The organism is Oerskovia merdavium, assembly GCF_014836755.1.
In the GTDB taxonomy this organism is placed as follows: Bacteria; Actinomycetota; Actinomycetes; order Actinomycetales; family Cellulomonadaceae; genus Oerskovia; species Oerskovia merdavium.
Map to the genome: position 1 here is coordinate 1 of NZ_JACSQF010000028.1, position 40,948 is coordinate 40,948.

Consider the following 40,948-nt stretch of genomic DNA (forward strand, 5'->3'; position numbering starts at 1 on the left):
GAGGCAAGAGCCGGCCTTCAGCCCCACGCCCCCCCCGGCACCGATTGGGCTTCGGCCAGAAGCACACAGGCGGGCAAGCCCAGGCGGGCGCCAACCCAGGGCGGGCGGGCTCACGAGCTGAGCGCCCGGTCAAGCTGATCGGGGTCCACCATCGCGGCGACCCGGCAGAACGTCGCGGCCGACGGCACCCGCCGCACGACCCCGACCGCGTCCAACAGGTCCACGTCCAGGTCAGCAGCGACCTCCGCGATCTCGACGAACGTGCGCGCCCCGCAACACGTCGCGAGCAACGCCCACGCCGACCACGCGGGTCCGCCACCGCGTCCAACGCCGCCATCAGACCATCGAGCTGCCCACGCAGCACGCGCTCACGCGCCGTGGGCTGGTCAAGAACAGCAAGGACAGGCGAAGATACATGCACGGGCGCGGCTCCCACAGGTTCTGGACATCAGGCGTAGACACCCAGATCATCCACCACCCCTGGGGCCGCGCCCGCCAACGCATCCCCGCAGGTCACACCCCCTGCACAATCCCCCAGATCAACTTTGCAATCGCCCTGGGACTCAACCCCGCCTGCGCGACGTCTTGTGGATGGCCTACCGCTCGGCCCGCACAAATGGGTCTGCTGCACGGGTGGGTGACAGTTCGTTTCAGGCGGCGAGTGCGACCTGAGTGGTCATGATGGTCTCGTATTCGATGGGGGTCAATCGGCCGAGGCGGGTTTGTCTGCGGCGGCGGTGGTAGGTGCGTTCGATCCAGGTGATGATCGCCAGTCGGAGCTCGGTTCGGGTGGTCCAGCGGCGCCGGTCCAGGACGTTCTTCTGCAGCAGGGAGAAGAAGCTCTCCATGGCGGCGTTGTCACCGGCTGAGGCGACCTGGCCCATGGACCCGATCAGGCCGTGGTGGGTGAGTTCACGCAGGAATTTTCGGGATCGAAATTGACTTCCTCGGTCGGAATGCACCACGCAGCCGGCCACGACGGCGCCGCGTCGTTGGACTGCTGAGCGCAGGGCATCGACCGCGAGGCGGGCTTGCATGCGGTCGCTGATGGAGTAGCCCACGATCCGGTTCGAGTACACGTCCTTGATCGCGCACAGGTAGACCTTGCCCTCGGCGGTGGGGTGCTCGGTGATGTCGGTCAGCCACAGCTCGTTGGGGGCGCTGGCGGTGAAGTCGCGCTCGACGAGGTCGTCGTGGGCGGGTGGTCCTGGCTTCTTACCGTTCTTGCCGCGCTTCTTCCCGAACACGCTCCACCAGCGTCCATCGCGGCAGATCCGCCAGATCGTGCGGTCTGCTGCGACATGGCCTGCGTCGCGGGCCTCGTCGCCCAGAAGCCGGTACCCGAACTCCGGGTCGTCGACGTGGGCGTCGAAGAGGGCGTTCGCCAGGTACGCCTGGCGTAGTTCCAGGGCGGTCACCGGCGCCGCCAGCCACCGGTAGTACGGCGCTCTGGCAAGCTTGAGAACCCGGCAGGTCACCGCGACAGGGATCCCGTCAGCGGCAAGGTCACGGACCAGCGGGTAGCTCATTTTCCCGGCAGATGGGCCTGCGCGAAGTAGGCCGCCGCGCGGCGTAGCACCTCGTTCTCCTGCTCGAGGAGCCGCACCCGCTTCTTGGCCTCACGCAGCTCAGCAGACTCAGCCGCGCTCACGCCGGGGCGCTTGCCGTCCTCGACGTCGGCGGCCTGGAGCCAGTTGCGCAGGCACGAGTCGGAGATACCAAAGTCCTTGGCGATCTGAGCGATCGGTGCCTCGCCGCGCCGAGCGACAGCCACGACATCGTCGCGGAACTCCTTGGGATGACGTTTGGGCATGGTCAACATCCTTCCAGCAGCGCCCGCAGGCACCACAAGTCAGGTGTCACCAACCCGTGCAGCAGACCCAATCCAGGGCGGCGACGGGTCGACTTCCGCGTGCTGCGGGTGCGCAACCAGGCCGGAGCGAGCACGGCCCTTCCTGTGACGCTGTCGCTCGAGCTAGACGCTGGTGACACTGGAGAGCCCGTCGCGACGGTGATGCTTCCTGAAGAGGATTAAAGCCTGTCGAACAACCTCCGTGAGGGTGCCGGCAGCGTCCTTCTCGGAGGTTGTTCGACAGGCTTTAGACGACAGCTCGACCCTGCACCGCGCCCCGACACCGAAGACCCGCAGTTGTCGCCTCGGCCCTCTCTGACCGCCCCCACGGCGCCCCTGCACCCCCCACCGGGTGCGGGGGCGCCGTCATGCTCACCGGCCCGCCACGTCGACCCCGAGTACGCGGTCCTGCCGGTCACGGCTCCGGCCTGAAGGGCTGTTCACTCTCCCGAGAACAGCTAGGACGCGATTCGCAACGGCACCTTCGCCAGGGGCATCCCCCCAGCCGTGTCCAAGTCTCCTACGGCGTGCGAAGGACTCGCACGGGATCTGCTCTCGCGGCTGCGAGGGCAGGCGGTATTGAAGCGATGGTTGCGGCGAGAAGAGACAGCGTAGCGGTCCCGATGAGAAACACCGCCGGAGGCGTCGTAGCCCAGGTCGCGCCGGCTAGTGCCCCGATCGCGGTCCCGAGTATCGCCCCGGTGCCCGCTGCGGCGGCAGTTTGCGTCATGATCAGAAGCGCAACTGCCTGCCTGGAGGCCCCCAACGCTCGTCGCCGCCCAAGATCGGACCGACGCACGAGGACGTCTGCCGACACAACCATCACCGTCAGGACAGCACCGCCCGACAAGACGATAAGCAGAAGGTTCCCCGCGAAGGTACCGAGGTCCTCACCGACGCTGTCCTGGAGGCCGGCGAGGATGTCAGGTGCCTGGACGGAGACGTCATTGAGCGCCGCGGGAGCGACGATGCTCAGTGCGATCTGCTGCACCCGGGCGACATCGCGTCCGGGTTCGGAGGTCACATAGAGCGTTCGCGCGACATCGGCGGTGGTCGCCGCAGCTACGACGCCGCTCTCGAGCTCAGGCACCGCGCCGCGCGTACGGAACGTTCCGACGACAGCCCACTGGCGAGAACCCGCGTCGACCGAGCCGGTCGAGGACGTGAACCCGAGCACATCGACCAACGCGGACGAGATGAGTGCCTCACCCGGCCGGGGCCATCGGCCTGACTCGAGCTCAACGAGGGAATCCGGATCGCCGACCACTGCCCAAAGAGGTATCTTCACACCGCCTTGGCCCTGGTTCGTTGCAGTCACGTCGCGCGGCGACGTCAGGGCTGCGGCTCCCGTGACTGAGTCCAGTGCTGCAACCGAGCCGACGACCGCAGCGCCGAAGAGGCCCTGATCACGAGTATCTGTGACGGTCAGCAGTCGAGCGCCCGCGGACTCGAGCCTTCCTTGGACCTGTGCTTGCGCAGCTGAGGTACGGCCGACAGTAAGGACCGTGGTCAAGCACATCGCTGCGACAAGCAAGACCACCAGGAGCGTCGGCACGGGCCGGCGAATACTGGCGACCAGGGCTTCACGAACCAGCGCCATCGGTTTCATCGCATCCTCACAGCGCTAGCACGTGATCGGCGTGGTCCACGACGAAGGGGTCGTGGGTAGCGATCACGGTCGTCACCCCCTTCGCAGCGGTGCGGAGCGCATCTAGCACTGTTGCAGCGTTCTCACGGTCCAGATTTCCCGTCGGCTCGTCCGCAAGCAGAACGCCCGGCTCGTTCACGAGCGCGCGGGCGACCGCTACGCGCTGAGCCTGTCCACCGGAGATCTCGCCCGGACGATGGTCGGCGCGTTCTCCCACGCCAAGCTGGTCAAGTAGATCTCGCGCACGCTCGAGCGCGCTCTTTCGCGCTCTGCCTGCGTAGAGGGCGGGTTCCAAGACCGAGTCGAGGATCGTCCTCGTTGGGTCCAGGCTCGCATCCTGGAAGACGAACCCAATGCTGTGGGCGCGCAACGCGGAGCGGGCCGCATCCGGGAGCCTGCCGACATCAGCCCCATCAAGGCGAACCGCACCGGATGTCGGGGCGAGCAAGAGACCGACGATGTAGAGGAGCGTCGACTTCCCGCGCCCCGATCCGCCAGTGATCGCGGTCATCTCACCAGGCGTGAAGTGATGAGTCAGCCCGTCGAAGAGCTCCCCCGAGCGACCGCGGTACATGAAGGACAAGTTCTCAACCGAGAGATTCACGTGGCACTGTCCGGGCTGAAACTCGCCGCTCCGACCTTCACTTCCTGCCCGATCTCCAGCCCTTCGACGACAGCAATGCCCTGCGCTGAGCTTAGGAGCTTCACCGGCGCCTGTGATCCATCGCGAAGTTCGACATAGGCAGAGCCATCCTGAGCGGTGATGACCGCCGCAGTGGGGACGCTGGGCCCGGTCACCTCGGGGACGATCACCGCTTCCCCGCGGAGCGTTGTGCGTTCAGCCGCTGGAAGGAGATCGCAGAGGTCGCCACACACGGAACCCCCGTCGGCCCCCTGTAGCGTGAGCACGGTCATGCCGCTCTCGTCCTGCCTCGATTCTGAGACACGGGCACCCCACCTTTGATCCTCAAAGAGAACACGGATGAGGGTCTCGGGCGCTACCAGCTTTGCCTGCTCCTCAGAGAGAACCACCTCGAAAACCAGGTCGCCGGTGGTAGCGAACACGGACTGCTCTCCACCAGCAAGGAGAGCACCCAGCGCGATGTCGTCACCGATGCGGATCGCTGCCGGAAGTGTCGGAACGGCGACAAGCGTGCCGCGCGGCACGATGCCGGTTCGTTCAACTCCGACTGATCGCTGCCACACACGCACGGCCTCGCGCGTCGTCGCCCGGAACACGCCGTCCGGTTCGTGGTCCAGCAAACCCAACCCCTGCAGCATCTGCTGAAGCTGCTCGACATCGGCGCCCTTGACGCCTACGTCGAGGTCTCGGTAGAAGGGCACGTCTCCCTCGGCCGCACGGACGCCGACTCCGTCAACGGCGTAGAGCAGGTCGCCAGGCCGGACGTCGGCCGCCCCGACTTCTGTAACGACACCAGGGAGAAGGTTCGTCGCAACCGCACGGGCAGGTTGCGAGAGCGTCACCCCGACTCCAATAGACCGCCCGACACTCGACTCGACGACTGTCGCCATCGTAGGGACATCCGCACCCTCCGATGTCGGCCGCACGTCCGGAGGCGTCGTGACACGTCCCGCCCACCACCCCAGCACGACGGCAAGAACGAGCAGCGCGGCCCAGAGGCCGACCTTGCCAATTCGCCTGATGTTCGGCTTCCGTGCATCCTTTAACGCTCTACTCCGTGCCACAGCTGTCTGGGCCACCTCAGTCGATCGCAGGGTAGAGGTCCGGCGCATCATGTGGGCACTTCTCATAGAGAAGATCGAGCGCTGTGGAATCGGCTCCTGACGTCGCGTCAATAACGAACGGATCCCAAGCGCCAGCGGCCGCATAGTACTGACCTAGCCAGGTCTGCAAAGACGGCGGCTCAGGTACCTCGAACCCTTCCGCACGTACGCACGGCATCACAGTCTCCACGAGATGGGTGTACTGCATCTCGGCACGGACACGCGGCAACTTGCCCTGCGTCCGCGGATCGGTCGGGTACTGCGCAGCGCACACATACGCGGCCTGGTTGACGATATCTCCCTGCTCGGGCGGCACGTCGTCGAAGTAGACCCCGCCCTGTCCGCCCAGCCTCGCCCCGATGCCTTCGTCGGCGAGGCAGTCGACCTGCGCCTGCGCCCACTGGTCCTGCGCGACGAATCGCACGAGCTCAGTCCCCGGCGGCGCCTCGACCCCATACTGCTCAGCCAGACCTGGGAGGCCCGCCTCATAGAGCGCGATCAATGACTTCCGGTCCTGGGCCCAGTCGTCGCCCTCGGGAGGAACCCCGGCGAGAGACTCCTCCCCACTGGTGGGGTCCACGTCTTCGGAGACGTCAGGTCCCGAGCAGGCACCCGCGATCGCAACGATCACTGTGATCAGGGCAATCGACCGGAGCGCCCGCGGACGCCAGCGGGGCTCAGACGCCACAGGCCACCCCGGACGGGCAGTAGCACGATGCGGCGTGCGAGACAAAGACACCAGAGGTGCCCATGGACGCGATGCGCGTCCCCGCCGAAATCGCCCCAGACCAGCTGTGCGCACCGCTCGTGCTCCACGAAACCTTCACAACGTTGTCGATGCGGTAGGTAACGTCTCCGGTCGTGTTCGAGCTCATCGAGCACCGATAGTTGGTGCCACACGAGAGGTTCTTGGACCACCCCTCTGCGGCCATCGCCGTCCCCGGAACAGCGAATAGCATGGATCCGGCAAGTGCAACTGCCACCAGCATGGCGCGGTACTTTCTCATCGCTCAGCCCTCTTCTCCTGCGGCGAAGAACCCAAGCGCCCCCCCGCCTGGGCCGAATGCTACTCAACTCGGCCAGGATCGTCCAATGAATGCGAGGGACTCAGATGCGGGCTTGTGCTTGTTTGAGGGCTCATCGCAGATGAGGGTGTAGTGCGGGTCTGAACCCGCCGGCTTCGAGGAGCGACCTCGCGATGTAGTGGGTGAGGTTGCGGAAGCCGAGGGCGGAGCCGCGGAGGTGTTCGAGGCGACCGTTGATCGCTTCTGTGGGGCCGTTGCTGGTGCCGGGGCGGTCGAAGAACGCCAGCACGTCAGCCGCTCGCTTCTTGAGGGTTCGTCCGAGGGTGACGAGCTCGCTCAGGGCCGCCGGGACCCCGCCGCTCAGGGAGTCGATGACTGCGGTCATGAGCGCGCGGCCTTGGGTGTGGTCCCGGTGGCGGTAGGCGGCGATCATGCGTTGGTAGATGCCCCAGGTCGCTTCGACCTCGACGTGTTCCTCGGTCGCGAACAGTGCCTTCAGGCGTGCGCGTTGGTTGTCGGTGAGCAGGTTGTCGCCGGTGTGCAGGGCGGGCGCGGTAGAGCGGGTCGTTCTTTCGGCCGCGGTGGCCCCCCCAAGAAGCCCTCGGGTGCCCTTGAGCCCCCAGCACCCCACACGCCCCACAAGAGCCCACAGAACGCGCGAGAAGGGCACGCGCGAGGGCGCAGGGGTCGACAACGGCCCTAGCCTGACGCCACGCGGCCCCCGTCACCCTCCCCCGGCACGACGACGGCGCCCCCACACCCCGAAGGGGGTGCAGGAGCGCCGTGGAGGGCCGTCAGAGCGTCAGAGGGAGGCCGTGCCCCAGATGAAACGCTTACTGGGACGTTCCTTCCAAAGTAACCTCACCGCTCTTGAGCCGGTCAACAATGCAATCGGCGAGATCCACCGCATCCTCATGACTGACCGACTCACCCAGCGTCACCGTAGCGTGCGACGACGGCAGATCAGCACTTTGGATCGATGATCCGATTTCGAGGTCGGACTCCTCGACGCACGTATACCAGTCACCATCGCCCTCAAGGACAGCAATGGTCCAGGGTGCTGCAAGACCATCACTCTTATCCGTTAGGGAAGCCGATGAATCGCTCTGAGCGCAGGCAGATAGGGCTGTGCTGGCACACACGGTCGTGAGCAACACTCGCAGCGCCAGGGCGCGACGTGAAAACTCCACAGATAGCCTCCAAGGAGGTCGCGGGGCGCGGCTTCGCGCGCCCCGCGACATTGTTAGGATGTGGGGACGTACCATCCGAGAACGGCCGCAATGGTGTTCACAGAGACAGTAACCACTGTCGGACTGCAAGCGCGCGTGCTACTACCTGCAACTCCCGTACAAACGGGTGGTGCATCTGCCGGAATCGCAGAGATGATACCTACAGCATAACGCTTGAGTCCGGTGCTGGTGTTGACGAGTTGGTACCCGGGGCCCCCGCTGTCACCGTTACCAGCGGCAGGAGTGCCTGCATTGTTGACCGTGACAAATCCTGTGACGGATGTTAGATCACCGCCAAGGTTGTAGTTGATGCTCGGTTCCACGACGATGTTCCCGCATACCAGGCCGCTGAACGAACCGCTGTAGCAGAGCTCCTGGCCGACATAGTGATTCGCCACTCCGTTGATCTGCGCATAGACACTTGCGTTCCACGCGTTCATCCAGATGTACGGGTTCGAGAAGCCAGATTCCATGATCGCACCATCATAGGGAGTGGTGCGCTGAGTGATGGGCCCCCAGGGGTAGGCATATGTTCCGTCGCTTGAGATCCACTGCGATCCTGTCGCGCCGCAGTGCGCGGCGAACATCATTCCGTGCTTACTCGGATCGTTGAGCTTGCGAACGGCAAACCCAGACGTGCAGTTGCCCGTAATGAACGGGTCCGAGAACCGGGATATTCTTGCACCACCAAAGTGGTATCCGGTGTCGGTCTGACGGCTGTTTGCACCGATGTATCCGCCATCGGAAACCCTAATGGGGATACCCTCAACGGAGGACTGAGAACTTCGAGCCTTGGCTTTCGGCGGCGTAGCGGAGGTGACGTTGACATACGAAGCATCCTTCGGAATGCTCACCGAGGTGACAGATGAATCCTCTTTGAGGATCCGTTGTGCCAGGTCTCGCACCGCTCCAGGCTCGAGGGGGGTCTGCGCGATTTCGACCGGAACAGCGGGCTCGCGGTCGAGAATCTGTTGCAACTCGTTGGTCACCGCACCGTGCCAGTGGACGATAATCTTGTCACGCTCGAGGGTGACTTCCGCGGATGCGAACTGCGAGTCATCAGCGAGTGCGCCTGTGAGTTCGGAGGCGAGTCGTGCCATGTTCTCGTCGACCGGAGGCGCGGTAAGAACCTTGGCATCAGCGTCGGTTACGTTCTCAGATGAGACGGTCTCGGCCTGTGTTGGACTGGGAGGTGAAGAGAGTGGAGTTTCAGTTGTACCCTGCGCTGTCGCGACGAGCGTTGCGCTCAACAGCACAGCGAGAGCTCCTGCTGCGCTGCTGCGCCTCAAGATCGGACTTCTTGACATACTTGTCCCCTATCATCTTGTCAGTGATGATCACACGCGACCGTCATTGGCCACGCACGCGCAGCCTGGCATATATAACTTCTGTCGGCCATTGCGACGCGCGGTCGCGCTGAGAACCTTTGGCCCTCGTGCAAAATGCCGCACCCATGGTGTCCCCTTATGCACCGCGAGATCGTCTCTGCGGTCGGTCGCCTTCGTTCGCCGAGCATCCGACCGAAATCCCATGGGTTGGCGGTTTCCACGCGCGACATGAACGACGGAGCCCCTGCACCCGATGGGGCGCTGGGGGCTCCGTGTCGGGACGTGGTGCGAGGTCGAGCTGTCGTCAGGCCGTCGGCTTGAACGGTTCGAGGGCGCGCGCCTGGACTACCCAGGTCTTGCCGACCTTGGTGCCGGGCAGCGACCCGGACTCGAGGCGCTGCAAGACCGCCTGCCGGCTCACGTCGAGTTCCTCGGCGGCCTCGGTCACGGACACGAGCTCGGGCATGGGGTCGAGCCCGTTGCGCTGGTCGAATTCGGCGGTCGGCAAGACCTCGAGCGCGAGCACGTCGGCGCCGTCGAGGGCTGCGCGCACGGCACCGGTCTCGGCGATCGCGAGTGCGGTCGTGGCGGCCTGGCGCAGCGACTCGGCGGGCAGGGTGATTTCGGCTGCGACGTGGCCGCGTGCGCCCCGCGAGACGGCGGGGTGGTAGTCGACCAGGGCGTCGACGAGCTCGTCGTCGTCGCCGCTGCGGGTCGCCCACTCGATGTGGGCGTTGTACTCGGTCATGGTGTGCCTCTCTTTCGTTGGGACGGTGCAAGATGGAAGGTCCCGGGTGGGAGGTGCTTACCTCACCTCCCACCCGGCCTACTCACCCCCGAGGGGGCCAGCGGAACCCGCGACGCTTGAGCGGGGCCAGCGCGTTCCGCAGGCTGCGGAAGTCGCTCGGCGTTCCCGAGAAGGTCGTGACCTTCTCCCCGTCCCGCGTGTAGATCTCGGGGTGACCCTTCCGGTTGATGACTACGACGTAGCCAGCCTTCGTGATCGCCTGCAAGACCTTCCTGAGGTCCTTATCCATCTTTCACCTCCCCTGTTCTATTGACAAGACAAACCATACCCGGCGCCTTGCTGATTAGCAAGTCGGGTGTGAGAGCGGGCCCGGTCAGAGTCGCGGACCTCTTGCGCTCTCTAGCTCGAGTCCGCTCGATCAAGGGGGGCGCTCACCCAGGCCCGACGTCGACCTCAGCCAGGCTGGAGCTCACGGAAGCCACCGGCACAGCCACAACCCCCACGGGGACCAGGGCTCCGTCCGGCCCTGGCGCGAGACGCACCACGAGCTCGAACCCTCCGAGCACGCTGGACGCGGCGGGAGCCGATACTGCCACCGGGCCGGGATCGGGAGCGGCCGGAGCCGACACCGCAGGAGCCGGGCCGGGCAACGCCTGGTCCAGCCGCGCCCCGCGACTCTCCCCCATTCCCACAAGCACAGCCACGACGAGCACACCGATACCTGCGAGGACCGTGCGCCACAGCTTCTTACCCAGGATCGCCACGCGTCCCGACTTCACTTCCGGCTCAGCGGCCTGATTCGTCACCATGACCGACGTTTTGCCACAACTACCCGGATAGCGTCGCGGCCTTCTGCACCCCCGGCCCTTCGACGCGTTTGTGGCATCCCCCTGGGTCGCTGAGCTGGGGCCGTCGAGGATGCATCGGGTCGAGCGCCTGAGACGTGGCGATGCTCGTGGAGTGTGGGGGCGGGTGCGGTGCGCGCGGTTTTCATGGCACCAGGCTGCGGAGCCTGTCACGTCACCCTGGCGGCGGTTGGTCTGAGTCAGGTTCACACCTTGGGCTATGCACAGCTCCCCGCTGCCATATGCAGGTGCGAGCGGGTGAATCGGCGTCGAGCTCGTGCCGATGTTTAACCCGTTAAAGGTCGCGCGGGGGGTGGGTGGCCCCTGACGACCAGCATGGTTCTCCGGGGCCACCCTCGCCGCGAGCCTACCCGTCAGGGCCCGCCTCAGAGAACCTGGTTTCGAACATATGTTCGATAGAATCGAACAGTGGTCGACCAGGTTCCCCTTCGCGCAGCAGCTCGCGGCATCCCGATGCAAGCGGTCGGAAGCCGGGTCGTTCGACCTGAGACCGCGCTCCCGGTTCGAGCGTGGATCGTCACAGCCCAGGGGCGAGACATCGAGGTCGACGGCGAGGCCGTCGCATGGACCGACCGAGCGGTGAACGTCCGCTACTACGACGAGCACGGGCGCGAGGGGTTCGCGTGGGTGTGGGCCTCGGCAGTCGTCCGGCGCTCGTGAGGGCAAAAGGGTGCCCCCGCGCAGAAAGGGGGAATCTGCGCGGGGGCGGTTGCTTGCTAGCGAGTGCCACCCTACCGAGCGCTCGAGCTGACGCCTAACATGCCGCGCTCGTCGTGACGCGTCTGTGGCGTCCCCCATCCCGGGCCAGGCCGCGAGCGCCGGGGCTCAGAGGAAGGCGCGGTCGACGGTGACGCATTTTTGGGCGGCGTAGGGGCGTTGGGAGATGGGGAGCCAGCCGGGATCGGTGCGGGTCTTGAGTCGGGGGGTTCCGTCGTCGTCGCGGTCGAGCATGTGGGGGCCTGCGTTGGTCCAGGTGTTCTGTGCTCGGGTCTCGCACCAGAGGGCGAGGCGGGATTCTCGGGGGAGGCTTGAGCGGTGGGTCCACCATGCGCGCTTTTCGCCGTAGGGGCCGAACTGGTGGCCTTCTGAGTGGGCGATGGTGTCGTGGACGGCGCGGAAGACGTCGTTGGCGAGCATTCGGCGTCGGGTGCCGTCGGGCATGGTGACAGTGACTTGTCGGGCCATCGGGTGATCTGGGGGCAGGGCGCCCTCGGTGGTCTGGGAGACGTCGGTGCGGAAGTAGTAGAGGTGCTTGTTGTCGCGGACGTCTGCGAGCATCTCGGCGCTGTTGGCGTAGGGCTGTTCGGTGTCGCCGTGCCAGGGCTCGAAGCTGTAGCCGGCCTTGGTGAGGACGTCCCATTGTTGGCCGACGTGCTGGCGGAAGACGCGGTAGCTGCGGGCGACCTTGGGGTTGGTCGGGTCGTGCTCGGCGGCGTCGTAGGCCAGGGCTGCGGCGATGTCGTCGCGCTCGGTCAGGTGCGGGATGGGCTGGCGTGGGGGGATGCCGTGCTCGGCGGCGTAGTTCTGCCGGAGCATCTGAATTTCCTTCACCGGGGTGTGTGCCAGGTGTCGCTCGTTCTTCTCGATGAACTCGACGTTGGCGCGGTCCTCGGTGCCGCCGCCGAGGCGGGCTTGGAGGACGGCGAGGGCGTTCGAGCCGAGGGGCATGTCTTGGGTGGAGGCGACCTCTAGGCGTCCGTCGTAGACGCGTCCGGCTGGGAATCCGGCATCTCGGAGTGAGGTCAGGGCGTCGTCGGCGTCGACGTCGCCGGACCCGAAGCCGTACACGACGTCTGCGCCGTCCTTGTCGTAGAACCCGACCATCACGGAGTCCTGGTTGTAGCGTCCGGCGACTTCTCCGGCCCAGGCTCGGATGTCGTCGGGGGTGTCGGCGCGGACTCGGTAGGCGGCGGCGGGTTCGCTGTCGCCTTCCCAGAGGCCAGCGGCGCGGCGTTCGTCGACGAGCTCGACGCCGTGGCGTTCGGCGGCGGCTCGGATGGACTCGTCGTACTCGACCCATTCGTCGGTGTCGTAGTAGCTGGGGCGCGAGCTCATGGCCATGAGGTCGGTGGACTCGGGCCGGTAGGGGGTGGCGCCGATGAAGGCTTCTACGGCCTCGGTGGCGCGTTCGTGGCGGTCGGTGGCGCGCTTGGCGCGGCGGGCGGCTGGGCTACAGCCGGGGCAGCGTCGACCGCCCTCGATCTTGTCTCGGCACATTCGGGGACGTCAGGGCAGGCGCGGGCTCGACGTCGGTAGAAGGATCGCGGTGCCCGGGGCGGGGTTGGCTGAGGGGAACGTGGGACGCTCGGTGGCGTCCTGGGTGTTCTCCTGGTCGGCGGCTATCGCCTGGGCCATCAGGTCGCGGAACTCGTCGGAGCTCAGGGCGCGCACGGCATCGGCGTCTGTCGGGTCGACCTCGCGGTCTCCGACTGTGAACGTACGTGTCATCGTGCTTCCCCCTCTTCTGTGCTGGCCATCGTAGCTGTGGGATCGCCCTGGGGTGTCCCGTTTGCCCGAGTGTTGAACTTCCTGCGGAACTCGCAAGGCGGGTGCAGAGAGGGACCGGAGAACGGTCCCTCTCTGCTGGACATCATGCCTGTGAAGGCGCCGGGCCGTTGGCTCGGCGCATGGCCCAGCGCACGATGAGAAGCGTTGGGATTGCAGCGCCGAGCGCGGCCAGCATGAAGAACGTCAGTGCCCAAGCCTGCCCGGCCTCGAGCAGGATCGGCAGGGCGCTGTGAGGGTTCGTGTTGAGGAAGTTCTGGACGAGTGCGAGAACGCCCGCGAAGACCACGAAGCCAGCGAGGGCGGGCGTCATCTCGGTAATGATCCGGCGTGTGACCGTCATGGGTTACATCTCCTTTGTTGGGTGTATGGCGGTTCGGTTAGTCGTCATGGCGTTCGAGCTCGGCGGGGGTGAGGGGGCGCACGTACCGGCGTCCGGCGTCGTCGGCCTGGAGGTCGTCGCGCCCCTCGGGGGACGGCAGGCGTAGGGCGAGCACGAGAGCGCCCACGGGGTCCTGGCGCACGGCGTCGGCGGCGTAGGCCAGGTCAGGCTCGGTCAGGGCGTGGTGGGGCACCTGGTAGACGGTGACCAGGACTTGCTCTGCGAGCTCGCGCGCGTAGGCGTCGGACTCGACGAGTGCGGCGAGGTCGGCGGCGGTGCTGCGAGCGGGCTCGGGGGTACTCATCGTGCCCCTGCCGCCGCCAACTTGGCCTTGGCCTTGCGCCTGCGGCTCAGCGAGACGAGTGCGACGACGAGCACGAAGAACGGCACGAGCAGGACGCCCAAGCCGATGAGGTCGATGCTGTCCACGGACCCGATGACGGGGAGCTCGGCAACCTCTCCGGCCTTGAGGTCAGTCCATGTTGCGTCGACCCACGGGCGGATCTTCACGGCCCACAGCCGTTGCAGGCCCATCACGCCGATGATGACGGCGATCAGGTAGGAAATCTCGGTCCAGGTGTCGCTCTGGCCTTGCTGCTGACCGCTCATCGGTCCCCCTTCATGTCTGACTCGGGCACTCCGAGCCACCACCGATGCTAGCAGAGTGCTAGCGATCTGCTACGAGTAGATGAACAGGCGGTGCAGCGGCACCGGCTGCGAGCGCCCGTCTGTCTCGTAGAGAACTTGGGTGAGCCAGTAGTGCTCGGGTTGCATGAGTCGGACGGTGATTTCACCGTCGATGTCGACGGGCTCACTGACGGCGATCCACCAGGACCAGGCGCCGGGCTCGTGCTGGAGGCGGACGGTGCGCCCGGTGAGGGCTCCGGCCTCGCGTGCGGGGCGGGGGCGGCGCATGGGGGGTTCGGTGAGGGAGCTGCGTACGCCGTCGAGCCAGGAGAGGGCTCCGGGGGTGGCTTGGGGGGCGGGGGACGCTATGGGTGCGTCGTCGTCGCTGCTGGGGGCTATGGCGTCGCGGTAGGCCCAGGCGTGGGCGAGGGGCCACCACTGCATGGTGATGCCTGCGCGGGGGAAGGTCTTGGCGAGCCAGTAGGCGAAGGGGGCGGCGATGCCCAGGGCCTCGTGGGTCTCGCCTTGGCCGGGCAGGGTGGTCGAGCTGCGGTCGGTGCGGGCGAGTATCTGGCCGTCGATGAAGTACTTGCCGGGCAGGCCGATGGTCAGTTCGTCGCCGGTTGCGAGGTCGGGGATGTAGCGCGCGGGGATCGCGTGGCGGTCAGGCGGGGCCTGGGTCTGCCACGCGATGTCCGGGATGCGGAAGAACTCGGCGCCCCACGTGTCATCGCTCATCGGGACCATGCTCGCAGGTCGACGCCTCGCTCTGCCATGAACGTCACGGGGTTGAGGGGTTGGCCGTTGACGCGGGTCTCGAGGTGGAAGTGGGCGGCGGTGCCGACGCCGGTAGCTCCTGAGAGGGCGATGCGCTGTCCGCCCTCGATGGTGTCGCCGGGCTTGACGAGCGCCTGGGACAGGTGGAGGTACCAGGTTTCGATCCCGTCAGCGTGGGTCAGGATGACGACGAGCCCGCCGCCGCCCATCCACGAGACCTTCTTGACGATGCCGTTGCTCGCGGCGACCACGGGGGTGCCGGTGGCGGCGCGGAAGTCGGTTCCTTCGTGCAGGCGCCAGGTGTTGTAGACGGGGTGGAAGCGCATTCCGAACTCGGAGTTGATGCGGCTCTTGAGGGGTGCGGTCCACTCCCCTGCTGGGATCGTGACGCCGGGGTCGGTGGGGGTGGTGGTGTCCCCGGTGCTGGCGAGCTGGTAGTTCGCGTTGCAGAACGAGTCGATGTCGACGCCTGCGGAGCGGTACTGGTCGGCGGTGAAGACGGTCTCGCCCTCGGTGCCCGTGCCGGGGTTCGTTCCGGTGCCGGGCAGGGTGGGGGTCGTGGGGCCCGGGGCTGTGGTGCCCTCGAGGGCGTTGACGATGGTCGTTGCTCGGGTCTCGTGCTTGGCGTAGGCGTCGGGGAAGCCGGAGACCTGGACCTTCTGAGCTGCGACGGTGAGGGCCATCTGCTCCCATCCTGCGATGTCGAGCAGGCCGCGCGGGGATGCCTTGCCGGTGGCGGGGTTGAAGTGCGGGGAGTTGGGTCCGCCGAAGAACGCGCGGGCCGCGAAGTCGGGGGTGGTGACCTGTTCGACGGTGCCCCAGCCCTGGGAGGGGCGCTGCTGGAAGAGGCCCTGGGAGTCGCGGTCGCCGTGGTTGAGGTTCTTGAGCTGGGATTCCTGGAGTGCGGTGGCGATGGCGATGATGAGCCCGCGTGTGGGGACCCCTGCGGCCTTGCCAGCGGCGATGATCGCGCGGGCGTTGGCGATCTTCTCGCCGTCGTTGGGGCCGAAGCCCTCGACGTCGCCGCCCGTCGGGATCTGGGGGGCCTGGTCGAGCGCTGGGGGCACGTACAGGGAGGAATCCACGCTGAACCCGATGGCTCGGCAGGCGTTCGAGGCGTTGTTGTTCTCTTCTTGGGCTGAGACGTTCGAGGCGATTCCGCCCGCCATGATGAAGACGGCGGTCATCATCAGCGCGAACGCGCCGACGAGCTTGGGCCAGTTCGCCTTGAGCCACGAGATTGCCTGGGCCTTGAGCCAGTTCCCGGCTGCTACGAGTACAGCTTCCATGAGTGGATTCCTCCCTTCTTGGGTCGGTGGGTCAGGTGGTCGGCTGGACGTCGTTGACGAGCCAGACGTCCTTGTCGGCGTCGAGCTCGACGAACACGCGGACGTGGGTACCGGTGGTGGGGACGTCGAAGACGCCTGCCTCGGCGTTGATCGCGATATCCAGGGGCTCTCCGGCAACGGTCACGTCGGGGGTGTTGGCCGGTTCGGTGTCCTGGAGCCGGTCGTACAGCCTGTCCGTGACCAGGGGCCGGACCCCGGCGCGCCAGCTCTCGACGCCCAGGTCTGGGCGAGCCCAGGCCGCGACGAACTCGGCTGCCGCTTCTGCGGCCGCCACGCTCGGGTTCGTCTCGGCGGGGTTGGTCTCGTAGGCGTCGTGGTTGCCGCTGTCGTGGACGGCTTCCTCGTCCTCACTCCAGGGGCCGAGAGGGCTCGAACTGGGCCACCCGTCGGGGGATGCCGCGCTGGCGGCGTCCCCCGTCCCCGCCGTCTCGGTGACGGCGGGTGCGGGCTCAGCGGCGGCGGGGGCGGTGTCGTTGCCGTTGACCTCACCGGCGATGACGACCAGGGCCAGGAAGGCCCCGATCACAGAGAACAGGCGCCACGGGGAGTGCAGCGGCCAGCGGACGATGGGAGCGATGACGTGCCACATCAGTAGTCCTCCTGCGCGTTGTCGAGCGAGTGCGTGGTGCTGGCGCCGTCAGGGCGCCAGATGACGAAGACCTCTTCCCCGTCGACGACCTGAACGTTCGCCTGGGAGATGCCCTCGGGAACACGCTCGTCGGCGCGCATGATCTGGACCGGGGCAGAGAGGTCGGCCTCGGGCGAGGTCGCCACGTACTCCTTGCGAGCTCGCACACCCTCGGTGCTGGCCTCTGCCGTGATCGCCGCACGCTCGGAGGGGTCCGAGGTGATCGCGGCGTGCGGGCGGTCGGCGGCGTACACCGGGGAGGGCACGGGTGCGGCCACGAGCTCGGGCCGGTTCGTCCCGGTCAGCGCGTGACGCCCCTGTGGTGTCCCCTCGATGGCTCCAGCGAAGGTGGGCCGGTTCCCGGCCCGGTTTGCCGGGACGTCCTGGCGTCGCGAGCCCGCTACCGAGACGTCCTGACCTCCATGAGCCACGACGTCCCTTCCAGGGCGTGAGCCCACGGGCAGGTACTTGAGGTTGGGGTCGACCCATCGCGCCGGCCCCTCGTCCGCCACAGGTTGCGTTGGCTTGGGCGGAGGGGTGGGGTCCGGCACGGGGGGCGTGTCGGCAACCGGTCGGTTGGCGTCCTCGGCGGCGTCGCCAACTCCACCGGCAACCGCACGGCGGGTGAACATCGAGTTGAGCTTGGCCCGGCCCAGCGCCTTCACGAATCCCAGCCCTGGCACCGAGCTCTTGGGCTTGAGCAGCTTGAACAGCAAGATCGGCATCATCATGGCGATGATGAACTTCAGGCCCCAGGCCATCTCGGACTTGAGGACTGCCGTCACCATCGAGATATTGACCAGCGCAGCGAGCCAGAACAGGACGCCGAACAGGATGATCCGCGCGACCTGGCCCACGGTGGCGATGACCCATCCTCGAGCGACCTCGAGCATCCCGAACACCCCGAGCGCGGGAACCAGCGGGATGAACAGGCGCGTTGCCCCGTAGGCGACCACGACGAACACCCCAGCAACGAGCAGGAACGGCATCGTGACGGCGATCTGGAGACCGACCGTGAAGGCCGCATCCCAGCGCCCAGCCTGGCCGGTGAGCTGACGGTATGCCGTGGCGTCCTCGGACTCGACCGACGCTGCGGTCTTGACCCACAGGTCCTTCTTGGCGTCGATGATGGCCTTGCCCTGGCCCTTGGGGTCAGCCTCGACGGTCGCAGCCTCAGCCCACGTCAGGTGGGATGCGCGGAACAGGTCCGGGCCGTAGGTCGTCGCGAGCGTGCTCGTCGACGAGCCGAGCGTGCCTTCCAGCCAGGCGTCATAGAGCGTGTTGCGGTTGATGACGTCCATCTGCTGATTCAGCGCCCGGGTCGCCGCCGACATCTCAGCGGCTTCCTGGCCTGCCCCGGGCTGGATCGGCTCCTGGGTGACCGGCCCGTCTCCCGGCTGGGGGACGTAGGTGCCCGAAGCTCGAGCAGAAGTCGTGACCGTCTCCTGAATGAGACCGTCGACTGCCTGGGCCGAGCTCACGGGGTAGCTCATGATGTACGTCGCCGCGATCAGCACCACCAGCGCCCAGCCGGTCGACGTGATCGCCTTGGAGATGTCCGCACGCGAAGCTGCGATCAGCACGCCCGCCGCGACCAGAACGAGCACCGGCGTGAACCAGGGACCGAAGAACCCCTTCTTCACCATGTCGGTTGCCGAGGTGATCGCACCGTCGAGCGGGCTCAGCCAGGTGGGGGTGACCACGAAGTTCAGGGACGAGTGCGTCAGCGCGTTCGTGCTGGCCGACGTCGCCAGCATGAAGTTCGAGGCGCCCGTCATCATGTTCGTGCCCCACCCGGAACCGGTCAGGCACCCCGTGTCGTAGTCGACCCACTTGTACGAGTAGCCGTACACGTCGGAGATGGTGACGTTCGGGTCAGAGAACGGGTCGCCCGTGACGCCCACAGCCTCGTTCTCCGCGGTCCACGGGTTGTCGACGCCCACGAACGGCTTGGGAGCGAGCTTGCCGGGAAGGCCAGCAGAGGGGCGAGCAGGCTCGGGAGCAGGGGCGCACGCCTTCATGGGCATGATGCCCCCGACAGGGGCCGCGCTCGCGCTCAGGGCGGGGCCGGCGAGGACCAAGCCAGCCCCGACCGCGATGGTTGCCAGGACGCGAGTCGCTCGCGCCGGGAGTCGCAGCGTGCGCATCAGGCCACCCCCGCTTCCTCGAGCTCGCGTTCCTCAGCGACCTGGAGCGCGCGGCGCTTGGTCGGGTCGGCGGTCGTGTTGAGCGCTGCCGACAGGCCCTCGTGGTTGGTGAAGTCGACGCGGATTCGCTCGACGCCACCGCGCCCGCCGTCGCCGCCCATGCCGTCGCGGAAGATGAACTCTCGCGGGGTACCGGTGGTCATCGAGCGGCGCGGCCTCATGCTCAGGCGCCCGAACGTCTCTTCGTACCCGACGCCGGTCGGCAGGCCGAGCAGTCGGCAGTTCTCCTTCTGTGCGTCGGCGTCGGTGGTCTTGCCGACGAACGCGGCGCCGACGAAGTTGTTGATCTTCTGCCCCAGGACGTTGCTCGCGTTCTGCGTCGAGAGCAGTGCCGAGATGTTGTGCTTGCGGGTGTCGGTGGCGATCTTCTGGACGAGCGTGGCACCGGTCGAGACCTTGGTGATTTCGTGCACCTCATCGAGCGCGACGCCCTTGCGCTCGTGCTGGTCGGCCCGGTAGACCCCGCGCAGCGCGGACCATGCAGCCAGGTTCAGGATGGGGCGGCTCATCAGCTCGTCGTAGGACCATTCCTCGACGGCCTTGGTCTCGCTGATCTGGGCCAAGCCCTTGAGGCTGTAGATCGTCAGGCGGGCCTCGGTCTGGTTCTCGCCCCGGTTGCCCGAGTGCGGGGTGGCGAAGAACAGTCGGCTGAGCTCGCGCTCCTTGGCCTCCTGGAGACGGGAGTGGACCGTGGCCGTCACGGGGTCCCCGTGCTCGCCCACACCACGAGCGCGCAGCGCGATCAGCACGGCCTCGATGGTGGAGTGGGGGCGGGCCTCAGCCGCCGAGATGGCGTCGCGCAGGACGCTCTGGACGTCCTCACGAGCCGCCGTCGCGGGCGGCAGGCACCAACGCAGCGTGTCGTAGGTCAGGTCTCGACGCTGGGCCTCGGCCGCGCTCTTGGCGAGCCTCCACGCGGTGTCGGGGTCCTTCTCGCGGCGGAACCACTCGCGCTGGGGCTCGGGCACGAGCGCGTAGGGGTTCAGGGCGCCGGGCTCGGAGTTGAGCAGGTTGACGGCCTTGGACACGCCCTTGAACTCCGGGAGGTCGGCCAGCGCCGTGAGGCGTCCCGAGGGGTCCATGACCGTCCAGGTGACGCCCTGTGCGGCGGTCTTGTAGACGATGCCGCCCATGAGGAAGGACTTGCCCGCGCCGAGCCCGCCGACACAGGGGACCAGGCCCGAGCCCTCGACGACCTCGGGGCCGTACCAGGGGTCCCAGGTGACGGCGCGCTCTGCGAAGCCTGCGGTGTAGCCGATGAGCACCCCGCGCTTGTCGCCAACCTCGGCGGTCGCGGCGGGCACGCCTGCGGCGAACTTGAGGATGGGCATACGGCGGGTGTGGCCGGAGTTGGCCAGGGGCTCGCCGGGGACGAACTCGCGAGCGAGTCGGTACTGGTCGAACTCGCGCTCGAGCTTGATGCCGGGCTTGTAGAGGGTCTGGACGGCCTTGGCGCGGGCCAGGGCCTCTTCCTCGGTGCGGCCTGAGACCGCGATGCGGAACCAGCCGCGCACGCGGGTAGAGAGGCCGTCGAAGCCCGAACGCATCTCGTCTTCCACCTCGGAGGCGCGCGCGGCCTGGCGTGCGAGCTGGCGCGGGGGCTCCTTGCTGTGGTCCTTGACGTAGTGGTCGATCTGGGAGTTGATCCGGTCGGCCAGCTTGTTCATCTCGCGGGCGGTGTCCTCGGGACGTCGCACGTCGATGCGGAAGGACCACTCGACCGGGAAGCGGAGCTTGTCGGTCTTGGCGATCCAGGGCTCTTCCTTCTCGGGGATGAACATCTCTCCCATGCGGCCCACGGTCAGCACGACCACGTGGCGGCGGATCGGGCCGTCTCCCTGGGAGGAATCGACGCGCACCGACTGAGCCAGGGGCTCGGCGCTCCACTCCACGCCAGCGCTGAACTCGTCCAGGTCGTCCTTCTCCCAGGCGAATTCCTCCACGGTGTCCTGGGCCGGGACGGGGCATCCGAGGGCGAAGGACCGGGCCAGCAACCACGCCATGTCGTTGCCGACAGCGGGCACGGCCTCGATGCCGGGACCGGCCATGATGGCGTCGGTCTCGTCGAGCTTGGCCTGGAGGGCCTCGAGCTCGCGGCGGGCGACGTCGGAGACGATGCGCGAGGCCACGTCGACCACGGCAGAGCGGGTGCCCATGTCGACGCCGAAGTAGACGAGCTTGTCGGACTGCATCCGGTTGCGGAGCTGGAGCTGATCGCGCTCGAGGATGGCCTGGAAGCCCTTGGTGGGGGCCGGGCTGTTCTCCCATGCCGCCTGAGCCCACGTCGCGACGGGGTAGGGGCGGGTCGTGATGCGTCCGTAGATCGTGCGGCCCACGAGCTCAGCGACCTGGGCCGCGTGCGTGGTGATGAGCCCTTCCCCGTCAGCGACGGAGCGGAAGGACCACATCTGCGGGTCCAGGACGTACCAAGCGATCATGCGCTTGTCGGTGAAGGTGACGTGGTTGGCCACTCGCGAGAGCGCCCAGCCCATCGCGGCACCGCGAGGCTTGGGAACGTCCGGGTGGGCGGCGCGGCGGCTCTTGCCCTTGAGGCGGTCCCCGGTCGCCTCTTCCTCGCTCGGGTCGTAGTCGATGACGACGGGCTCGTCGTCGGTCGTGGTCTTGTTCTTGCCGAACAGGCCCTTGAGGTTGACGTGCATTTCACTCCCCCTTGCTCACGGCGGCGCGGTTGGCGTACGAGCGCCAGCGGCGACGACCCTGGGGCAGCTCGTGAGCGTCCCCGATTCGAGTGGTGCGGGCCTTGAAGGCCCGAGTGTTCTTGCTGCGGTCCCCACGGAGAGGCGCGCGACGTGCGGTGAGCTCGTGTCCGAGCGTCGAGAGCAGTACCGGGATCGGTCGCTCTTGGTTCGTGTGGTCGACGATCCATCCCGTCAGCCAGATGGTCCCGAGGACCAGAAGGCCGACCGGAAGCAAGCTGTAGCCGATCCCGGTACGGGCCAAGAAGGCCAGGCCCAGGAGGAACACGAACGGGCCGACCAGGATTGCGCGGTAGCGGAAGCGACCGATGTACCGCCCGGGAGGGCCCAGGTACGTCTGGTCGACGTCGTAGATCTCGTCATCGTCTGGAAGGCGCACGGTGTGTTCCTCCCCTGCTCAGGCCCGGAAGAGGGACACGAGCCAGGTGCCGAGGTCCTTACCGGCGCCGGTCGTGGCCAGGGCCAGGATCGCGAGGCCGAGGGCGACGCAGACGAGCATGGTGACGATCTTGGAGATGTTGCCGTTCTTGCCGGCCCACAGGGCGCCCGCCGCGATGACGAGAAGGATGACCGGGATGATGTTGTCCTGAATCCACGTGGACAGCCCGCCAGTTCCGAACATGTTCTTACCTCCTGAGTGATCCGCATAAGTGCGGGTGTGGCGTGCAACGTGTTACACGGTACACGAGTTGTTAGGGAATTGCTAGCAAGTTGCTACGAGGCCCCCTGAGTCGCACCGTGGCGGCTACCCGAGCCCCGAAGGATCGTTGGAATTGCGCGCCTCAAGGCGCCTGTGGGCATGCTCGTACACGCCGCCCCCTGACTGTCGAACCAGTGCCCCCACGGCCTGCACCATATGGCTAGGGCCTGACCACGGGAACGGTCTCGTCGTCGCGCAGACTCAGGACACCGAGCTCGTCGCCGGGCACCGTCCGGTAGGTCAGCGCCAGGTACTCGGGGTCCTGGTCGTCCGGGTCGACCGACTCGACGACGGCCACGACCGGCCCGTCGTCCGAGTCGACGAGGATGCGTGCGCCGTTCTCGAGCTCGGTCGCCGGTCGCTCGTCGGCCTCGGGCATCCGCTCCGGTGCGGCAGGCAGCTCGAGGACGGGTTCTGTGGTGCCCGGCATGTCCCCCATGTCGGGGGACACTACAGGCGCGTCATCGACGGTGGGGGCGTCGTCCACGCCCGCCAATTCCTCAAGCTCGGCGGGCTCGTCGTCGCGGACCTCGACCGCGCCGGGCGCCGCGTCGGGCAGCGGGACCCCGAGGCCCTCGAGGATGGCACGGTCGGCAAGCGAGAGGCCCGCAACGACCTTCGGCGTCCAGAACACCTGGGCGTGCTCGGGCTGAACACCCATCGACGGGGAGACCCACGCACGACCGGGGTAGGACTCGAGTCCGCTCGTGGCGATGCGCGAGTTGAAGACCTGTTCGGAGGCGACGGGCTCGAGGTTTCGCAGTGCGATGCGCACCGAGAACTGGAGACGCGCGGACGTCGAGAGCCAGGATGCATCGGCCTGCTGGGTGGCCAGGATGACGTGCACGCGGGCCTCACGGCCCAGGCGCAGAATCGACCGCAGGGACTTCATCACCGGGTGCTCGGAGCCGGTACCGGCAACCCCGTTCTCTTCCTTGTACTTGGCCTTGCCCTTGGTCATCCAATATTCGTTGAGGACTTCCGCGAACTCCTGGCCCTCGTCGATCACAAGGACAACCGGGTCGATCTGGTCGCGAGAAACCTGCCCGGATCGCAGGTCGCGATAGCGGGCCATCATGTCCGCATGGACGTTCTCGACGGCCTGAATCATCTCTTCCGGTTCGCTGGCCGGAGGCAACACGCCAGGCACTGCGTCAATACCCATCAGACCGACGTACTTGGGATCGACCGGGGTCACCTTCACGTGATCGGGAAGCCCAGTGAGAATCGTCATCAGGAGGACCGACTTACCACCACCGGTGCCACCGACGATGAGCATGTGGGGTAGCGGCTCGTCCATGTCCCATGCGGCAATTCCACCGCCGCGAAGCTGGGCGAACTCGATGACCATAGGCTTCGTCGGATTGCGCGGCGGGCGGGGAATGCGTGAGGGGAGCTCGGCCAGGCGCTCGATGCGCGCCCGGTCGTTAGCGGTGTCCCAGGTGGCCGTGATGGTGAAGCCGAGCGCGGTTTGCAGCGCAGCGGCGATGCGCCCTCGGAAAGGAATTGCGGCGATGCGGTTCGCGCGAGCGGCGGGCCAGGAGAATTCCACTCCCTCGATGCGGCCCGATTCTCCCCGGTCGATCTTGTCGACCCTGGCGCCGGGCAACATGCTTCCCAGGACGTCGCCCAGGCGGGTCGTCGCTTCGTCCTGGGCAACCGGTGCAGCAACCTCGGCTCGAGCGGTGATGAGGGCGGTCCCCGGGCTCCAGGTGATCGTCACGGGCGCGCCGAGCCGACCGCTGACAAGGGCCTCGAGCTCACCGGTCTTCTTGGTGTCGGGAGTCATGCTCTGGGGGTAGCGCCAGGCCACCGGGAGGGCGGCGACGTCCGCCGCGCGCCACTTCGGGGTGAGTAGCTTGTCGGGGGTTCGCTGGTCGCTCGTGGCGGGGCCGAGAGCCTGCCCGAGCCACACCAGGCGCCGGGCGATGTTGGCGCGTCGGGCGAGCTCACGCGCGCCAAGGATGCCGACCACAACAGCCACCACCGACAGAGCGACGGCGGCGACCTTCCATCCGGCGAGCCAGCCGCCTCCAGCGCATAGCACGGTGCACGTCGCGAACAGCGCGAAGCCCCGGCCGCGGCCAAGCCAGCTCCCCAGCGATAGCGCCCATAGCCCCAGGGCGACGGCGGCGATTTCGACGGCGAGCTCGTCGCGCGTGAAGGCACGGCCAGCTACGACGACCGCGAGCACCAGAGCGCCCCAACCTGCGACGAGCGCGGGCCGAATCCCGGCCCAGGCGTCGGGTACTGGTAGGTGCCTGAGCTCTCGGCTGGTGATTGTGGAAGCGGTCTGTGTCGTACTCATGGTGTCCCCCTGCTGGTCCTGTGTTCGGCGCGCCGGGTGGGCTCTCGCTTGCCCGTCGCTTGACAACCCGGTTAGGCTGGCCGTGCTGCGTCGACGTAGGAGAAAGCGGGCACGGCCCGCCCCTCCGGATCGTCTTCCCTCTCGGTCGCTCTTACTCTTGCTGGCCGTGCTCTTCGAGGAAGCGCCGGGCCTCTTCCACGGTAGTGAAGGGGCGTCGACCCTCCCGCTGAATCACGGCGATCAGGCTCTTTGAGACGCCTAGGTCGTGAGCGACCGAGCCGAGCGTGGCACCGGGGGTCTCGAGCATCGCCCGCACCTCCGCATCACGCTCGGCCCGTGCGCCGCGCTCTTCGTCTGCCGCCCTCTTCATCCGTTCGATGGCCCCTCGGGCACGGTCGCGGTGCTGGGCGTACTGGTCACTCTCAGGCATCCCCACACCCATTCTGTGAGCGTGTAGGGCAGTGCACGCGCACGGCTACTTGGCGGTGTCGAAGTACGCCGCGAGGGCGTCGGCCAGGACGTCGTTCAGCCCGCGCTCAACACCCTTGGCGCGTGCCTCGGATACGTCCGCCTTCACCGCGAGCTTGAGCTCTTCGGGCAGGTACACCCACGCCACCAGCCCCTCGGTGACGACCTGCTCGACGGTGCGGCTCTCGCCGCGCATCTTGGCTTCGTTCACCTGGGTAGCGATGGTGTTCTTGAGGTCGAGCGGCACGCGGGTGTTGAGCTGGTCCTTGACCGGCCCAGCGGCGCGAGTCACGCGCACGACCTCGGGAGCCCCCTCCTTCTTGGCGGCGGGGGTGCGCGTCGCAGGCTTGCGGGGCGCAGCCGCCGCAGGCTTGCGCGTGCTGGGCTTGCGCGCGGGCTTGGCCGGGGTCGCTGGGGCCTCAGGCTCGGGGTTGACCGAGGGGTGAACCTCGACGCCGCTCGCGCCAACAAGGTTCTTCCAGTCGGGCTTGGTGCTCATTTCGTGTCTCCCTCGGTGTCGATGATTTCTTGCAGAAGATTGGGAAATACCCCGAGCGAACGGGGCACAGTACCGAATGATTCGTTGTACGCGATGGCGGACGGCACTTCGGTTTTCAGAACCGGGATACCCTGCTCTTCAATGTTCTCTCGCACCTCACGACGGATTCGGGTCCGACCGAGAACCTGGGTAAAGAGCACCGAGAGCTCGAACGGTCGTTCGTCGTGGACCGCCGCCGCAATCTGCAACGTCGGATAGAGGGAAACTACCTCCATCATCGACGGGCGTAGCGGAATAATGAATCGGTTGGCAGATCGCATTGCATCCGCGAGTGCATCTTGCGCGTGGGGCCCGGTGTCAATGACCAGGTGCGCATCATCGGGGATAGCGCGCTTGACGAAATCTGCGAGGCGTTCGCCGGAGTCATGTTCCCAGCGCGCGACCTTGAGGTTCTGGGGCCAGTCGTTTGCTGCGAGCTTGGCCCAGACCGTTGCCGAGTCGTTTGTGGCGTCAGCGTCGATCAGGTACACCGTGTCATAGGCGAATCGACGAGCCATCGAGAGGGCAAGACCGACCGAGCATGTGGTCTTGCTGGTGCCGCCCTTTCGGTGCCCAAAGGCGACCCGTAGAGGTCGGGTTGGTTGGCGAACCATCGTGTGTTTCCCCTTTGTCTGCGTTCGCGCCAGCGTCCCGTTCGGACTGCTAGCAAGTTGCTAACTTTTCCGAGCCTAGCATGGCTGGCCGATTTGGCTAGCAGGTTGCTACGACGCAGCGGCGGGGTCCCACGTCATCTTGGTACCGAGCAGACCGGGCTTGCCGGTGGGCTTGAGCTTGATCGCTTCGGGGTGCCCTTCCTGGGCCTTGGCGACGTCGGCGGCGTAGGTCTTGGCCAGGCTGTTCCCTGCCGCACGGAGGGTGATGCGCACGCCCTGGGAGCGGGCGACCGGGAGAAGGCCGGCGAGTACAGCGACGCGCAGGCCAGCGGCGTCGGCGCCGGGAAGCTTCACGTGCTGGTCGACCGTCCACGTCCCTCGCCGGGTGCTCGTCAAGCGAATCATCGCGTCTGCGTTCGGGCTGAGGTAGAGCATCTGGTGACCTCGGGCGCCGTGGCTCGCGTAGATCGCGAACGGGAGAGCGACCAGGAAGAGCAGGCCGAACCAGAGCATGATCTGGTCCGTCAGCGGGGCGCCGCCCTCGGCAACACGACGTACAGGCCCCGCTGCGTAGAGCAGGCAGACACCGGGGAGCAGGGCGCGCCGTGCCCAGGTGCGTACGGGGTTCTTGGTGGTCATGCGGGGCCAGAGCACCGACCACCGGAAGCCGGACCAGGACAGGCGGCAGCGCTCAGCGCGGGTGAGGTCCCCGCGTAGTCCAATGCTGGCGGCGGTCGGGAGGGGGACACGCGTGGCCATGAGCTGATCCCTTGCGGTCGTGAACATGGAAGGACCTAGCCGGTTGCGATCGAGGCGCAACCGGCTAGGTCCGGGGACGTCTGGCTAGAACTTCTTCTCGTCGCGGTGGCTGTAGACCGTCATGTTGACGTCGGTGATGACGACGCCGGACGCCTCAAGATCCGCGTAGCGGTGCTCGACCTGGGTCTTGAGCCAGGCCATCGGGTCAGACTCGAACTCGCGTGAGCGGCCCAGCACGGCGGATACCTGGTAGCCGTGCTTGGAGCCCACTTCCATGCTGTGCCCGTTGGAGAGGGTGACGTTGAACTTGACCTTGCGCCGGTCCCAGCGCTGGCCCTTGGCCGCTGAGCGCAGCCGGGCAATCATCGTGGCGTTCGCCTTGGCACGGCCCTTGGCGTCCTTGGTCTTGGGCGCCGTGAACTCGTACAGGCGCGCGCCGTCCGTCAGGGGGGTCATGCGCTCGGTGAACTTCCCGCGCTTGGGCCGGGGGGCTTCCTCGGGCACGCGGGTGGCTTCCTCGGAGCCCTCAGGGGCGCGCACGGGTACGAGGTGCCCGCTGCGGTCGCGGCGGCGCGGCGGGGGCGCCGTGACGCGCCCCCGCTCGTGCAGCTCGGTCACCGCGTGGCGGTACGCCTCCCCCGCGCTCTCGCCCGAGAGGACCTTGCGCACCATCCTCGGGGAACGGTCGATCATGCGTGCGAGCTCGGCCACGCTGACGCCCTGGGCGCGCTGGTCGCGGAGCATGTCGGCCACGCTGAGTTCTTCGTCCGGCCTCATACGTCGGCCTCCCAGCCCGGCACGCCCACGGCCTCAGCCTTGGCGCGCAGCACGTTGCGTTCGTCGGCCCGGCGCGGGGTGGGGACGTTCTGCAGAACGCCCTTGAGGCGCAGGCGCCCAACCTTGCCGTCGTCCCCGCCGCCCTGAGCGGTGGGCAGTGCCCAGCTCGGGACCACGGTCGAGTAGATCGCGTCACCGTTGATCCCCAGGACGGTGCTGGGGTCCATCGACAGGACCCCGCCCGAGACCCCCGCGAGGCCGGTCGGCCCGCGCAGCACGCGGGCACGTGCCCGGCCCCAGACCTGAGCGGCGAGCTCGGGCCGGTAGTAGGGCAGGGTCCGCTCGGTGTGCGGACGTCCGGGCTGTTCATAGGTCCAGGCGTCCCCGAACCTCTTGATGGTGTGCACGTAGTCAGCGGGGACGTCGCGGGCCGACCAGACGGTGACCGTGCGGCCCTTGATGCGTGAGGCGAAGTTGCCGATGGTCTGAATGAGCATCGAGCGCAGCGCGGCGGCAGCCGCGCGGCGGACCTCGGGCTCGGCGTCGGGCGCGGCGTTGACGCGCTCGCGAGCTCGGACCATCCGGTCAGCGAACGTGTCGAGCACACGAGCCTTGGTGAACTCGACGGCCTCCAGCGGGTGCACGATCCACCCGGCGTCGCGGGCGATCTTGATTTCGGCGCCGTCGGCCCAGGTCTCCCAGGTCGTGCCGGGCTGGTTCGGGTAGTGCCAGCCTGCCGAGACCTCTTCGTGCTTGACCCCGAACAGGCCCACGTGGTGCCAGTCGCCGGGGACCGTCACGCGGACCTTGAACCGCGCTCGAGCGTAGGGGTCGAGCTCGAGCAGGTCGGCGGCGTGCGAGCCGGTCAGGCGCCTAGCCGGCCCCGTCCCGAGCTCACGGCAGACACCCGCGTACATGAAGCGTCCATCGACGTAGGAGAACGTCTCCAGGGTCGGGGTCGCCTCGGCGTCGACGAGCGGCAGGCAGGCCCCGCAGTCGCACCGGTCGGGGCCGGTCGTCAGGTGCTCGATGCGGTGCTGGCCCGACGTCAGGTGGAGCTCTTCGGCGATGTCGCCGGGGAGCGTCGGGGGGTCGATGCTCTTGGGCAGCGACAGCGCCCAGGCGTTCGCGCCGGTACCTGCCGGGGTGAGGAACATGACGGCGCCAGGCACAGCCTCGGCCAGCGCGGTGCCTGTCAGGGTCCAGGCGTCGCGGGCCTGGGTCGGGGTGAGCTCGTCGAGCCCGAACCACTCTTCGGCGGTGCGAACCTCGAGCTCCTGTCCCGAGACGTCGTGCGTGAACCGTCCCGTGACGGGCTTGTTGAGCCAGTGCCCGCCCGGGGTCCATCCCGGGGTGCGGACGATGAGCCAGTGAGCCTTTCCGGGGGCGACCTCGGGGACCTTGCCCGTGAGCATGATCCGCTCAGCGCCGAGCGCCTGGGCCGTGTCGAGCAGGTCGGTCAGGTTCGGGTTCTTGCGGCGCTCTCCGATCTTGGGGCGCACGGTCGAGCCGTTGTCGGTGATGCCCCGACCGGTCTTGAAGTCCAGCCACACCGTGCGCTTCTGGCGCGGGGTCCAGACGGTCGGCCTCATGCTGCGATGTCCTCTCGGGTCAGGTCTGCCAGGGTCACGCGGGGGTTCTTGGCGCGGGGACGGACCCACGCGCCGCCCGCGATGCCCTCGAACGCGGGTTCGTCGTCCAGCCACGTCCGGCACTCGGCCAGCACGGGGCACTGAGCGCACCGCTCGAGCGCACCGCGTGCCTGGGCCTCGGTGCTCGGGCTGGTGGTCTCGGGGGCCGTTGCGCAGGCCGCGAACAGCGGCCAGCGCTCGGGGTCGATGATGGGCGCGCCGACGATGCGGAGCAGGTCCGCCGTCGTCACCTCGTCCGGTGCGGTGTCGTGGGTCGGCTGGGGGCCGTGCGTAAGCTCGTCGCGCAGCTCGGCCACGAGCTCGAGGCGCCCCTGGGGCGTCAGAACGCGCTCGTCCATCGTCACGGCGCTCACTTGCCGAGCTCGCGGGCCGCGCGGCGCGCGACGTGGGGAGCGGACGGGAGGAGCTTGAGCCCCTTGTCCTCGATGACCACGCGGGCGGCCGGATAGAGGGTGGTGACCTCGGCCAAGTGGCCGACGAACGCCTCCTTGAACTTCCGGGTGCGGCTGTACTGCCCGCCGAACTGGAGCTCGAGAAGTTCCCACGGGATGAGGGTCTGGCCCTTGAGGTAGCTCATCCGGTACGTCAACCAGGTGTAGATGTCGAGACGCATAGGCGAGCCCTGGAGCGCCTTCATCGCGCGCAGGTCGACGGGGACCGGGGCCGTGACGATGGACTCGAAGAACGGCTCACTGAGCGTGATCGTGTTGTTCCAGAGCGCACCCTGTTCTGGGTCGTTGCCGTCGCGGTCGGGAAGCCAGAGCTCGAACGATGAGGCCACGTTGAAGTTCTCGCCCTGAACCCACTGCCCAGCGTCGTAGCGGTCAAAGCGCTGGTGCTGCATCGTCGATCCGACGAGGCGGTGCACCTGTTCCTTGAGACGACGCCCGTCCGCTCCGCTCCTGCCCATCCCGACCTTCGCCAAGAACTCGTTCAGGCTTCCGCCCATGTCGAGCCGGGGGCTCTGGGTGCGGACTGCCTCGGTGGCCATCCACGTCATGAGGTATCGCGGGATGACGCCGAACGGGTAGCCGTCGCGGGTCGAGCCGTCCGGGTTGATGAGGGCCGCTGGACGGACGATCAGAACCTCGTTCCCGTTGCGCCGTTCCCAGCGGGAGACGTCGCCCGGGTCGCGGTAGGGCAAGGCGAGCTGTGCCCAGATGCGGGCCTGGAAGCCAACCGTTCCCGCCGAGAGGGCATCCTCGCGCTCGATGGCCAGGGCGTCGTCCAGAAGACGCTTCTGCTTGGGCGTGATGACGAGCTCAACCTTCGCCCCGTCGCTCTTCGTCTGGCGCTCACTCATGACCAATCACCGCCTGGCGGCTATCGTTGACCCTGAGAGTCTGGGACATCACACACCTTCTCTCTCGCGGGGCACCCATGGATTCCAAGCCGGTGGGTGCCCCTTTTTCATGCTGTCGAGATGACACGCTAGGCCCGATCAGAACCGGAGTCAACAGCCTGTTTACTTCTGCGTGTCGCGGACGCCCTTCGCGTGACCCGCCGAACCGCACTGCGGAACTAGGCCAACGTCCGACCTGAGCCCTTGGTCGTCTAGCTGCCTTGGATCGGGCTGCATCGCCGCGCCACAGGGTCCCCGTCAGCCACGCAGGAGCCTTGCTAGACGGTAGGCAGGAACCGATGCACACTGACCGTCAATACCCCTTGACCACCTGAGGATCAAATGCCACTCCCCCGGACTCCAGCCACCCACACCGACGAGAGCGACGTTCGCGAGCACGCGCGCCGCGTCTCTCAGGAGATGGCTGAAGCCGAGGCGCGCATGGACGCCCTCAGGGACGAGCGCGCCGCCATCATCCGCGAGCTACGAAACGCCGGAGCGACATGGCTCAACGTGGCCGACGTCCTCGGCGTGACCAAGCAGCGCGCGCACAAGCTCGGTCGGGATCACGACATCCCCTAGCGTTTTGCTAGCAGACTGCTAGTTTAGTGCCTAGCGTGCGTCTCGGCGGGGTTCAGGGTGTGGATGACGCAAGTTGTCCACGTGCATCTAGGGGCGCACGCGAATGACCCATGCGCGTACCACTGCCTGGGTACGTGCATTTAGGGGCGCTCTGAGCGTCTGCGCAGGTCAGGCCACGTGCATTTAGGGGCGCCGGGTGACGCGGGTCACGCCCAAACCGGGCCTAACTGGACGTACGTCCAACTGCTGTCCACGTGCATCTTGGGGCGGGGGGGTACGTGCATTTAGGGGCGCACCTCCCTGCATCGTTGCAGGTCAGCACGCGTTTTTGGGCCTCCCCCTGTAGTTCTATTCCCCTGTAGAAAGATCTCCAGTAGTTGTCTGGTCCGGTCCTGTGGATCGGGGGACAGAGCTCCGAGCGCAAGCGCTCGACGAAACTGCGTGCGAACCCTGGTCAGGCCCTCCAGGGCTGTCCCTGCCTCCTAGCATCCTGCTAGGTCTCGTTGAGGTACTTGGCTCGTCCCCGACCCGTCCTGGTTCTCGAGGATGGATCGTCGCTTTGGTCTTGGCATGGGCTGAGAGACGAAAGAGCAGCCCAGACGACACGAGGGGGCTCGGGCTCGTGTACGGCTCTCTGAGGGCTGCAAGGAGCCGCGAGCGCCGTCGGGTCGTCTGGAGGCTCTGACGGGCCCGTACGGGCTGGTGGGGGGTGTTGCCGGGGTTGTCTTGGGTTCACCCGCTGGTGGGGTTCGCTGAGGCGGCGTGGGTCGCTACGGTTCCGCTCATGCGTCCCTACCCGCTGGCCCAGAGCTTGAATCCTGACTTGCCGGATGTGTTGCTGCACATGACGGGCAGGCACGGTGAGCGGCACAGCTCGTTGCTCAGTGCCATTGCGGAGATGAGTCCAGCGTCGCGGCTCGGGTCGATCTTGGACATGCGGACCTTGTGGGCATCGAACACGTTCGATACCTGGTGCCCGGTCGTGTGCTTCACGCAGACGACGCGGCGGGCGATGGCCAGTCTCAATGGGCGGCGGTTCGATGGTGTGGGGATCGCGTTTCATGTTCAGCCGGTGTTCGACGAGGGCGGGGGGCCCGCGCTCTACGTTCGTGGTGACGAGTACGACGAGCTCCACGGGAGTCCCACGCTCTCGGTTCAGGCGCGCTCTCGGATGGTGAGGTACTGGCCTGGCGCTCGTCCGGCGCAAGACACCGATCCACCTTTGCCGCGGAGCCTGAGTGGGATCAGCGAGTGGCTCCACGAGCGGGAGTGGCGGCTGCCGCGCCCAGCGTCGGTGACGGGGGATTGGGGGTGGAAGTTCCAACCAGAACACGTCGCGTTTGTGCTCGTGCCCAACGCGACCGTCCTTCAAGAGCTGATCACCGATCTAGGCCAACGGCGGGCAGCAAACGGTACCGATCACACCTGGCTCAAGGGTGTACCTGTGGCGTCCATCGTCGGGTCGGAGTGGGTGTTCAAAGAGGGGTTGGACGTCGCGGCTTGGACGTGAGTTCGGAGTTCTGGGGGTCTCTGTTTGACTCCCCTGGGTACGCTAGCCGCACTGCATCGACGTAGGAGTAAGCGGGTGCGGCTGGCTTGCCCTGGTTCGTCTTCACCTCGATGGTGTGGGGCTCGTGGGCTGGGCTCGAACGGTCCAGGGGCTCGGGCCGAGAGTGCGCGCGAAGTAGCGTGCGCCGGGGGTGGGTGTGATGCTCCACTGTCTGCCTGCGACCCCGAGTAGGAGCGCCTCTCCGGGCGTGAAGACCTCGAAGCCTTGCGACTCGTAGAAGCGTTCTAGCTCGACGTCCTGTGCGTCGCACTGACCGTGCATGAGCCGGAACCCGCCCGTCGTGAACAGCCCCCGGGTTCGCCTCAGGAGTGCGGCGCCGATGCCCTGGCCCTGGTGTGAGGGCAGCACCGCGAGTGTGTGGAGCTGGGTCGCGGCGAGCATGAGCCCGACACCGTGTTTCGCCGTCGCGGGGTCCTCGGAGTAGGCGAGCTCTGCGAGGTCTGGGGGCGGGCCGAAGTCGGCCATCGCGACGACGCTCCCGTCCTCGGCCTGGGCCACCAGGAGGCCGTGCAAGCCCCACACGAGGCTTTCCAGGTAGGGCGCCTGGGTAGCGCGAGCTCGGAGCCCCTGGGCACCTGTTCGTGGGATGTCGACGAGGAACGCCGAGAAGACCGGATCGTTCATGAACTCGGGTATCGGCGCCGCGGTCCCCGCGACCTCGCACAGCTCGGTGATGCGGGCGAAGCTGTCGGTGGGCCGGTAGAACCGGATGGTGGTCTGGGCCGGGCCGCTCACCCCGCGAACGAGCCTGGGCAGGTTGGTCTCAGGCACAGCGACTCACTTTCGACGATGAGCGGACGGGAACTCGGAGCGTAGGCCCGCGTGGCCCGGGCCGTGAACCAGGCCCGGCCCACGCGGCCCACGGCCCGGGCCGTGGGGCCTAGCCGCCGAGAATGTACCTGGCGTCCTTGGCCCGCAGCGGCAACGTGTAGCTGGGGCGCAGCGACCGGGCGAAGGTGCGTTCTCCCTCGGGCGGATATATGGCGTAGGGGTCCCCGATGAGAAGTCCCATGCGTAGGGCGTCGTTGGGCCCGAAGACCTCGAAGCCGCGCGCGGTGTAGAAGCGCTCGAGGTCGGCGTCATCGGCCTTGCAGTCGCCATAGAAGATCGTGAACCCCCCGGCTGTGTAGAGCTCTCGTGCTTGCTTGACCAGGGATGCGCCGATCCCCCGGCCCTGGGCTTCGGTGGCCACGGCTAGGGCGTTGAGTCGGGCGATGCGCGGTATGAGGGTGGCCGCGAGGCGTTGCTCGTCGTGGCTGCCGGTGACGGTCAGGGTCAGAAGCTCGCTCGGCGGGCTCAGGAGCGCCAGCCCGACGAGCCCCCCGTCCGCGTCCTCAGCGACGAGAGCACCTGATGCGCCCAGGTGGGCCTGTAGAACCCCCAGGCCCGGGGTGTCGAGGAACCTGCGGAAGCCGACCGGCCCGGTGCTGTGGAAGTTCTGGAGCGCGGCGCCGGTGGTGAAGAGGTCTCGAAGTGCGTCCGGCTCCGGCACCTCACCGTCGATGAGCTCGTGCAACTCGCTGAGCCGGGCCTGGTCATCGGTGGGCCGCATGAACCGGATGGTGACCTGGGCCGACCCGCGCACACGCACGCCCCGGGCCAGGTCAGGGGACTTCTTGGGGGGCATCGTCGCTCTCTCTCGACCAGGGGCCGGCGCGGGCCGGCTAGTGGCTGGCTAGGTACTCGGAGGCTAGTCCGGCCCGCCCCGGCCCGGACCTCGTGGCCCGGGTGAACCACGGCTCGGCCCAGCCCGGGCCACCTGAGCCGGGCCAGGCCGCGAGCGTCGTCGAGTCCGGCCCAGGACGGCAGGACGGCAGGACGGCCCGGTTCAGGGCGTCGATGGGCAAGGCCCCCACGGTTCGCCGCGGGGGCCTTTCGTGCGTCCTGGCCCGGTGCACCGTGGGCCGAAGCGTGCCGTTGGGAGAACCGGCCCGGCGCTCGCGGCCCGGGCCGTGGGCCGGGGTTGTGCGGCCCGGTTCCCGTGTGTACTCTGAACTTGCTAGCACATGCTAGCAACTTGCTAGCAGTACCGAAGGGGAACGACATGGACGACATGATGACCGAGATTTTCGGCCCGGTGATCCACGGCTACAGCCGCGAGAAGGCCCTGCGGGACGGCGAACTCGTCGACGTCGGGGACGACCTCGCCCGCGAGGTGACCCGCCAGTTCCCGCTCGCGCTCACCCGGGCCGCGCACGAGGAAGCCGTGGCCTGGAACCACGGCCCGCACCAGGACGAGACCGGACGGCTCCGGGACGTCCTGCACATGGCCCGGCGCTCGATGCTCACCAACCCGGGCCGCGAGCGCGCCGACTTCCGCGTCCTGCGGGTGCCCAACCGGCCCGGGGCGACGCGGGCGCTGGCCCTGACGCTCTCGGTCGTGATCGGCCCCGGCGACGACGGGAACCCCGTCATCACGGTGATGCTCCCCGACGAGGACTGACCACCAACCACCCCGGGTGCCCAGCGCGAGCGGGGCACCCACCCACCGGTAAGGAGAACGACCGTGAGCGACAACTACCAGGACCTGCCCATCGAGAACCTGACCTACCTGGACGGGTGGCTCAACCTCGCCTACGAGCGCCGACGCCAGGGCCTGCCCGGGCTCGACGCATCCGTGCGGCCCAACCCGAACGGCCCGGGCGTCGTGGTCCGGGTCTACTCCCCCGCCGACGTCGAGGAAACCCGCGCCCTGATCGCCGCGGCCCAGGACACCCGCGCGCGGGCCATCGAGAACCGCGCGGCCCGGGCCGTGGAGGGCGAGCCCGCCCCCACCCCGCGCTGGGCCGGACCCACCCCCGCCCGGCGCCTGCGAGCCGCGAGCCGCCGCTGACCCGGCCCACGGGCCAACGGCCCGGCCCGCATCCGGGCCAGCGGCCCACACAAGACCCCCCGGGGAACGTCCCCGGGGGGTCTTCTCGCGCTCGAGCTCGAAGCCGCGAGCGCCGACCAACACCCCCGCCCTGGCCCGCACCGGCCCGGCCCACCGACCCACGGCCCAGCCCCGGCGCCAGCGGCCCGGGCCGTGGGTCGGGCGTGGCCCGGGCCGGGAGGAAACACGTCCGCGCGTGAGGTTGTGCTAGCAATGGCTAGCGTGTAACTTCGTACTTGCTAGCAAACCGCTAGCGCTTGCTAGTCAAAGGGGAATCTGACATGCGCAAGACCCGTTCCGTCCTGGCCTTCTGCCGACGTTCCGACCTCGAGCTGTTCGTGGCGATCAACGGCGACACCGCCCCCGCCGAGCGCGACAAGGCCCGCCGCAACGTGCTCATCGACCCGCGTACCGGCCTGACGTCCCACGGCGAGGGCGCGGGCGCCCCGGACGTGGCCCACCGCCTGCGGGCCGAGTCCCACGCCGTGCGCGTCGAGCGACTGACCCGCTCGGCCTGAGCCCGCCCGCTGGCCCACCTGGGCCAGCGACTCGCGGCCCAGGCGGGCCGCACCCGAACAGCCCGGCCCGGCGCCACGCGCCAGCCCCAGAACACCAGGAGATGAGTCATGGCGAACACCGCCACCGCCGCCCCGGCCCGCAAGGGCCTGCGAGCTCGGTTCACCCACAAGCGGCCCACCGACGCCGCGAGCGCCGAGGACTTCGGTCCCGAGTACTACGGCAAGCCCCCGCGCCCCTGGCCCGTGGTCCTGCTGGCCCTGCCCGCCTACGTCGCGATCTGGGGCGGATGGGTCGAGCTCGGGAGGATGTGCGGGTTCGGCCCGGTCAATCTCCTTCCCGGGATCGGTGACGGGCTCGTCGTCGACCTGGCGATCACGCTCCCGTTCGGCATGGAGGTCTACGCCGCCTATGCCATGAGTACCTGGCTGTCCAAGAAGCCGGTCCACCCCACGGCGCGGAAGTTCGCCATGTGGTCGTCCATCGCGGCCCTGGTCCTGGGCTCGCTCGGCCAGGTGGCCTACCACCTGCTCGTCGCGTTCGGAATCACGGTCGCCCCGTGGGGGGTCGTGGTCGCGGTGGCCTGCCTGCCGGTTGCCGTCGTCGGGATGGGCGCCGCACTGGCCCACCTGCGCACCGGCCACGGCCCGGCCCGGCCCGCCGCTCCCCCGGCCCCTGCCGCACCCGAGGCGTCCCCCGCCGAGCCTGTCCCGGCCCCGACGCCCGTCGTCGAGCTCGAGCCCGTCCCGGTCGTCTACTCCCCCACCGAGCCTGTCCCGGCCCCGACGCCCGTCGTCGAGCTCGAGCCCGTCCCGGTCGTCTACTCCCCCACCGAGCCCGTCCCGGCCCCGGTGCCCGTCCCGGTCATCGTCGACGAGGCCCCCGAGCTCGAGCCCGCCACGGTGGCCCGCCCGACCCGTCCCGCCGCGGCAGCCACCGACCCCGCCAGCCCGGCCCGCGTGACCCGCGTAGGCCGCACCCCCCGCACCCGCCAGGAGGCCATCGCAGCCCGCAACGCCCTCATCTACGAATGGGCCAAGAACCCGGCCATGTCCCACCGGGACATCGAGCGAGAGACCGGCATCCCCAAGGCGACCGTGACCCGCGTCCTGGCAGCCAAGAAGCGCGAGGACGAGGCCCAGGAGCCCCAGGCCCCCCAGGCGCTCGCAGAGCCCGCCGAGCGCGCCTTCACGGGCGAGCTTCTGACCGTCTGACGCGCCCCTCAGCGCCCCGGGCGCCCTGTCTCAGCACAGGGCGCCCGGGGCTTGTGCGTGCCCGAGGACTCGTGTAACTTCGTACTTGCTAGCAACACGCTAGCAACTTGCTAGCAGGACCGAAGGGGAATCATGAACACCACGACCACCACCCGGACGCACGTCCCGCGCGTCGCACGCTGGAGCGAGGACCGCGCCAAGTTCGCACAGCCCACCGACTTCCACGAGGGGGCCACCCCCAGCGGGCTCTACATCTGGGACGCCACCCGCCGCGTGGACCTCACCTCCACGGCCCCCGGCGCCCGCCAGGCCCGCACCCAGCGCTTCGAGCACGGCACGATCCTCGGCGCGCTGAGCGACCACATCGACCACCTGCCCGACAACGACCCGCGCACCCTGACCGCAGAAGCCGCCTACGAGCTCGTGCTCTCCGACCTCGAGACCGGCACGTCCCTCGCGGCCTGGCCCACGATGCGCCGCATCGTCGAGCACGCCCTGACCCAGATGCTCGGAGTCCCGGCTATCAGCACCGAGTGGCCCGAGTTCTAGCCGACCGCCCCAGGGGCTTCCCACGGGAGGCCCTGGGGCCCACACCCGGCGCCCAGCTCGCGCCCACGCCGACCACCCAGCGCCACCGAAGGGGACCCACATGTTCATGCTCGACGAGATGACCAGCGACACCCAGGCCGCAGCCCTGCACGGCGAGGCCCGCCACAGCGACCACGCGCACCAGCTCGCGCTCGCGGTCGGCGGCTACTCCCCCGGGCTCAGCGGCTCGCTCGTGGACGGCGACGAGGCCGTCAAGGTCTCCCACGCCTTCATGGCCACCGTCCAGCGCATCGGCGCCGACCTCATCGCCCAGCACCGCGCCGGGACCATCCACCTCCCCGACCACCCCGACGCCCTCCGGCTCGTCGCCTACCTCAGCGGCTCACTCGACCAGTACCTCTGAGCGACCAACCCCGACCCGCCCCGCGGCGCCCCCGCACCCACCAGGTGCAGGGGCGCCGTCGTCATGCCCGGACCACCACCACGCACGGATCGAGAGAACCGGCCCCGGCGCTCGCGGCCCGTGTTCGCATGTGCGCTGTCGACGCTCGAGCTCGAAGGCCAGCTAGAGGATCACCGCGACGTTCGCGCAGGTCAGCAAGGGGACGCAATGTGCGCGGCACACCGCCAAGCGCCAGAGGTTGCCAGTGCGACATCCCATCTATATAGTTGCTAGCAAGTGGCTAGCTATCGACTAGCAGAAACCGAAGGGGTACATCATGACCGCGAACCGCACCCGGCTCGAGGCAGGCGTCTACCGCGTGGACGCCGAACTCGTGACGCAGTGGATCGAGCGCGACGAGTTCGAGACCCCTGAGCGCCGGTGGGTCGTGCGCCCCGACGAGTTCCTGGGTGCGTCGACCGCCTGGCTCTCGTTCTTCCCGACGCTGGCCCGGGCCGTCGAGGCAGTCGAGGCGTTCAACGACGGTGCCACCGCCGCCACCAGCGACCACCACCACGACCGCCGCCACCCCGACGCCGACGTCCTCGCGTCGATGCCCGACGCGTTCCAGAGCGGCTACCGCGAGACCTGGGAAGCCCTGGAGGGCGACGAGATGGCCCAGCAGGCAGAGCGCAGCCGGGGCGCCTGAGCTCGCGACGTCGACCATCTACGGCGCCCCTGCACCCCACCGGGTGCAGGGGCGCCGTCGCCATTTCCGGCGCTCGAGCTCGTGTGTGGGCGCTGTCGAAGTTCGAAGCACGAAGGAGGATCGTCGAGACGTTTCCGCAGGTCAGCCAAGGGACACCATGCACGCGACAACCGAGACAGGTAGGAGGCGCGCGCAGTGTCACTTTGGGCCAGTTTGGCCAAGTGTGAGCCTCGGGCAACTGTGCTACGTTGGCCGCGTTGCGCACTGAGGCGCAACAACCACAAAGTATGGGGGGACCATGCAAGGTAAATCGCTCGCAGCCGCGCTGTCCGTAGCGCTTATCGCAGTTGCGCCCACAGCGGCAACTGCACTGCCAACAGGTTCATCTGACACAACGCCAGCAAGCGCATCTGGTGATGTGCTTAACACCAACCCTGACTACCTGGTTCTTTACCCAGAGGACGGTCTCGAGGAGGGTGGCGCCACCTTCTATCCCACGGGTGAACTCGACGAGGACACAGTCGTCGTGATCGCAGACGCAGATGGTAGCCTTCCCGGCGACATCTCGGAAGCGCAGCTCCAGAGCATGCTCTCGTCGCGTTCGCCGGCAGCCGTATCGGCGGCCCTGGGGATCCAGGGAGCAACCGAGAACGGCCAAGCACCTCTGGCGGCTCGGACATCAGACATCACCCCCTATGCTGCGCACACCTGGACCGCTGGCGTTTCGTGGTCGGGCGCCTTCACTGGAGGAAGCATCTGGGGGTACGACAGCTCGGCGAAGGTGTCCTACGTCTTCAACGTCACGCCGGGAACCAACCAGAAGGCTGCTGGACAGGGTCTCGGGTATTACAGCGGCTACAACGGTAGCGAATTCGGCATGTGGGCGAAGTGGTATGGCGTCGGAATTGCTTCCGATGGCTCCGCAGGTGGTGCGACCGTCCCGTGGGGTAAAGTGATTGCAACGGCTCAGTTCAAGGGAAAGTCGATGGCGCCCCCCCAGGGTGCCAATGGTCAGTTCTCGCCGTGATCGAGCGGCCCCCGCCGACCATATGCTAGTACCAACCGGGAGAAGTGGCTGATCGTGCATCCGACTTCGAAGAAGTGCATTAAGTGGGCGGTGATTCTGATTGCCCTCGGAGCCTTCATGATGGTCTTCGTACCAGATATCGTCGCTGCTATGTCCGAGTGGTGGGGATTGAACGCCGCCGCGGGAGTCGTCGTGGTCAATTACGTACTGACCGCTGCAAGATGGACCATGTATCCCACTGCCGCATCACTCATTGGCGCCGCCGTCATCATCGAGACCTTCAAGGAAAGCCTTGGTAGGTCATCAGAGACCAACCCGACAGCGAAGCGGATGAGCGAGCAGTAGCTCGTTTGTCGAGTTATTCTGACCGGCCCTCCGCGGCGCCCTTGCACCCCCTTCGGGGTGTGGGGGCGCCGTCGTCGTGCCCGGGGGAGCGGCGTCGGGGCCGCGTGGCGTCAGGCTAGGGCCGTTGTCGACCCCTGCGCCCCCGCGCGTGCCTGTGGGGTTGGTTGCGGGGCTTGTGGGGGCTGTTGTGGGGGTCGTGGGGCAGGGGCCGGCTGTGCCTGGGTTCGGCGACGGGGCGCGGGCTCGACGACGGGCGCGGGCCACGCTCGAGCTCGAGCGTGGTTCGGGTGCGGCGAGCTCGTGGGCGGGGTGGGCTCGGTGGGGTCGTGGTCGACGTCGGGGGCTCGAGCTCGGGCGCGGGGTGGGGGACGCCTTGGGTGCGTCATGGGT

Annotated in this window: 44 protein-coding genes and 1 pseudogene; 12 read left to right on the forward strand and 33 right to left on the reverse strand. The window is 67.8% G+C overall.

Features of this window, described 5'->3' with window-relative positions; all coding sequences use genetic code 11:
* Nucleotides 1-110: 110 nt before the first annotated feature.
* The 10 genes and pseudogenes from H9641_RS18710 to H9641_RS18755 form a co-directional block, all read right to left on the reverse strand.
* A complete protein-coding gene (locus tag H9641_RS18710) occupies nucleotides 111-290 on the reverse strand; it encodes a transposase family protein (protein WP_191805917.1) in 180 nt (59 codons plus the stop codon).
* 360 nt (nucleotides 291-650) lie between these two features.
* A protein-coding gene (locus H9641_RS18715; protein ID WP_191805918.1) for an IS3 family transposase occupies nucleotides 651-1,813 on the reverse strand; the annotation gives its coding sequence in 2 pieces (ribosomal slippage) (nucleotides 651-1,532 and nucleotides 1,535-1,813; 1,161 coding nt in all).
* Between the two features lie 559 nt (nucleotides 1,814-2,372).
* Nucleotides 2,373-3,407 (reverse strand): ABC transporter permease, encoded by a 1,035-nt coding sequence (locus H9641_RS18720; protein WP_191805919.1) that lies wholly within the window; start codon nucleotides 3,405-3,407, stop codon nucleotides 2,373-2,375.
* 61 nt (nucleotides 3,408-3,468) lie between these two features.
* Nucleotides 3,469-4,074: an ABC transporter ATP-binding protein gene (locus H9641_RS18725; protein ID WP_191805959.1), complete on the reverse strand. Its 606-nt coding sequence runs from the start codon at nucleotides 4,072-4,074 to the stop codon at nucleotides 3,469-3,471.
* Between the two features lie 26 nt (nucleotides 4,075-4,100).
* Nucleotides 4,101-5,222, reverse strand: coding sequence for a peptidoglycan-binding domain-containing protein (locus tag H9641_RS18730; protein ID WP_191805920.1), 1,122 nt, complete (start codon nucleotides 5,220-5,222; stop codon nucleotides 4,101-4,103).
* Between the two features lies 1 nt (nucleotide 5,223).
* Nucleotides 5,224-5,877: a hypothetical protein gene (locus tag H9641_RS18735; protein WP_191805921.1), complete on the reverse strand. Its 654-nt coding sequence runs from the start codon at nucleotides 5,875-5,877 to the stop codon at nucleotides 5,224-5,226.
* Between the two features lie 506 nt (nucleotides 5,878-6,383).
* Nucleotides 6,384-6,858 (reverse strand): annotated as a pseudogene (locus H9641_RS18740) (transposase); the annotation flags it as partial.
* A gap of 656 nt (nucleotides 6,859-7,514) precedes the next feature.
* Complete coding sequence (locus H9641_RS18745) at nucleotides 7,515-8,756, reverse strand: chymotrypsin family serine protease (protein WP_191805922.1); 1,242 nt, start codon at nucleotides 8,754-8,756, stop codon at nucleotides 7,515-7,517.
* Nucleotides 8,757-9,132: 376 nt separating this feature from the next.
* Complete coding sequence (locus H9641_RS18750) at nucleotides 9,133-9,576, reverse strand: helix-turn-helix domain-containing protein (protein ID WP_191805923.1); 444 nt, start codon at nucleotides 9,574-9,576, stop codon at nucleotides 9,133-9,135.
* Nucleotides 9,577-9,658: 82 nt separating this feature from the next.
* Nucleotides 9,659-9,865, reverse strand: coding sequence for a hypothetical protein (locus H9641_RS18755; RefSeq protein ID WP_191805924.1), 207 nt, complete (start codon nucleotides 9,863-9,865; stop codon nucleotides 9,659-9,661).
* Between the two features lie 985 nt (nucleotides 9,866-10,850).
* Between H9641_RS18755 and H9641_RS18760 the strand changes: the two genes are divergently transcribed.
* On the forward strand, nucleotides 10,851-11,102 hold the full coding sequence (locus H9641_RS18760; protein ID WP_191805925.1) for a hypothetical protein: 252 nt from the start codon (nucleotides 10,851-10,853) through the stop codon (nucleotides 11,100-11,102).
* Nucleotides 11,103-11,267: 165 nt separating this feature from the next.
* Here the strand turns inward: H9641_RS18760 and H9641_RS18765 are convergent, their stop codons facing one another.
* The 21 genes from H9641_RS18765 to H9641_RS18865 form a co-directional block, all read right to left on the reverse strand.
* Nucleotides 11,268-12,659 carry a hypothetical protein gene (locus H9641_RS18765; protein WP_191805926.1) on the reverse strand — a complete coding sequence of 464 codons (1,392 nt, stop codon included), beginning with the start codon at nucleotides 12,657-12,659 and terminating at the stop codon, nucleotides 11,268-11,270.
* 9 nt (nucleotides 12,660-12,668) lie between these two features.
* Nucleotides 12,669-12,890, reverse strand: coding sequence for a hypothetical protein (locus H9641_RS18770; RefSeq protein WP_191805927.1), 222 nt, complete (start codon nucleotides 12,888-12,890; stop codon nucleotides 12,669-12,671).
* 142 nt (nucleotides 12,891-13,032) lie between these two features.
* A complete protein-coding gene (locus H9641_RS18775) occupies nucleotides 13,033-13,290 on the reverse strand; it encodes a hypothetical protein (protein ID WP_191805928.1) in 258 nt (85 codons plus the stop codon).
* Nucleotides 13,291-13,327: 37 nt separating this feature from the next.
* Nucleotides 13,328-13,633, reverse strand: a complete 306-nt coding sequence (locus H9641_RS18780; RefSeq protein WP_191805929.1) for a hypothetical protein — start codon at nucleotides 13,631-13,633, stop codon at nucleotides 13,328-13,330.
* The gene (locus H9641_RS18785; protein ID WP_191805930.1) at nucleotides 13,630-13,938 is read right to left on the reverse strand and encodes a hypothetical protein; all 309 of its coding nucleotides are present in this window, start codon (nucleotides 13,936-13,938) and stop codon (nucleotides 13,630-13,632) included. Before H9641_RS18785 ends, H9641_RS18780 begins: the two co-directional genes overlap by 4 nt.
* Nucleotides 13,939-14,007: 69 nt before the next feature.
* Nucleotides 14,008-14,694 carry a hypothetical protein gene (locus H9641_RS18790; RefSeq protein WP_191805931.1) on the reverse strand — a complete coding sequence of 229 codons (687 nt, stop codon included), beginning with the start codon at nucleotides 14,692-14,694 and terminating at the stop codon, nucleotides 14,008-14,010.
* Complete coding sequence (locus tag H9641_RS18795; RefSeq protein WP_191805932.1) at nucleotides 14,691-16,022, reverse strand: M23 family metallopeptidase; 1,332 nt, start codon at nucleotides 16,020-16,022, stop codon at nucleotides 14,691-14,693. The genes H9641_RS18790 and H9641_RS18795 overlap by 4 nt, the downstream gene beginning before the upstream one ends.
* 31 nt (nucleotides 16,023-16,053) lie before the next feature.
* Entirely contained in the window at nucleotides 16,054-16,671 is a 618-nt protein-coding gene (locus tag H9641_RS18800) for a hypothetical protein (protein ID WP_191805933.1), read from the reverse strand.
* On the reverse strand, nucleotides 16,671-18,857 hold the full coding sequence (locus tag H9641_RS18805) for a hypothetical protein (protein WP_191805934.1): 2,187 nt from the start codon (nucleotides 18,855-18,857) through the stop codon (nucleotides 16,671-16,673). Before H9641_RS18805 ends, H9641_RS18800 begins: the two co-directional genes overlap by 1 nt.
* Nucleotides 18,857-21,577 carry an ATP-binding protein gene (locus tag H9641_RS18810; protein ID WP_191805935.1) on the reverse strand — a complete coding sequence of 907 codons (2,721 nt, stop codon included), beginning with the start codon at nucleotides 21,575-21,577 and terminating at the stop codon, nucleotides 18,857-18,859. Before H9641_RS18810 ends, H9641_RS18805 begins: the two co-directional genes overlap by 1 nt.
* Nucleotide 21,578: 1 nt before the next feature.
* Nucleotides 21,579-22,013 carry a hypothetical protein gene (locus tag H9641_RS18815; protein ID WP_191805936.1) on the reverse strand — a complete coding sequence of 145 codons (435 nt, stop codon included), beginning with the start codon at nucleotides 22,011-22,013 and terminating at the stop codon, nucleotides 21,579-21,581.
* Between the two features lie 18 nt (nucleotides 22,014-22,031).
* On the reverse strand, nucleotides 22,032-22,256 hold the full coding sequence (locus tag H9641_RS18820) for a hypothetical protein (protein ID WP_191805937.1): 225 nt from the start codon (nucleotides 22,254-22,256) through the stop codon (nucleotides 22,032-22,034).
* A gap of 238 nt (nucleotides 22,257-22,494) precedes the next feature.
* Complete coding sequence (locus tag H9641_RS20845) at nucleotides 22,495-24,528, reverse strand: FtsK/SpoIIIE domain-containing protein (protein ID WP_191805938.1); 2,034 nt, start codon at nucleotides 24,526-24,528, stop codon at nucleotides 22,495-22,497.
* A 265-nt stretch (nucleotides 24,529-24,793) separates the two neighbouring features.
* Complete coding sequence (locus H9641_RS18830) at nucleotides 24,794-25,072, reverse strand: hypothetical protein (protein ID WP_191805939.1); 279 nt, start codon at nucleotides 25,070-25,072, stop codon at nucleotides 24,794-24,796.
* A gap of 45 nt (nucleotides 25,073-25,117) precedes the next feature.
* Nucleotides 25,118-25,609, reverse strand: a complete 492-nt coding sequence (locus tag H9641_RS18835) for a hypothetical protein (RefSeq protein ID WP_191805940.1) — start codon at nucleotides 25,607-25,609, stop codon at nucleotides 25,118-25,120.
* A complete protein-coding gene (locus H9641_RS18840; RefSeq protein ID WP_191805941.1) occupies nucleotides 25,606-26,139 on the reverse strand; it encodes a ParA family protein in 534 nt (177 codons plus the stop codon). The genes H9641_RS18835 and H9641_RS18840 overlap by 4 nt, the downstream gene beginning before the upstream one ends.
* A gap of 231 nt (nucleotides 26,140-26,370) precedes the next feature.
* Nucleotides 26,371-26,901 (reverse strand): hypothetical protein, encoded by a 531-nt coding sequence (locus H9641_RS18845; RefSeq protein WP_191805942.1) that lies wholly within the window; start codon nucleotides 26,899-26,901, stop codon nucleotides 26,371-26,373.
* 204 nt (nucleotides 26,902-27,105) lie between these two features.
* Nucleotides 27,106-27,774, reverse strand: coding sequence for a hypothetical protein (locus H9641_RS18850; RefSeq protein ID WP_191805943.1), 669 nt, complete (start codon nucleotides 27,772-27,774; stop codon nucleotides 27,106-27,108).
* 20 nt (nucleotides 27,775-27,794) lie between these two features.
* The gene (locus H9641_RS18855) at nucleotides 27,795-29,390 is read right to left on the reverse strand and encodes a hypothetical protein (protein ID WP_191805944.1); all 1,596 of its coding nucleotides are present in this window, start codon (nucleotides 29,388-29,390) and stop codon (nucleotides 27,795-27,797) included.
* Nucleotides 29,387-29,788, reverse strand: a complete 402-nt coding sequence (locus H9641_RS18860) for a WhiB family transcriptional regulator (RefSeq protein ID WP_191805945.1) — start codon at nucleotides 29,786-29,788, stop codon at nucleotides 29,387-29,389. Before H9641_RS18860 ends, H9641_RS18855 begins: the two co-directional genes overlap by 4 nt.
* 11 nt (nucleotides 29,789-29,799) lie before the next feature.
* The gene (locus tag H9641_RS18865) at nucleotides 29,800-30,753 is read right to left on the reverse strand and encodes a replication protein RepA (RefSeq protein WP_191805946.1); all 954 of its coding nucleotides are present in this window, start codon (nucleotides 30,751-30,753) and stop codon (nucleotides 29,800-29,802) included.
* Between the two features lie 381 nt (nucleotides 30,754-31,134).
* Here H9641_RS18865 and H9641_RS20380 point away from each other — a divergent pair, with 381 nt between their 5' ends.
* A complete protein-coding gene (locus tag H9641_RS20380) occupies nucleotides 31,135-31,374 on the forward strand; it encodes a hypothetical protein (protein ID WP_225220722.1) in 240 nt (79 codons plus the stop codon).
* Nucleotides 31,375-32,158: 784 nt separating this feature from the next.
* Nucleotides 32,159-32,884, forward strand: coding sequence for a hypothetical protein (locus H9641_RS18875; RefSeq protein ID WP_191805948.1), 726 nt, complete (start codon nucleotides 32,159-32,161; stop codon nucleotides 32,882-32,884).
* A 102-nt stretch (nucleotides 32,885-32,986) separates the two neighbouring features.
* Here the strand turns inward: H9641_RS18875 and H9641_RS18880 are convergent, their stop codons facing one another.
* Nucleotides 32,987-33,715, reverse strand: coding sequence for a GNAT family N-acetyltransferase (locus tag H9641_RS18880; protein WP_191805949.1), 729 nt, complete (start codon nucleotides 33,713-33,715; stop codon nucleotides 32,987-32,989).
* Between the two features lie 109 nt (nucleotides 33,716-33,824).
* Nucleotides 33,825-34,571, reverse strand: a complete 747-nt coding sequence (locus tag H9641_RS18885) for a GNAT family N-acetyltransferase (RefSeq protein WP_225220723.1) — start codon at nucleotides 34,569-34,571, stop codon at nucleotides 33,825-33,827.
* Nucleotides 34,572-34,988: 417 nt separating this feature from the next.
* On the opposite strand from H9641_RS18885, the gene H9641_RS18890 reads away from it, so the two are divergent.
* The 9 genes from H9641_RS18890 (at nucleotide 34,989) to H9641_RS18930 (ending at nucleotide 40,558) form a co-directional block, all read left to right on the forward strand.
* On the forward strand, nucleotides 34,989-35,387 hold the full coding sequence (locus tag H9641_RS18890) for a DUF6573 family protein (protein WP_225220724.1): 399 nt from the start codon (nucleotides 34,989-34,991) through the stop codon (nucleotides 35,385-35,387).
* A gap of 63 nt (nucleotides 35,388-35,450) precedes the next feature.
* Nucleotides 35,451-35,777, forward strand: a complete 327-nt coding sequence (locus H9641_RS18895; protein WP_191805951.1) for a hypothetical protein — start codon at nucleotides 35,451-35,453, stop codon at nucleotides 35,775-35,777.
* Between the two features lie 320 nt (nucleotides 35,778-36,097).
* Nucleotides 36,098-36,334, forward strand: a complete 237-nt coding sequence (locus H9641_RS18900) for an alpha amylase C-terminal domain-containing protein (RefSeq protein WP_191805952.1) — start codon at nucleotides 36,098-36,100, stop codon at nucleotides 36,332-36,334.
* A gap of 108 nt (nucleotides 36,335-36,442) precedes the next feature.
* The gene (locus tag H9641_RS18905) at nucleotides 36,443-37,546 is read left to right on the forward strand and encodes a hypothetical protein (RefSeq protein ID WP_191805953.1); all 1,104 of its coding nucleotides are present in this window, start codon (nucleotides 36,443-36,445) and stop codon (nucleotides 37,544-37,546) included.
* Between the two features lie 132 nt (nucleotides 37,547-37,678).
* The gene (locus tag H9641_RS18910) at nucleotides 37,679-38,095 is read left to right on the forward strand and encodes a hypothetical protein (protein WP_191805954.1); all 417 of its coding nucleotides are present in this window, start codon (nucleotides 37,679-37,681) and stop codon (nucleotides 38,093-38,095) included.
* 118 nt (nucleotides 38,096-38,213) lie between these two features.
* The gene (locus H9641_RS18915; RefSeq protein WP_225220725.1) at nucleotides 38,214-38,498 is read left to right on the forward strand and encodes a hypothetical protein; all 285 of its coding nucleotides are present in this window, start codon (nucleotides 38,214-38,216) and stop codon (nucleotides 38,496-38,498) included.
* A gap of 316 nt (nucleotides 38,499-38,814) precedes the next feature.
* Entirely contained in the window at nucleotides 38,815-39,186 is a 372-nt protein-coding gene (locus tag H9641_RS18920) for a hypothetical protein (protein ID WP_191805956.1), read from the forward strand.
* Nucleotides 39,187-39,484: 298 nt separating this feature from the next.
* Nucleotides 39,485-40,213 (forward strand): hypothetical protein, encoded by a 729-nt coding sequence (locus H9641_RS18925; RefSeq protein WP_191805957.1) that lies wholly within the window; start codon nucleotides 39,485-39,487, stop codon nucleotides 40,211-40,213.
* 90 nt (nucleotides 40,214-40,303) lie between these two features.
* Nucleotides 40,304-40,558, forward strand: coding sequence for a hypothetical protein (locus H9641_RS18930; RefSeq protein ID WP_225220726.1), 255 nt, complete (start codon nucleotides 40,304-40,306; stop codon nucleotides 40,556-40,558).
* The last annotated feature ends 390 nt before the right edge of the window (nucleotides 40,559-40,948 follow it).

Coding starts and splice junctions, on each gene's coding strand:
- H9641_RS18770 (WP_191805927.1), bottom strand. CDS start 12,890: ATGACACGTACGTTCACAGTCGGAGACCGCGAGGTCGACCCGACAGAC.
- H9641_RS18820 (WP_191805937.1), bottom strand. CDS start 22,256: ATGTTCGGAACTGGCGGGCTGTCCACGTGGATTCAGGACAACATCATC.
- H9641_RS18830 (WP_191805939.1), bottom strand. CDS start 25,072: ATGCCTGAGAGTGACCAGTACGCCCAGCACCGCGACCGTGCCCGAGGG.
- H9641_RS18900 (WP_191805952.1), top strand. CDS start 36,098: ATGCGCAAGACCCGTTCCGTCCTGGCCTTCTGCCGACGTTCCGACCTC.
- H9641_RS18755 (WP_191805924.1), bottom strand. CDS start 9,865: ATGGATAAGGACCTCAGGAAGGTCTTGCAGGCGATCACGAAGGCTGGC.
- H9641_RS18785 (WP_191805930.1), bottom strand. CDS start 13,938: ATGAGCGGTCAGCAGCAAGGCCAGAGCGACACCTGGACCGAGATTTCC.
- H9641_RS18780 (WP_191805929.1), bottom strand. CDS start 13,633: ATGAGTACCCCCGAGCCCGCTCGCAGCACCGCCGCCGACCTCGCCGCA.
- H9641_RS18885 (WP_225220723.1), bottom strand. CDS start 34,571: ATGCCCCCCAAGAAGTCCCCTGACCTGGCCCGGGGCGTGCGTGTGCGC.
- H9641_RS18725 (WP_191805959.1), bottom strand. CDS start 4,074: ATGTACCGCGGTCGCTCGGGGGAGCTCTTCGACGGGCTGACTCATCAC.
- H9641_RS18790 (WP_191805931.1), bottom strand. CDS start 14,694: ATGAGCGATGACACGTGGGGCGCCGAGTTCTTCCGCATCCCGGACATC.
- H9641_RS18775 (WP_191805928.1), bottom strand. CDS start 13,290: ATGACGGTCACACGCCGGATCATTACCGAGATGACGCCCGCCCTCGCT.
- H9641_RS18910 (WP_191805954.1), top strand. CDS start 37,679: ATGAACACCACGACCACCACCCGGACGCACGTCCCGCGCGTCGCACGC.
- H9641_RS18750 (WP_191805923.1), bottom strand. CDS start 9,576: ATGACCGAGTACAACGCCCACATCGAGTGGGCGACCCGCAGCGGCGAC.
- H9641_RS18810 (WP_191805935.1), bottom strand. CDS start 21,577: ATGCACGTCAACCTCAAGGGCCTGTTCGGCAAGAACAAGACCACGACC.
- H9641_RS18835 (WP_191805940.1), bottom strand. CDS start 25,609: ATGAGCACCAAGCCCGACTGGAAGAACCTTGTTGGCGCGAGCGGCGTC.
- H9641_RS18765 (WP_191805926.1), bottom strand. CDS start 12,659: ATGTGCCGAGACAAGATCGAGGGCGGTCGACGCTGCCCCGGCTGTAGC.
- H9641_RS18875 (WP_191805948.1), top strand. CDS start 32,159: ATGCGTCCCTACCCGCTGGCCCAGAGCTTGAATCCTGACTTGCCGGAT.
- H9641_RS18855 (WP_191805944.1), bottom strand. CDS start 29,390: ATGAGGCCGACCGTCTGGACCCCGCGCCAGAAGCGCACGGTGTGGCTG.
- H9641_RS18800 (WP_191805933.1), bottom strand. CDS start 16,671: ATGTGGCACGTCATCGCTCCCATCGTCCGCTGGCCGCTGCACTCCCCG.
- H9641_RS18920 (WP_191805956.1), top strand. CDS start 38,815: ATGACCGCGAACCGCACCCGGCTCGAGGCAGGCGTCTACCGCGTGGAC.
- H9641_RS18845 (WP_191805942.1), bottom strand. CDS start 26,901: ATGACCACCAAGAACCCCGTACGCACCTGGGCACGGCGCGCCCTGCTC.
- H9641_RS20380 (WP_225220722.1), top strand. CDS start 31,135: ATGCCACTCCCCCGGACTCCAGCCACCCACACCGACGAGAGCGACGTT.
- H9641_RS18860 (WP_191805945.1), bottom strand. CDS start 29,788: ATGGACGAGCGCGTTCTGACGCCCCAGGGGCGCCTCGAGCTCGTGGCC.
- H9641_RS18905 (WP_191805953.1), top strand. CDS start 36,443: ATGGCGAACACCGCCACCGCCGCCCCGGCCCGCAAGGGCCTGCGAGCT.
- H9641_RS18805 (WP_191805934.1), bottom strand. CDS start 18,857: ATGCGCACGCTGCGACTCCCGGCGCGAGCGACTCGCGTCCTGGCAACC.
- H9641_RS18865 (WP_191805946.1), bottom strand. CDS start 30,753: ATGAGTGAGCGCCAGACGAAGAGCGACGGGGCGAAGGTTGAGCTCGTC.
- H9641_RS18925 (WP_191805957.1), top strand. CDS start 39,485: ATGCAAGGTAAATCGCTCGCAGCCGCGCTGTCCGTAGCGCTTATCGCA.
- H9641_RS18915 (WP_225220725.1), top strand. CDS start 38,214: ATGACCAGCGACACCCAGGCCGCAGCCCTGCACGGCGAGGCCCGCCAC.
- H9641_RS18795 (WP_191805932.1), bottom strand. CDS start 16,022: ATGGAAGCTGTACTCGTAGCAGCCGGGAACTGGCTCAAGGCCCAGGCA.
- H9641_RS18890 (WP_225220724.1), top strand. CDS start 34,989: ATGGACGACATGATGACCGAGATTTTCGGCCCGGTGATCCACGGCTAC.